The 57,671-nt window shown below is 69.8% G+C and carries 45 protein-coding genes (1 of these 45 only partly in view); 26 read left to right on the top strand and 19 right to left on the bottom strand.

Features of this window, described 5'->3' with window-relative positions; all coding sequences use genetic code 11:
• Window positions 1-483: 483 nt before the first annotated feature.
• The gene (locus tag ACYVLQ_RS25605; protein ID WP_460700069.1) at window positions 484-1,617 is read left to right on the top strand and encodes a M23 family metallopeptidase; all 1,134 of its coding nucleotides are present in this window, start codon (window positions 484-486) and stop codon (window positions 1,615-1,617) included.
• A gap of 201 nt (window positions 1,618-1,818) precedes the next feature.
• Here ACYVLQ_RS25605 and pcrA read toward each other — a convergent pair whose 3' ends face one another.
• On the bottom strand, window positions 1,819-4,350 hold the full coding sequence (gene pcrA / locus ACYVLQ_RS25600) for a DNA helicase PcrA (protein WP_460700188.1): 2,532 nt from the start codon (window positions 4,348-4,350) through the stop codon (window positions 1,819-1,821).
• A gap of 330 nt (window positions 4,351-4,680) precedes the next feature.
• On the opposite strand from pcrA, the gene ACYVLQ_RS25595 reads away from it, so the two are divergent.
• A complete protein-coding gene (locus ACYVLQ_RS25595) occupies window positions 4,681-4,974 on the top strand; it encodes a chorismate mutase (RefSeq protein ID WP_068014966.1) in 294 nt (97 codons plus the stop codon).
• An 86-nt stretch (window positions 4,975-5,060) separates the two neighbouring features.
• Here ACYVLQ_RS25595 and ACYVLQ_RS25590 read toward each other — a convergent pair whose 3' ends face one another.
• Window positions 5,061-6,512 (bottom strand): NAD-dependent succinate-semialdehyde dehydrogenase, encoded by a 1,452-nt coding sequence (locus ACYVLQ_RS25590; RefSeq protein WP_460700068.1) that lies wholly within the window; start codon window positions 6,510-6,512, stop codon window positions 5,061-5,063.
• Between the two features lie 130 nt (window positions 6,513-6,642).
• Between ACYVLQ_RS25590 and pgi the strand changes: the two genes are divergently transcribed.
• Window positions 6,643-8,286 (top strand): glucose-6-phosphate isomerase, encoded by a 1,644-nt coding sequence (pgi, locus tag ACYVLQ_RS25585; protein ID WP_460700067.1) that lies wholly within the window; start codon window positions 6,643-6,645, stop codon window positions 8,284-8,286.
• Window positions 8,287-8,294: 8 nt separating this feature from the next.
• Here the strand turns inward: pgi and ACYVLQ_RS25580 are convergent, their stop codons facing one another.
• A complete protein-coding gene (locus tag ACYVLQ_RS25580) occupies window positions 8,295-9,914 on the bottom strand; it encodes an acyl-CoA dehydrogenase family protein (RefSeq protein WP_460700187.1) in 1,620 nt (539 codons plus the stop codon).
• Between the two features lie 32 nt (window positions 9,915-9,946).
• Window positions 9,947-10,558, bottom strand: a complete 612-nt coding sequence (locus tag ACYVLQ_RS25575; protein WP_460700066.1) for a TetR/AcrR family transcriptional regulator — start codon at window positions 10,556-10,558, stop codon at window positions 9,947-9,949.
• A gap of 106 nt (window positions 10,559-10,664) precedes the next feature.
• Between ACYVLQ_RS25575 and ACYVLQ_RS25570 the strand changes: the two genes are divergently transcribed.
• Together ACYVLQ_RS25570 and ACYVLQ_RS25565 are read left to right on the top strand one after the other, a co-directional pair.
• A complete protein-coding gene (locus ACYVLQ_RS25570) occupies window positions 10,665-11,432 on the top strand; it encodes a crotonase/enoyl-CoA hydratase family protein (RefSeq protein WP_460700065.1) in 768 nt (255 codons plus the stop codon).
• A 183-nt stretch (window positions 11,433-11,615) separates the two neighbouring features.
• Window positions 11,616-12,848, top strand: coding sequence for a hypothetical protein (locus tag ACYVLQ_RS25565; RefSeq protein WP_460700064.1), 1,233 nt, complete (start codon window positions 11,616-11,618; stop codon window positions 12,846-12,848).
• A gap of 22 nt (window positions 12,849-12,870) precedes the next feature.
• Here the strand turns inward: ACYVLQ_RS25565 and ACYVLQ_RS25560 are convergent, their stop codons facing one another.
• Window positions 12,871-13,557 carry a pyridoxamine 5'-phosphate oxidase family protein gene (locus ACYVLQ_RS25560; RefSeq protein ID WP_460700063.1) on the bottom strand — a complete coding sequence of 229 codons (687 nt, stop codon included), beginning with the start codon at window positions 13,555-13,557 and terminating at the stop codon, window positions 12,871-12,873.
• Window positions 13,558-13,591: 34 nt separating this feature from the next.
• Between ACYVLQ_RS25560 and pdxR the strand changes: the two genes are divergently transcribed.
• The gene (gene pdxR / locus ACYVLQ_RS25555) at window positions 13,592-15,004 is read left to right on the top strand and encodes a MocR-like pyridoxine biosynthesis transcription factor PdxR (protein ID WP_460700062.1); all 1,413 of its coding nucleotides are present in this window, start codon (window positions 13,592-13,594) and stop codon (window positions 15,002-15,004) included.
• 56 nt (window positions 15,005-15,060) lie between these two features.
• Here pdxR and ACYVLQ_RS25550 read toward each other — a convergent pair whose 3' ends face one another.
• Entirely contained in the window at window positions 15,061-15,639 is a 579-nt protein-coding gene (locus ACYVLQ_RS25550) for a TetR/AcrR family transcriptional regulator (protein WP_460700061.1), read from the bottom strand.
• A 76-nt stretch (window positions 15,640-15,715) separates the two neighbouring features.
• Between ACYVLQ_RS25550 and ACYVLQ_RS25545 the strand changes: the two genes are divergently transcribed.
• Window positions 15,716-16,042, top strand: coding sequence for a nuclear transport factor 2 family protein (locus ACYVLQ_RS25545; protein ID WP_460700060.1), 327 nt, complete (start codon window positions 15,716-15,718; stop codon window positions 16,040-16,042).
• 14 nt (window positions 16,043-16,056) lie between these two features.
• Window positions 16,057-16,533 carry an anthrone oxygenase family protein gene (locus tag ACYVLQ_RS25540; RefSeq protein WP_460700059.1) on the top strand — a complete coding sequence of 159 codons (477 nt, stop codon included), beginning with the start codon at window positions 16,057-16,059 and terminating at the stop codon, window positions 16,531-16,533.
• Here ACYVLQ_RS25540 and ACYVLQ_RS25535 read toward each other — a convergent pair.
• The gene (locus ACYVLQ_RS25535; RefSeq protein ID WP_460700058.1) at window positions 16,524-16,973 is read right to left on the bottom strand and encodes a MarR family winged helix-turn-helix transcriptional regulator; all 450 of its coding nucleotides are present in this window, start codon (window positions 16,971-16,973) and stop codon (window positions 16,524-16,526) included. The two genes, ACYVLQ_RS25540 and ACYVLQ_RS25535, sit on opposite strands and share 10 nt — an antisense overlap.
• A gap of 93 nt (window positions 16,974-17,066) precedes the next feature.
• On the opposite strand from ACYVLQ_RS25535, the gene ACYVLQ_RS25530 reads away from it, so the two are divergent.
• From ACYVLQ_RS25530 to ACYVLQ_RS25515, 4 genes are all read left to right on the top strand, one after another.
• A complete protein-coding gene (locus ACYVLQ_RS25530) occupies window positions 17,067-17,441 on the top strand; it encodes a cupin domain-containing protein (RefSeq protein WP_460700057.1) in 375 nt (124 codons plus the stop codon).
• Window positions 17,438-17,812, top strand: a complete 375-nt coding sequence (locus ACYVLQ_RS25525) for a cupin domain-containing protein (RefSeq protein WP_460700056.1) — start codon at window positions 17,438-17,440, stop codon at window positions 17,810-17,812. Before ACYVLQ_RS25530 ends, ACYVLQ_RS25525 begins: the two co-directional genes overlap by 4 nt.
• Window positions 17,813-17,885: 73 nt before the next feature.
• Window positions 17,886-18,131, top strand: a complete 246-nt coding sequence (locus ACYVLQ_RS25520; RefSeq protein ID WP_460700055.1) for a DUF2630 family protein — start codon at window positions 17,886-17,888, stop codon at window positions 18,129-18,131.
• A gap of 16 nt (window positions 18,132-18,147) precedes the next feature.
• Window positions 18,148-19,662 (top strand): carboxylesterase/lipase family protein, encoded by a 1,515-nt coding sequence (locus tag ACYVLQ_RS25515; RefSeq protein ID WP_460700054.1) that lies wholly within the window; start codon window positions 18,148-18,150, stop codon window positions 19,660-19,662.
• Window position 19,663: 1 nt separating this feature from the next.
• On the opposite strand, the gene ACYVLQ_RS25510 is transcribed toward ACYVLQ_RS25515, so the two are convergent.
• On the bottom strand, window positions 19,664-20,530 hold the full coding sequence (locus ACYVLQ_RS25510) for an Fpg/Nei family DNA glycosylase (protein ID WP_460700053.1): 867 nt from the start codon (window positions 20,528-20,530) through the stop codon (window positions 19,664-19,666).
• Between the two features lie 30 nt (window positions 20,531-20,560).
• Window positions 20,561-20,932: a VOC family protein gene (locus tag ACYVLQ_RS25505; protein WP_460700052.1), complete on the bottom strand. Its 372-nt coding sequence runs from the start codon at window positions 20,930-20,932 to the stop codon at window positions 20,561-20,563.
• 72 nt (window positions 20,933-21,004) lie between these two features.
• Between ACYVLQ_RS25505 and ACYVLQ_RS25500 the strand changes: the two genes are divergently transcribed.
• On the top strand, window positions 21,005-21,466 hold the full coding sequence (locus tag ACYVLQ_RS25500; RefSeq protein ID WP_460700051.1) for a MarR family winged helix-turn-helix transcriptional regulator: 462 nt from the start codon (window positions 21,005-21,007) through the stop codon (window positions 21,464-21,466).
• Between the two features lie 168 nt (window positions 21,467-21,634).
• Here ACYVLQ_RS25500 and ACYVLQ_RS25495 read toward each other — a convergent pair whose 3' ends face one another.
• A complete protein-coding gene (locus ACYVLQ_RS25495) occupies window positions 21,635-22,342 on the bottom strand; it encodes a hypothetical protein (RefSeq protein ID WP_460700050.1) in 708 nt (235 codons plus the stop codon).
• Between the two features lie 104 nt (window positions 22,343-22,446).
• A complete protein-coding gene (cobF, locus tag ACYVLQ_RS25490; RefSeq protein WP_460700049.1) occupies window positions 22,447-23,196 on the bottom strand; it encodes a precorrin-6A synthase (deacetylating) in 750 nt (249 codons plus the stop codon).
• A gap of 45 nt (window positions 23,197-23,241) precedes the next feature.
• On the opposite strand from cobF, the gene ACYVLQ_RS25485 reads away from it, so the two are divergent.
• From ACYVLQ_RS25485 to ACYVLQ_RS25455, 7 genes are all read left to right on the top strand, one after another.
• On the top strand, window positions 23,242-24,063 hold the full coding sequence (locus ACYVLQ_RS25485) for a thymidylate synthase (protein WP_460700048.1): 822 nt from the start codon (window positions 23,242-23,244) through the stop codon (window positions 24,061-24,063).
• Window positions 24,060-24,551 carry a dihydrofolate reductase gene (locus ACYVLQ_RS25480; protein ID WP_460700047.1) on the top strand — a complete coding sequence of 164 codons (492 nt, stop codon included), beginning with the start codon at window positions 24,060-24,062 and terminating at the stop codon, window positions 24,549-24,551. The genes ACYVLQ_RS25485 and ACYVLQ_RS25480 overlap by 4 nt, the downstream gene beginning before the upstream one ends.
• Window positions 24,552-24,668: 117 nt before the next feature.
• Complete coding sequence (locus tag ACYVLQ_RS25475) at window positions 24,669-24,995, top strand: cupin domain-containing protein (protein WP_068015025.1); 327 nt, start codon at window positions 24,669-24,671, stop codon at window positions 24,993-24,995.
• Window positions 24,996-25,083: 88 nt separating this feature from the next.
• Entirely contained in the window at window positions 25,084-26,106 is a 1,023-nt protein-coding gene (locus ACYVLQ_RS25470) for a Dyp-type peroxidase (protein WP_460700046.1), read from the top strand.
• 160 nt (window positions 26,107-26,266) lie between these two features.
• Window positions 26,267-27,067, top strand: a complete 801-nt coding sequence (locus ACYVLQ_RS25465) for a family 1 encapsulin nanocompartment shell protein (protein WP_460700045.1) — start codon at window positions 26,267-26,269, stop codon at window positions 27,065-27,067.
• 124 nt (window positions 27,068-27,191) lie between these two features.
• A complete protein-coding gene (locus tag ACYVLQ_RS25460) occupies window positions 27,192-27,722 on the top strand; it encodes a hypothetical protein (protein WP_460700044.1) in 531 nt (176 codons plus the stop codon).
• Between the two features lie 47 nt (window positions 27,723-27,769).
• A complete protein-coding gene (locus ACYVLQ_RS25455; RefSeq protein WP_460700043.1) occupies window positions 27,770-28,168 on the top strand; it encodes an NUDIX hydrolase in 399 nt (132 codons plus the stop codon).
• 22 nt (window positions 28,169-28,190) lie between these two features.
• Here the strand turns inward: ACYVLQ_RS25455 and ACYVLQ_RS25450 are convergent, their stop codons facing one another.
• Entirely contained in the window at window positions 28,191-29,843 is a 1,653-nt protein-coding gene (locus ACYVLQ_RS25450) for an MFS transporter (RefSeq protein WP_460700042.1), read from the bottom strand.
• Window positions 29,844-29,951: 108 nt separating this feature from the next.
• A complete protein-coding gene (locus tag ACYVLQ_RS25445; protein WP_460700041.1) occupies window positions 29,952-30,620 on the bottom strand; it encodes a TetR/AcrR family transcriptional regulator in 669 nt (222 codons plus the stop codon).
• A gap of 198 nt (window positions 30,621-30,818) precedes the next feature.
• Here ACYVLQ_RS25445 and ACYVLQ_RS25440 point away from each other — a divergent pair, with 198 nt between their 5' ends.
• The 5 genes from ACYVLQ_RS25440 to atzF all read left to right on the top strand — a co-directional run bounded on the left by ACYVLQ_RS25440 (window position 30,819) and on the right by atzF (window position 37,687).
• Window positions 30,819-32,351 carry an amino acid permease gene (locus tag ACYVLQ_RS25440; RefSeq protein ID WP_460700040.1) on the top strand — a complete coding sequence of 511 codons (1,533 nt, stop codon included), beginning with the start codon at window positions 30,819-30,821 and terminating at the stop codon, window positions 32,349-32,351.
• 143 nt (window positions 32,352-32,494) lie between these two features.
• The gene (locus tag ACYVLQ_RS25435; RefSeq protein ID WP_460700039.1) at window positions 32,495-33,247 is read left to right on the top strand and encodes a DUF1989 domain-containing protein; all 753 of its coding nucleotides are present in this window, start codon (window positions 32,495-32,497) and stop codon (window positions 33,245-33,247) included.
• On the top strand, window positions 33,244-33,915 hold the full coding sequence (locus tag ACYVLQ_RS25430; RefSeq protein WP_460700038.1) for an urea amidolyase associated protein UAAP2: 672 nt from the start codon (window positions 33,244-33,246) through the stop codon (window positions 33,913-33,915). The genes ACYVLQ_RS25435 and ACYVLQ_RS25430 overlap by 4 nt, the downstream gene beginning before the upstream one ends.
• Before the next feature lie 43 nt (window positions 33,916-33,958).
• On the top strand, window positions 33,959-36,004 hold the full coding sequence (locus tag ACYVLQ_RS25425; RefSeq protein ID WP_460700037.1) for a 5-oxoprolinase/urea amidolyase family protein: 2,046 nt from the start codon (window positions 33,959-33,961) through the stop codon (window positions 36,002-36,004).
• Between the two features lie 57 nt (window positions 36,005-36,061).
• Complete coding sequence (gene atzF, locus ACYVLQ_RS25420; RefSeq protein ID WP_460700036.1) at window positions 36,062-37,687, top strand: allophanate hydrolase; 1,626 nt, start codon at window positions 36,062-36,064, stop codon at window positions 37,685-37,687.
• Window positions 37,688-37,808: 121 nt separating this feature from the next.
• Here the strand turns inward: atzF and ACYVLQ_RS25415 are convergent, their stop codons facing one another.
• From ACYVLQ_RS25415 to ACYVLQ_RS25395, 5 genes are all read right to left on the bottom strand, one after another.
• Window positions 37,809-39,230, bottom strand: coding sequence for a vanadium-dependent haloperoxidase (locus ACYVLQ_RS25415; RefSeq protein ID WP_460700035.1), 1,422 nt, complete (start codon window positions 39,228-39,230; stop codon window positions 37,809-37,811).
• Between the two features lie 197 nt (window positions 39,231-39,427).
• On the bottom strand, window positions 39,428-41,005 hold the full coding sequence (locus tag ACYVLQ_RS25410; protein ID WP_460700034.1) for a hypothetical protein: 1,578 nt from the start codon (window positions 41,003-41,005) through the stop codon (window positions 39,428-39,430).
• The gene (locus tag ACYVLQ_RS25405) at window positions 40,990-41,754 is read right to left on the bottom strand and encodes an ABC transporter ATP-binding protein (protein ID WP_460700033.1); all 765 of its coding nucleotides are present in this window, start codon (window positions 41,752-41,754) and stop codon (window positions 40,990-40,992) included. The genes ACYVLQ_RS25410 and ACYVLQ_RS25405 overlap by 16 nt, the downstream gene beginning before the upstream one ends.
• Window positions 41,755-41,833: 79 nt before the next feature.
• Window positions 41,834-42,427 (bottom strand): Uma2 family endonuclease, encoded by a 594-nt coding sequence (locus ACYVLQ_RS25400; protein WP_460700186.1) that lies wholly within the window; start codon window positions 42,425-42,427, stop codon window positions 41,834-41,836.
• 136 nt (window positions 42,428-42,563) lie between these two features.
• The gene (locus ACYVLQ_RS25395) at window positions 42,564-42,770 is read right to left on the bottom strand and encodes a hypothetical protein (RefSeq protein ID WP_460700032.1); all 207 of its coding nucleotides are present in this window, start codon (window positions 42,768-42,770) and stop codon (window positions 42,564-42,566) included.
• Between the two features lie 468 nt (window positions 42,771-43,238).
• On the opposite strand from ACYVLQ_RS25395, the gene ACYVLQ_RS25390 reads away from it, so the two are divergent.
• On the top strand, window positions 43,239-44,327 hold the full coding sequence (locus ACYVLQ_RS25390) for a helix-turn-helix domain-containing protein (protein WP_460700031.1): 1,089 nt from the start codon (window positions 43,239-43,241) through the stop codon (window positions 44,325-44,327).
• 68 nt (window positions 44,328-44,395) lie between these two features.
• Here the strand turns inward: ACYVLQ_RS25390 and ACYVLQ_RS25385 are convergent, their stop codons facing one another.
• Window positions 44,396-57,671: the 3' end of a non-ribosomal peptide synthase/polyketide synthase gene (locus ACYVLQ_RS25385; RefSeq protein ID WP_460700030.1), read on the bottom strand. The gene runs 39,026 nt beyond the window's last position; the window shows 13,276 of its 52,302 coding nt (coding positions 39,027-52,302); its start codon lies off the right edge, out of view — the gene reads right to left on this strand; its stop codon occupies window positions 44,396-44,398.

Below are 57,671 nucleotides of genomic sequence, written 5' to 3'. Positions count from 1 at the left end.
AATCAGCCGCATACAGCCTAAGTGGCGCAGGTCACGGGACCGCATACCGGGCGGCAAAACCGCTGGCCAACACTACCGACGAGTAGGTTGCTCCCGGCACGGCAGGTCGGGCCGGAGAAGGTACATATTCGGGGCGGGCTACTACACCTCGTCGTCAAGTGGGCTCACGCGGGTGCCCACCCGACAGTGAGATATTCCTTGCTGTTATCGTGATCAATCTCACATGCCAGGACAGGAAGGGCCGCAGCGCTTGCCGACCTGCAATCGTTTCGTTACCGTCGATGCGGTCGATGTCACAGCACGGTCACGACGCCGTCGGGAAGAAAACTTCCCACCGATGGCAGTATGCGTAACCACGGCGGGACTCATCACACGACACAGGAGGACGGCAGGCTTGTTGCAGCACAGCGCTCCGCAGGTAGAGAGCCGCTCCGCAGGCGACCCGTCCACCTCACAGCGTCACCCCGTGCCGGAATTCCGCCGATGAGCGTCGATCCTTATCAACCCGGTCATCGCGCGCGGTCCGCACGCCGTTATCGCCGTAACGACGAACCCTTCGGCGGCCAGCAGCACTTCGGTGGCGGCGGATACGCCGGATCGGCGCCCGCGCAGGCCACCGGTTGGAGCGCCCCCGGCGCCGCCGAGTGGAATCCGGGCCCGGCCGAGAACACCTGGACCGCATCCGGATCAGCGGACTGGGACGCCTGGAACACGCCGAACCTCCCGGACGGCGACGACCGACACGGCGCCTACGACTACCCGGCAGCGGACGATCAGCCGTTCGACCCCGATCGGCTGCGCGCCGGATGGCCGCGCACCGACGTCGGCGACACGCCCAGCCCCCTCGCCCGGCCCAGTCGGGTGGCCGCCCGGCGCAGCGGCGCGCATCGGATGCCAGCACCGCCCGCCGCGCTCAAAGGTCGCGCGGCCGTCGTCGCGGTCGCCGCGGGGGCCGTCGTCGCCGCCGGACAGGCGGGTATGGAGTCCGGCGGGCAGAGCCAGACCTCGACCGCCGACTATCAGGCCGACGGGCAGGTGCACGAGATCGCCGCGCAGTCGGTGAGCCTCGCCGATCCCGCCGCGGCGGGCGGGCAGACCTCCTCCCAGCTGGTCAGCGTCGCCCCGGTGACCGATATCAGCCAGTTCAGCGACATTCTGCAGCACGGCCAGCAGTTCGCCGAGGATCTGGCCGCGCAGGAGGCCGCCAAGCTGCGCCCGCTGTTCACCAAGTTCGCCTACGGCAACTACACCTCCGGATTCGGATTCCGCTGGGGCGCACCGCACAACGGTGTGGACGTCGCGGCGCCGATCGGCACCCCCATCTACGCCGTCGAGGACGGCACCGTGATCGATGCGGGCCCGGCCTCCGGTTTCGGCATGTGGGTCCGCCTGCGCCACGACGACGGCACCGTCACGGTCTACGGCCACGTCGACACCACGACGGTCAACGTCGGCGAGCGCGTCATGGCGGGCGACCAGATCGCCACGGTCGGCAACCGCGGCTTCTCCACGGGCCCGCACTGCCACTTCGAGGTCCATCTCAACGGCACCCAGCCCATCGACCCCCTCCCCTGGCTCGCCTCGCGAGGCATCTCCCTGGGCGCCCAGCGCGACTGAGGTTCCCGGCGAAAAGCATGCCGGGAAATCAGAGTTCCGCACGCAGCACGCGGGCCTACCGTCCCTCATTTCCGGCGTGCTTTTGGCTGGCCCTACCGTCTGTCGTTTCCGGGGTACTTTCGGCCGGGCCTACCATCCGTCGTTTCGGCGTACTTTCGGCCGGAGCTACCGTCTGTCGTTTCCGGCGCTCTTGGCCGGAAACTACAGCTTGACCAGGGTGCGGCTGTATTGGGGGATGAGGCGGATCTTTCCGGCGGTGCCGAAGTCGATGGTTACCGTGGCGAGAGCGCCGAAGCCCTCGGCGGCTACGACGCGGCCGAGGCCGTATTTGTCGTCGCTGACGCGGTCGCCTACGGCCAGGACCAGGTTCGTGTTGTTGCGTTTTCCGGAGCCGCCGGGGGCGGGGCGGCGGGGACCGCGGTCGCGCAGGCCGGGGCGCTGGTCGGACCAGCCGTCGCCACGCGTCCAGTCGCGTTCCAGGCCCTCGTCGTCGCCACCGCGGCGGCGGAAGCCCCGGGTGGTCGCGCTGGCCGCGGGCTCCAGCCGCTGCCAATCGAGCAGGTGGGGCGGAATCTCCTGCAGGAAGCGAGATTCCGGGTTCGAGACCGGCTGGCCCCAGCCGGAACGCATCACCGCGCGGGTGAGGTACAGGCGGCGGCGCGCACGGGTGAGCCCGACGTAGGCGAGGCGCCGCTCCTCCGCCAGCTCGGCCGGATCGCCCAGCGCCCGCATGTGCGGGAATTGGCCGTCCTCCCAGCCGGTCACGAAGACGACCGGGAATTCCAGGCCCTTCGCGGTGTGCAGGGTCATCATCGTGACCACGCCGGTGCCCTCGTCGGGGATCTGGTCGGTGTCGGCGACCAGCGACACCCGCTCCAGGAACGCGGCCAGCGAGCCCGGTTCCGCCTCGCCCTCCGCGGCCTCGGGCACCAGACCCTCCTCCCGGGCGGCCTCCACATTGTTGCGAGCCTCGGAGCTGAATTCGCGGGCGACGCTGACCAATTCGTTGAGGTTGTCCAAGCGGGCGCCGTCCTGGGGATCGTCGGAGGCCTCCAGTTCGGCGCGGTAGCCCGTGCGGTCCAGCACGGCCTCGACGACATTGCCGACATCCGGGAAGTCCAGGTCCTCGACGGCGCCTGCCGCCCGGATCTCGTCCAGCAGGTCCATGAAGCCCGAGAGGGCCCGCTGCGCACGGGTATTCAGCAGCGCCACCTTGCCCGCGGCGGCATCGCGCAGCGCCGCGGCGAAACCGATGCCGCGCTGTTCGGCGTGCACGGCCACACAGGCCTCGGCCCGGTCACCGATGCCGCGGCGCGGGGTGTTGAGAATGCGGCGCATGCTCACCGCATCGTCCGGATTCTCCAGCACGCGCAGGTAGGCGACGATATCGCGGACCTCCTTGCGCTCGTAGAACCGGACACCGCCGACCACCTTGTACGGCAGCCCCATCCGGATGAAGATCTCCTCCAACGCGCGGGAGTTGTTGTTGGTGCGGTAGAACACCGCGACATCGCCGTAGTTGTACTCGCCCTGGTCGACCAGGCGGTCGATCTCGCGGGCCACGAACGAGGCCTCATCGTGCTCGTTGTCGGCGACGTAGCCGACGATCAGGTCGCCGTCGCCGGAGTCGGTCCACAGCTTCTTCTCGCGGCGGCCCTCGTTCTTGGAGATCAGCGAGTTGGCCGCGGACAGGATGTGCTGGGTGGAGCGGTAGTTCTGTTCCAGCAGAATGGTTTCCGCGTCGGGGAAATCGCGCTCGAACTCCTCGATATTGCGGATGGTGGCGCCGCGGAACGCGTAGATGGACTGGTCCGCGTCGCCGACCACGCACAGCTCGCTGGGCGGGACCGCGTCCTCGCGCCGCACCGGGGTGAACTCGGGATCGGCCGCCGTGGCCCCGGCGTCGGCGTCGTCCAGTTCGGCCTCGGAATGATGCCCGACCAGCTCGCGCACCAGCACGTACTGCGCGTGGTTGGTGTCCTGGTACTCATCGACCAGCACGTGCCGGAAGCGGCGGCGGTAGTACTCGGCGACCTGCGGGTGATGCTGCAGCAACGCCACCGTCTCGCCGATCAGGTCGTCGAAGTCCAGGGCGTTGGCCGCGCGCAGCCGCCGCTGATACTCGGTGTAGACATCGGCCACGATGCCGGGCAGCTCGCTCTCGTCGGATTCCGCGTCGGCCGAGGCGGTTTCGGGATCGGTGAGCTCGTTCTTGAGGTTCGAGATGGCCGTGGCCAGCAGGCGCGGCGAGTACTTCTTGGGGTCGAGATTCAGGTCGCGGCCGATCATGGCCAGCAGGCGGCGCGAGTCGTCGGCGTCGTAGATGGAGAAGTTGGAGTTCAGGCCCGGCACCAGGGCGGCCTGGGTGCGCAGGATGCGCACGCAGCTGGCGTGGAAGGTGGAGACCCACATGGTGGTGGCGCGCGGGCCGACCAGGCCGATCACGCGCTCCCGCATCTCGGCGGCGGCCTTGTTGGTGAAGGTGATGGCCAGGATCTGGCCGGGCGTGACGCCGCGCGCGCCCAGCAGATAGGCGATGCGGCGGGTGAGCACCGCCGTCTTGCCCGAACCCGCCCCGGCGACGATCAGCAGCGGGGAGCCGGTGTGCACGACCGCCGCCCGCTGCTGTGGATTCAGCCCCTCGAGTAGGAGTTCGGACCGCTCCGCGGACTGCTTGTCCCCCTGGGTCCGCCCCGAATGTCCCGAACCCGCTGGTCCCGAATCAGAGCGCATCTCTTCCGCCACCGTCGTCTCCATCGTCCATCCACGCTACCGGCGGGCACCGACATCCTGTAGTCCGGCGGCATTCTGACCCCTCCTGGGAACAGGAACCGTTTGGCTCACCCTCGGGCCCGTGGCAGACTGGCCACATGACCTGCGCGCTCACGACCACTGCTGCTCGGCTGATCACTGACTATCGTGGTCACCGACCTCGCACCTGAGCGCGGATACTCGACGGGGGACAATGAAAGACCCACCGGGTCTGTTTCATGGTGAAAGAACCGACGGTAACGGGGTGGGGCCGCCTGCCGATCCTGGTTCTGACACGAGGAGAGAAAGTACATGAGCACCTCTACGACCGAGACCGGGTCCGACGCGGCGCTGCCCAGCAGCGAGGCGGAGATCGACAAGCTCCGCAAGGAGATCGACCGGCTCGACGCCGAAATTCTCGCAGCGATCAAGCGCCGCACCGAGGTCTCGAGAATCATCGGCCGCACCCGGATGGCCAACGGCGGCCCGCGCCTGGTCCACTCCCGCGAGATGAAGGTGCTGGAGCGCTTCAGCGAACTGGGCCAGGAGGGTCACACCCTCGCCATGCTGCTGCTGCGCCTCGGCCGCGGCCGCCTCGGTCACTGACCGGGCCACAGACCACGCGGCGTTCGACGAGCACCGCGCCCCCAGGCCGCCCCGGGTGAATTCACCCCGGGGCGGCTTTTCCTGTGCTACGGCAGCGCGATGTACTTGGTGGACAGGTATTCGTCGATGCCCTCGAACCCGCCCTCGCGGCCGAAGCCGGAGGCCTTGACGCCACCGAAGGGGGCCGCGGGGTCGGAGATGACGCCGCGATTGATGCCGACCATGCCGGATTCCAGCCCCTCGGCGATGCGCAGCGCGCGGTCCAGGTTCCGCGTGTAGGCGTAGGCGACCAGGCCGAATTCGGTGTCGTTGGCCGCGGCCAGACCCTCCTCCTCGGTATCGAAGCCGACGATCGGGGCGACTGGGCCGAACACTTCCTCGCGCAGGATGCGGGCGGCGGCGGGGACCTCGGACAGGATCGTCGCCGGGTAGTAGTAGCCCGGGCCGCCGGGGGCCTTGCCGCCGATGCGGATCTGCGCGCCCTTGGCGACCGCGTCGTCGACCAGTTCGGTGACGGTGTCGAGCTGGTTCTGGTTGATCAAGGGGCCCAGCGTGGTCGCCGGGTCGCTGCCGGGACCGAGTCGCACCTCGGCCATGGCGGCGGCGAACTTGTCGGTGAATTCCGCGCGCACGGAGTTGTGCACGTGGAAACGGTTGGCCGCCGTGCAGGCCTCGCCGCCGTTGCGCAGCTTGGCCAGCATCGCGCCGGTGACCGCGGCGTCGACGTCCGCGTCGTCGAAGACCACGAACGGGGCGTTGCCGCCCAGCTCCATCGAGGTGCGCAGCAGCCCGTGCGCGGACTTCTCGACCAGGGTCTTCCCGACCTCGGTGGAGCCGGTGAAGGTGAGCTTGCGCAGGCGCGGATCGTTGAGCAGGGGCTCGGTGACCGCGCCGGAGCGGCGGCTGGTGATCACTGACAGCACCCCGTCGGGCAGGCCCGCGTCGGCGCAGAGCCGGGCCAGCAGCAGCATGGTCAGCGGGGTCGCCGACGCCGGTTTGACGATCATCGTGCAGCCCGCCGCCAGTGCCGGGCCGATCTTGCGGGTACCCATGGCGAGGGGGAAGTTCCACGGCGTGATCGCCAGGCACGGCCCGACCGGCTGCTTGTGCACCACGATCCGGCCGGTGCCGGTCGGCGCGGTCTGATATCGGCCGTGGATGCGGGCGGCCTCCTCCGCGAACCAGCGGAAGAACTCGGCGCCGTAGCGGACCTCGTTGCGGCTCTCCTGCAGTGCCTTGCCCATTTCCAGGGTCATCAGCAGCGCGAAGTCCTCGGTGCGTTCGATGATGCGGTCGTAAACCGCGCGCAGGATCTCCGACCGGTCGCGCGCGGTGGTCGCGGCCCACTCGTCCTGCGCCGCGACCGCGGCGTCGAGCGCGCGCACCGCGTCTTCGGGGGCGGCGTCGGCGACGTGCGCGACGGGCTCTCCGGTGGCCGGGTTCTCCACCGGGAACGTCGCGCCGCCGGTGGCATCCACCGGGCCGCCGATCCAGAGCTGTGTGGGTACGGACTCGAGGAGTTCACGTTCGGACACCATGCGCCCAGCCTATGCCTGGTGCGGCGGTGTAGTCCGCCGTGCCGGTGGTGCACACGTTCCCCGTCCTCGAGGCAGGGACACCAGCGACAGTTACCTGCGCGTCGGGGGCGGGGTGGGTAATCTCGCCATCGTGAGCAGCGACATCACCGCGACGGCGGCCTGGCGGAAACTGCACGATCATCACGCGGCGGTGGCGGGGCGGCACCTGCGTGAGTTCTTCGCCGACGATCCCGAGCGCGGTCGCGACCTGACGATCCAGGTCGCGGATCTGCGGATCGACTACAGCAAGCACCGCGTGACGCGCGAAACCCTGGACCTGCTGGTCGAATTGGCCGAGGCCGCCGGGGTTCCGGGGCACCGCGACGCGATGTTCCGCGGCGACCACATCAACACCTCCGAGGACCGCGCCGTCGGGCACGTGGCGCTGCGGCTCCCGAAGGGCGGGTCGATGACCATCGACGGCGCCGACGCCGGGGCCGAGGTACACGAGGTGCTGCGCCGCATGGGTGAGTTCACCGACGCGGTGCGTTCCGGGCAGTGGCGCGGCGCCACGGGCGAGCGCATCGAGACGGTGGTGAACATCGGCATCGGCGGCTCCGATCTCGGCCCCGTCATGGTGCACCTGGCGCTGCGGCACTACGCCGACGCCGGTATCTCGGCGCGGTTCGTCTCCAATATCGACCCGGCGGACCTGACCGCTAAGCTCGCCGGGCTGAATCCGGCGACCACGCTGTTCGTCGTTGCGTCCAAGACGTTTTCGACGCTGGAGACGCTGACCAACGCCACCGCCGCGCGGCGCTGGCTGGTCGCGGCGCTGGGCGAGGACGCGGTCGCCAAGCATTTCGTGGCGGTGTCCACCAACGCCGAGCGGGTGGCCGCGTTCGGTATCGACACCGCGAACATGTTCGGCTTCTGGGACTGGGTCGGCGGGCGCTACTCGGTCGACTCGGCCATCGGACTGTCGGTGATGGCGACGGTCGGCAAGGAGCGCTTCGCGGAGTTCCTGGCCGGAATGCACAGCGTGGACGAGCATTTCCGGACCGCTCCCCCGGCGCGGAACGCGCCGGTGCTGCTGGGGCTGCTCGGCGTGTGGTACTCGAACTTCTTCGGCGCGGAATCGCGTGCGGTGCTGCCGTATTCGAACGACCTGGCCCGCTTCCCCGCCTACCTGCAGCAGCTGACGATGGAGTCCAACGGCAAGTCGGTGCGCGCGGACGGCAGCCCGGTCGGCGCGTCCACCGGGGAGATCTTCTGGGGCGAGCCGGGCACCAACGGACAGCACGCCTTCTACCAGCTGCTCCATCAGGGCACCCGGTTGATTCCGGCCGATTTCATCGGATTCGCCCGGCCCACCGACGATCTGCCGACCCGCGACGGCGCCGGCAGCATGCACGACATTCTGATGAGCAACCTGTTCGCGCAGACCAAGGTGCTCGCCTTCGGCAAGTCCGCCGAGGAGATCGCCGCAGAGGGCACCGACCCGAAGCTGGTGCCGCACAAGGTGATGCCGGGCAATCGACCCAGCACGACAATCCTCGCACCGCGGCTGACCCCGTCCGTGGTGGGGCAGCTGATCGCGCTGTACGAGCACCAGGTGTTCGTCGAGGGCGCGATCTGGGGCATCGACAGCTTCGACCAGTGGGGCGTGGAACTGGGCAAGCAGCAGGCCCTGGCGTTGGAGCCGCTGCTGACCTCGACAGAAGACCCTGCCCCGCAATCGGATTCGTCTACCGACACGCTGATCCGCTGGTACCGGCAGCACCGACAGCAGTAGCGCGCCGCCTACAGGGCTGCGCGGGCGAGGATCGCGGCGGTGTCGGCGCCGACCGGAAGGGTGCCGAAGGCGATGCCCCAGTCGCCGCCGAACCTGGTGGCGCAGAAGGCGTCCGCGACGGCGGCGTGGCCGTGGCGGACCAGCTGGGCGCCCTGCAGCACCAGGGCCATCAGCTCGACCACGCGGCGGGCACGGTATTCGATATCGGACAGGTCGGTGAGTTCCTTGCCGATGCGGTCGATGGCATCGTCCAGGTGGTGGTTGGCGCCGCGGGCCAGCGACACCTCGTCGAAGTAGGCCTCCACCGTCTCGGGCTGGCGCCCCATGGCGCGCAACGCGTCCAGCGCCGCCACATTGCCCGAACCCTCCCAGATCGACATCAGCGGCGCCTCGCGATACAGCCGCGGCATGCCGGAATCCTCGACATAGCCGTTGCCGCCCAGGCATTCCAGCGCCTCGGCCGCGTGCACCGGCGCCCGCTTGCAGACCCAGTACTTCGTGACCGCCAGGGCGATCCGGCGCAGCGCCGCCTCGGCCGGATCGGAGGCCGCGCGGTCGGTCGCGCCCGCCAGCCGCATCATCACCGTGGTCGCCGCGTCCGATTCGATCACCAGGTCGGCGAGCACATTGCGCATGGACGGCTGATCGAACAGCTTGGCGCCGAACACTTCCCGATGCCGGGCATGGTGCACCGCGTGCAGCACGCCGATCCGCATCCCGGTGGCCGAGCCGATCACGCAGTCCAGCCGGGTCATGTTCACCATCTCGATGATGGTCTTCACCCCGGCGCCCTCCGCGCCGACCAGCCAGCCGACCGCGTCCTCGTACTCGATCTCCGAGGAGGCGTTCGACTTGTTGCCCAGCTTGTCCTTGAGCCGTTGCAGCCGCAGCGCGTTGCGGGAACCGTCGGGCAGCACGCGCGGCAGCAGGAAACACGACAGCCCGCCGGGCGCCTGCGCGAGGGTGAGGAACATATCCGACATGGGGGCCGAGGTGAACCACTTGTGGCCGACGACGCGGTAGGCGCCGTCGGATTGCGGTGTGGCCGTGGTGGTGTTGGCGCGGACATCCGAGCCGCCCTGCTTCTCCGTCATGGACATACCGGCGATCAGTCCGGCCTTCGACGTCGGCTCGCGCAAGCCGAAATCGTAGGTGCGCGAACCGAGTAGCGGCTCGTACCGCGCAGCCAGCTCCGGATTGTGGCGCAGCGCGGGCACCACCGCGTAGGTCATCGAGATCGGGCACATGTGCCCGGCATCGGCCATGCCCCAGGTGTAGAACTTCGCGGCCCGCGCGGTGTGGGCGCCGGGCCGGTCCTCGAGCCACGGGGCGCCGTGCAGTCCGTGCGCCACAGCGACTTTCATCAGCTCGTGCCAGTACGGGTGGAACTCCACCTCGTCGACCCGGTGCCCGTAGCGGTCGTGCGTGTGCAGCACCGGTGGGTACTCGTTGGCGACCCGGCCCCATTCCTGCGCCTCGGCGCCGCCCGCGAGCGCGCCCAGTTCGCGGACCTCGGCCTCCGCCCACCCCGCACCCTCCCGGTGCAGCCCCTCGAGCAGAGCGGGGTTGTGGGAGAAGTCGAACGGGACGATGGGCGGAACCTGGTTGAATACCTCATGGGTGGGCATGCGGGGCACTCCTGTCTCGGTGACGCCGGTGGTCACGGGCGATCCTCGGGTTCGCGTAAACCCAAGGCGCGCAACGAAAATTCGATGAGTTCGGGCACCACCGACTCGCTCTGCAGCGCCTCGGCCAGCGGTCCGACCAGGACCTCGCCGATGGCGCCGACCAGGGCGGTAGCGGCGGTGCGCGGATTCTGCGGGGGCAGTTGGCCGTTCGCGACGCCCTCGGCGATCGCCGCGGCGAACGTCTCGGCGAAGGCGCGGCGGAACCGCAGCCGCTCGGTGTCCACGGCCGCGTCAACCGGCTCGGCCAGCAGCACGTAGGCCAGCTTCGGGTTCTTCAGGGCGCGACCCGCGAAGGTCTCCACCGCGGCGGTGACCCGCTCCACGGCGCTGCCCGCGGCGCCGGCCGCCGCGACCGCCGACACCTCCCGGGTGACGACATCGCGGAACACCGCGGTGACCAGCTCGGTCTTGCCGCTGAAGTTCTTGTAGACGGTGCCGGTGGCGACGCCCGCCTCGGCGGCGACCGCCGCGATCGACATTCCCGCGAACCCGCGCTCGGAGAGCACCCTGGTCGCGGCGTGCACGATCGCGCCCGCCTGTGCGTCGAGGCGGGCCTGCACGGCGGGGGTCCGGCGGTAAGCCACGCAAGAAGTGAATCACGAATTCATTTCTTGACGCAAGGGGGCCACGGCTGTTCGAATCGGGCGTACGGCCGGGTCGGGTGGCGGCCCGCGACAGCGAGGAGCAGCCGTGAGCGTACGAATCGAGCGCAAGGGTCCGGTGTTCACCGTGGTCCTCGATCGCCCCCAGGCCCGCAACGCGGTCGACGGCCCGACCGCGCGGGAACTGGCCGACGCGTTCCGGGAATTCGATGCCGATATGGACGCCGCGGTCGCGGTGCTGTGGGGCGCGGGTGGCACTTTCTGCGCGGGCGCGGACCTGAAATCCCTGGGCACCGAACGCTCCAACGCCGCCAGTACGGAGGGGGACGGCCCGATGGGGCCGACCCGGATGCGACTGTCCAAACCGGTGATCGCCGCGGTCTCCGGCTACGCGGTCGCGGGCGGGTTGGAGCTGGCGCTGTGGGCCGACCTCCGAATTGCCGAGCAGGACAGCACATTCGGGGTCTTCTGCCGCCGCTGGGGAGTGCCGCTCATCGACGGGGGCACGGTGCGGCTGCCGCGCATCGTCGGGGCCGGGCGGGCCATGGACATGATTCTCACCGGCCGCGCGGTGGGCGCCGCCGAGGCGCTGCAGATGGGGCTGGTCAACCGGGTCGTCCCGCCGGGTGAATCCCGCGGCGCCGCAGAGCAACTCGCCGCGGATCTGGCCGCCCTGCCGCAGACCTGCCTGCGCACCGATCGCCTGTCGGCGCTCGAACAGTGGGGCCTGGACGAGGATGCCGCGATCGCCAACGAGTTCCGCCACGGACTGACCGCCCTCTCCGACGCCGACGGCGCCCTGGCCGGAGCGCAGCGGTTCGCCTCCGGCGCCGGACGCCACGGCACCTCGACCTGACGACGAACGACGGCAACCGCCACCGAGACGGCGGCGCTCGACCTGATGCCGCTCCGGCGCCGGGCGTCGACGTCGACCTCGCGCTACGGCACCGGTCGGGCGGTGGTGGCACCATGGCCTCATGCCGCCGCCACTTCCGACCTTGCGCGATCGTCACCGCAGCGAGCGGGTGGGGCGCGCACTATGAGCAGGCTCAGCGTCGTCGACGAGATCTTCCTGCGGACGCATCGCGGGATGGGGACTCCGATTGCCCTGCAGGGGTTGTGGCGGACGGCCGATCAGGTGGAACCGAAGGTGCTGGAGCGGGTGCACAGCGCCTTGCGGAGCGGTCCGCTGGGGCGGCGGGTGGTGCGGCCGCGACTCCCGGGGGCGCGGCCGTACTGGCGGGCGAACGACCGGGCGCATCCGCTGCGGATCGCGGAACTCCCGATTCCGCAGGCCGGCCTGCTCGACTGGGCGGATGCGCAGGGCTTCGACCTCGATCCGGAATTCGGGCCGGGCTGGCGGCTGGCGGCGGCGCGGGTGGACGGCGGTGGCTCGATCGTGTCGCTGACGTGTTCGCACGCGCTCGCCGACGGGCGTGGCCTGGTGACCGCGGTCGATCTCGCGCTGACCGGCGTCGTCCCGGAAGCCGGTGCGGCGCACTCGGATTGGGCCGATGCCCGACACCAGTGGTCGACCGTGCTGGGCGGCACCGCGCGGGCGCTGCGGCACGGCGTCCCGAAGCGACCGCAGGCGCCGGAAGCTCGAGTGGCGACCGGGTTGTCGGAGCACGCGACATACGGTGCCGTGCTGCAGATTCCGGCGGCCGACTGGGACCTCGTCGGTGCGGGCCGCGGCGGCACCGCGAATACCCTGTTCGTCCACCTCGTCGCTAATATGCTGTGGGACAGCGGCTTCCCCGGATCGTCTATCGCGGCCAGTCTGCCCGTCGACACCCGCGACGAACCGCGCGTGGATAACGACATGGCGATGACCGAGGTCGTGGTGACGCGCGCCGACAATCCCGCCACCCTGCGCGAGAAGTGCCGCGCCGCATACGAACACCGCATGTCCGGCCCCGAAGGCCTCCCGGAGGAACTCCTGCAGGTACTGCCCGAACGCGTGGCCTACACGCTGTCCCGGGGCGCGGGCGAACGAGACATCCTGTGCTCCAACATCGGTCCGCTCCCGGCCGCGCTGACCCGCCTCGGCCCGCATCGCTGCACGGGTGTGGCGACCCGCGCCATCCATCCGGGCCTGCGCCCTACCGAACTCCCCCGCACCCGGCTGTCGGCCTACCTGTCCCGCTCGGGCCACACCTACACCCTGGCGCTGGTCGGCCTCGACCCCGACCGCATCGGTTCCGCCGCGGCGCTGACCGATCTCGCCACCACCGCCCTGGAGAGGCTGGACCTCCCCCACACCCGGTGGTAGCGACGAATCTCCCGCACCGGGGCTAGCGTGCCGCGGCTACGTCGGACAGCCGGGCGAGGACGTGCTGCGGGGTGTGGATGCCGGGCGCGAGGTCCGGAGAGGGCACGGGGTCGTCGAAGACCTGGCGAATGGGGAGGACACCCGCCCAGGTGTCGCTTGCGAGATCCTCCGCGTCGTCGCGCGGACCGCCGGTGCGCGTCTTCACCGACGCCTCGGTGAGGTCCAGTGCGAGCACCGCGGTCGCGGCCAGTTCCTTCTTGGACGGCGAGCGGACGGCGTCCCAGGCGCCCGGGGCAGCGCGCTCGACGATGACGCGCAGCGCGTGCAGGCGCTCGTCGCGATGGGTGACCTCCACGGGGCGGCCGTGGATGACCGCCGAGCGAAAGTTCATCGAGAAATGCATGGCCGACCGGGCGTAGACGATGCCGTCGACATGGGTCACCGTCACCGAGACGTCACCTGTCACGGCGGCCCGCAGATTTCCCGCGCCGGTGGATCCGTGCAGGTAGAGAGTGTCACCGTCGCGGCCGTAGATGGTCGGCAGCACCACCGGGGCGCCGTGCAGCAGGACGCCGAGGTGGCAGATCATGCCGTTGTCGAGGACGGCGTCCAGGGCATCGCGATCGACGGCGCCGCGCTCCCGGCTGCGGGTGAGCGTGCTGCGCGGCGTCGGGGAGAGCGGGAGACGTGCGGCGGGCAACTCGGTCATGCCATCAGCATTCCGGCGAAAATGGCATTATGAAATGGCCAATCAGCTGAAGAAATGGAAGACCACTTTGACCGCGCCCGACGAACTGCCGCTGCTCGTGGACCGGAAGGCCGCCGCCCCGCTGGCCGTGCAGGTCGCCGACGGCCTGCGGGAGGCCGCCACCGCGGGCCGGTTGCGCGGCGGCGACCGGCTGCCGTCCTCGCGGGCCCTCGCGGCCCGGCTGGGCGTCAGCCGCACGGTGGTCACCGCGGCCTACGACCAGTTGCACGCCGAGGGCTGGCTCACCGGCAGGCACGGTTCGGGCACCTTCCTCACCGCCTCCCCCGCCCCGGCGCCGAGCCGGCCCGCCACGCCGGACGAATCCGAATCCGACACTCTCCGATTCGATCTCGTACCGGGCACGCCGTGCGTGGCGGCGATCGACCGGGCCGCGTGGCGCCGCGCGTGGCGGTCGGCCTCGGATCGAATCCCGCTGGCGCGCAAGGACAGGCAGGGCGAACCGGACTATCGCGCGACAGTCGCCGAACAGTTGCTCCGGCACCGCGGACTCGCGGCCGGAAGCGACACCGTGGTGCTGGCCACGGCGGGGACCGGCGCCGCGGTGGGCGAACTGGCGGTGGCACTGCTGCGGCCCGGCGACACCGTGGCGATCGAGGATCCGGGTTATCAGCGTGCCGTCGGGGCCTTCCGGGCGGCGGGCGCGCGGGTACTGCCGGTGCCGGTCGATGCCGACGGCCTGCGGGTCGACCGGATTCCGCCCGACGTCGAAGCCGTGTATTGCACTCCCGCCCACCAGTTCCCGCTCGGCGCGCGCATGCCCGCGGCCCGACGGATCGAGCTGATCGAATTCGCCCGCCGCACGGGCGCTTTCGTCATCGAGGACGATTACGATGGCGAACTGCGGTACGACACCGCCCCTTTGCCGATGCTGGCCACCCTCGCGCCGGATATCGTCGTCCACCTGGGGACCACGTCCAAGATCCTCAGTCCGACACTCGGTGTCGGCTGGCTGGTCGCGACCCCGGCTATCGCGAAAGCCGTAATGGCACACCGGGAATCCACCGGCACCGGACCCGCCCCGGCGGGCCAGCAGGTCCTGGTCGAACTCGCCAGGCACGGCGACCTGATGCGCCACCTGCGGCGACTCCGCCGCGAGATGCCACCGCGCCGGGCGATCGTCGTCGACGAGTTGCGCCGCGGTGGACTAGAGGTGGTCGGCGACGACGCCGGATCCCACCTGGTGGTGCCGCTGCCGTCGGCCGCCGCCGAGGAACGCGCGATCGAGTCCGCCCGGCGACGCGGCCTCCTCCTCGACGGTCTGGGGCGCCATCACATCGGGCCGCAGCGCGGTTTCGGTGTCCCGCTCGGATATTCGGCACTGCCGCGTACGGATCTGCGTGCGGCGGTGCGGATCGCACGCGAGTGCCTGACCGACCGCGGTCCATAGTCGGCGCGGATTCGACCGGATCCGCCACGGGCAGCACGCCCGCACGCGTGGCGAGACTAGTTCGAGCCTCGGCCGACGACGCGAAGTACGCTGTCGCCCAACGCTTTCTCGGCCGCGCGCACGGTCATCTTCCCCGCCTTGACCTGCTCCCCCGCGGCATGTCCCAGGGCCATGACCGCCGCGGCCAGCCAGCCGGGCTGTAGCACGCGGTCGAACTCCCCGGTGCGCTGTCCACGACGGATGATGCGTTGCAGACAGTCGTCGATGGGCACGTGCCGGGCGCGGTCGTCCCCAGGCGCGACCTCCAGGCGATGCAGTACCGAATACTCCTCGAACGCCCGCCAGCTGATCTCGAGCATCCGCAGCAGGGCATCGGTCGCGGTGCCGCCGTCCAGGTCGGCGGCGTCGATCGCCGCCACCGTCCGGTCGGTGACATGATCCACGACGGCCGCGAGCAGGTCGTCGCGAGAGGCGAAGTGCGCGTAGACGGTCTGGCGCGTCACCCCCGCGTCGGCCGCTATCGCGGCAAGCCCCGCGGTCGGCCGATCCGCCAGTAATCGCGCCGCGGCATCGATGATGGCGGACCGGCTGCGTTCGGCGTCGGCCCGGCGGCGAGGTTCTTGTTCACGCGTCAAAATCTTACATCCTTGTCAAATTTATCCTGGCCGCATAACGTTTACAGCGTTGTCAGAATTCTACGGCTGGAGTGCCATGAGATCAGCACCACCCCACACCCCGGAACAGTTCGAATTCTTCACCGCCTTCACCGATGCGGCCGTGCAGGACGACGGCAGCGATCCGGGCGCGACCGTCGACCGCTTCCACACGCCGGACATCGTCCAGATCGCCAACGGCATCCGACTGGACCGGGCGCGCCTGGCCGCCGACGGCGATCGCATCGCCGCCCGCCTGACCATTCACGCACGCATGCGCAAGGCGCAGACGATCACCACCGAGGTCCACCTGTTCGGCGAGTTCACCCCGGACGGCCGCATCCGGCGCTCGCATCAGCTCTCCCGAACCGCCACCGACCGATGAGCCGGGAGGACACCTTGTACATACGCCTCGTTCAAGCCGCCGCCCTGCTCGCCACCGGATTGCTCACGGGGGCTTTCGGATACGGGCTGGCCAACCTCGCGCCGACGTTCCACCGCGTGCCGCTGCAGATGCGCCTGGAGTTCCACTCCGAGCTGATGAAGAACAACAGCATCAGCATGCAGCTCACCATGGCCCTTGCCGCCGCGAGCTGCTTCGCACTGGCCGCGCCGCACCGCGATCGAATCCGGGCGCTCGCGGCCGCGGCCGGGCTGCTGGTCGTCGCCTCGTTCGTGATCACCCGATTCGGGAACGTGCCGATCAACCGGCAGATCAGGGCGTGGATCACCGACGGCACGCCGGACGACTACGCCGACATCCTCACCCGCTGGGACCTGTTCCACGGATTGCGCACCGGCACATCACTTCTCGCCTTCCTGCTGGTGATCGTGATCGCCACGTGGATGAGGCGGACACCGACGGATCAGAGTTGACGCAGGGTGCGAGCCAGGCCGTCGGGCGAGTCGCTGCGCTCCACGACGGCGGCGAGCACCTCGCGCAGCGCGGCGACCGGCTCGGCGCCGAGTTCGGCGGCGAGGCCGCTCTCGAAGGACCGGTGGAAATCGTGCCCGGCGGCCAGCAGGTCGCGGGCGCGATCGGTGAGGACGAGCAGCTTGACCCGGGCGTCGCCGGGATCGGCGACGCGCTCCACATACCCGGCCGCCACCATCTCCTCCACGGTCTTGGCCGCGCCCTGCGGGGTGACCCGGAGCCTCGCCGCCAGCGCGCTGGTCGTCATGCTTTCCGCGGCGAGCACTTTGAACGCGTAGCCGAAGGCGGGCTTGAGCCGGGTGAACCCCCGGCCCTCGAGGTGTTCGTGCAGTTCGTGCACGAACTGGTTGTAGGCGAGGCCGAGCAGTATCCCGAAGTGCACCACATCTCCCGTCGACGACACTCTTGACGAATGCCAACTCCAGTTGTACAACTATGGTTGTAAACCTTGGTTGTGCAATGAGAGGCTACACCGATGCCTGTGGTCCGCGGCTCCACCGCCCCCGTCTTCGACCTACCCAATGCCACCTTCACCGGTCTGGCCTCCCCCAGCCGGGGCGCCGCGGAGACCTGCGTGTGGCGCACTCGCGTCAAGCCGGGCGCCGCCCCCGATGAGCACTCTTTCGACCGCGAGGAGGTGATCCTGGCCATTGCCGGTCGCGCCGTCGCCCTGCTCGAAGGTGTCCGCCACGAAATCGCCGCGGGGGACGCCGTCGTCATTCCGGCCGGGACTTCGTTCGGGCTGGGAAACCCGTACGACGAGCCGTTCGAGGCCGTCGCCGTGCTGCCGGTCGGCGCGACCGCGCGGATGGCGGACGGCGCCACCCTCGTCCCGGCCCCGGCCCGATGACCGTCTTGCGCGGGGCGACGGCGCCCGTTTTCGAATCCGACCACGTCACCGCCGTCGGCCTGACCGCCCCCAGTCGCGGCGCGAAACAGACGTGCGCGTGGCGCTTCCGGATGAGTCCCGCAGCGCCCGCGGCCCCGCACCGGGTCGACCGGGAGGAGATCTTCGTCCTGATCTCCGGGCGGGCGGTGGCCGAACTCGAGGGTGAGCGACACGAGCTGTCGGCGGGCGACGCCCTGATCGTGCCGCCGGACACCACCTTCAGCGTGAGCAATCCGCATGCCGAGCCGCTGGAGATGGTCGCGGTGCTGCCGGTGGGCGGCCGAGCCGTGATGCCGGGGATGGACCCGTTCGTTCCGCCGTGGGCACGGTGACGGCCGTGGGCGCACGCTCGGCCGGAACCCTTGACGCGAGGTGCGGCCGCGGCACGGCCGTAGCATGGAGACCATGACCGAACAGGACATTCTCGCGCGCATCAAGGAACTGGTGGATCGTGAGCATCGGTTGCGGTCCAAGGCGGGTGAGGGCACGCTCGACCCGGAACAGGAGCGCGCCCAGCTGGCCGAGCTCGAGGTGATGCTGGATCAGTGCTGGGACCTGCTGCGACAGCGGCGCGCCCGTGTCGACCGCGGTGAGAACCCGGATCAGGCGGAGGCCGGTTCCGCCAAGCAGGTCGAGGGTTACCTGCAGTAACGGCTACCATCCGAGGATGGTGGCAACGACAGATATCACGACCGCCGACGGCGTCGTTCGCGGTCAGCGTGGCCGCCGCGTATTGCGCTGGCGGTCGATTCCCTACGCCGCTCCGCCGGTCGGGGACCTGCGGTTCCGTGCGCCGCAGCCGGTGCGGCCCTGGTCCGGCGTGCGCGAGGCCACCTCCTTCGGGTTCGCGGCCATGCAGCATCGAGACGGGGCGCGGCTCGGCCCCCGGCGGTCCCAGCCGACCGGCGAGGACTGCCTGACGCTGAACGTCGTCGCCCCGGCCGCGCCGTCGTCGGCGCCGCGGCCGGTGATGGTGTTCATCCACGGCGGCGGATATGTGCTCGGAACGTCCGCGCTGCGGTTGTACTCCGGGGCGCGGCTGGCGCTGCGCGGCGACGTGATCGTGGTGTCGCTGAACTACCGGCTCGGCGCGTTCGGCTACGTCGACTTCAGCGAATTCTCCACCACGGCAAGGCCTTTCGAGTCCAATCTGGGTCTGCGGGATCAGGTGGCCGCCCTACGGTGGGTGCGGCGCAATATCGCCGCGTTCGGCGGGGATCCGGACAACGTCACCATCTTCGGCGAGTCGGCCGGTGCGCACGCGGTGGTGAGCCTGCTGGCCACGCCCGCGGCGGCGGGGCTGTTTCATCGCGGCATCGCACAGAGCGCGCCCGCGGACTGGGCGATGTCGGCCGCGGAGGCGCGGGCCTTCGCGCGGCAGTGCCTGGCGGGGCTCGGCATCGCCGAGAAAGATGCCGCGGTCGCGCTGACCACGTTGGGCGCCAACGAGATTCGCAAGGGTGTCGACCGGGCCATCGGCAAAGTGCTGTGGGAGCAGCCGGGCAGCTTCCCCGCGGCCCCCGTCGTGGACGGCGAGTATCTGCCGCGCGCACCGATAGACGCGTTCGCCGAGGGCAGCGCGCACCCCGTTCCGCTCATCATCGGCACCAACCGCGACGAGGGGACGCTGTTCCAGCGCTTCGACCGGACGCTGCCCACCACTCGCGAGCAGTTGCACACCGCCCTGGCGCGCTGCGGCGACGCCGAGCTCGAAAAGCGGGTCGTCGCAGCCTATCCCGGCTATCCGGCCCGGAAGATGGCCGTCCGGATGGGCGGCGATTTCGTGTTCTGGCGGCCGACCATAGCGGTGCTGGAAGGACACAGCAGGCACGCTCCGACCTACGCCTACCGATTCGACTACGCCCCGCGCGCAGTGCAATTGGCCGGATTCTCGGCCACCCACGCCCTGGACCTGGTCCCGGTGTTCGGTGGCGTGGACACCCCCGTCGGCCGGGCGCTCACCGCCGCCGGAGGGCATCGTGGATTCCGGGCGGTGCAGGACGAATTCCAGGACAACTGGCTGTCGTTCGCCCGCACCGGAAAGCCCCTCGCCTCGTGGCCGGAATACACCGAGCAGCGGCGCAGCACGCGGATCATCGACCATCCGGCGCGGGTCGAGGTGGACCCTGAGAAGACGAAACGTCTTGCGTGGGAAGGCGTTCGGGTTCCCGCGCTGCAGTAACCTATTTGAGCAGCCGCGACATGCGACGGTCGGCGAGGATCTTGCCGCCGGTCTGGCAGGTCGGACAGTACTGGAACGACTTGTCCGCGTAGGCGACCTCGCGGACGGTGTTGCCGCAGACCGGACACGGGAGGCCGGTGCGGGCGTGCACCCGCATGCCGGACCGCTTCTCGCCCTTGAGGCGTGCCGCGTCCTGCCCGACCGAACGGTTCACCGCATCGGTGACGATGTCGCGCATGGCCGCGTAGAGCCGCGCCGCCTTCTCCGGGGTGAGGGAACTCGCGGTGGCGAACGGGGAGAGCTTGGCGGTGTGCAGGATCTCGTCGGAGTAGGCGTTGCCGATACCGGCGAGCAGGACCTGGTCCGTGAGCGCGGTCTTGAGCCGCTGCGAGGTGCCGCGCAGGATCTCCGCGAACTGCTCCTCGGTGACCTCCAGCACGTCGGGGCCCAGCCGCGAGATGCCCGGCACGGTCTTCGGATCCTCGACGACCCAGACCGCGAGCCGCTTCTTGGTGCCCGCCTCGGTGAGGTCGAAGGCCGGGGTGGCGCCCTCCGGGGTGAAGAAGTGCACGCGCAGCGCCAGCGGGCCCTTGCCCGGCTTGAGTGGGCTGGGGCTCGGCTCGTCCAGCCAGCGCAGCCAGCCGCCCCGGGACAGGTGCGTGATCAGCCACAGCCCGTCGCAGTTCAATCCCAGATGTTTGCCCCAGTGCCCAGCGCCCGTGACGTCACGACCGGGTAGCGCGGTGATCGGCGGGTCGAATGTCTTCAGCACGCTCAGCGCCGCGACATCCACCCGCCCGACAACCGCGCCCACCGCGTGCTCGGCCAGGAACCGCTCGAGCGCCACGATCTCCGGTAACTCGGGCACCCCTGCAGACTACCGGCACCGACCGACAAGTCAGTCGCCCTCGTGCACGGTGATGACGTAGCCCTCCGGATCGGCGAAGGCGAAATGCCGCCCGAAGGGGCTGTCCGCCATTTCCGTGACGATCGGGGTACCCGCGGCGGCCAGCGCATCGTGCAGCGCCGATGCGTCGTCGACCTGCAACCACAGGGCGATGCCGAGCCCGGGGCGGGGTGCGGCGGCGTCCAGATCGACCCCGGGCAGAGGTCCGCGGATCGCGAAGGGGATCGGGGTGGTGTCGAAGACGACGGCCCCGGGCGGGGACACCGCCGCGCGGCGCAGGCCGAGCCGGTCCTCGTAGAAGGACGCGGCGGCCGCCACGTCGCGCACCTGCAGGCCGATGAAGTCGGGTCCGGAAACTTTCACGATCTCTCCTATGTCAGAACTTTGACATAAACGAGACTATGCGCAGGTCCGCTCTTATGTCAAACTTTTGACATGGATCGCAGGGAACTCGGCAGCCTGGTGGGCTACGAACTCAAGCGTGTGCAAGCGACGCTGCACGGTGCGATGGACGCGCGATTGCGACGGCACAAACTGACCGTCCCGCAGTATGTCTGCCTCGAACTGCTCGACGGCGACGTCGCCCGCTCCAACGCCGACCTGGCCCGGGGCGCGTTCGTCACCCGGCAGTCGATGAACGTGGTGTTGCGCAACCTGGAATCCGCGGACCTGGTCACCCGGCCCGCGCAGGCCCCGCACGGTCGCGCGCTGCCGGTCCGGCTCACCCCGGCGGGCCGCAGGCGCCTGCATGCGGCGCGGGCCGACATCCTGGCCATCGAGCATCGGATGACCGCGGGCCTCGGCGCCGATCGGCTCGCGCGCATGCTCGCCGACCTGAAGACGATGGCGGCCGCGCTGGACGAGGTGGACGCGGAACCGACCGACGCGCCTGCGTAAACGGCTCGCCCCGGGCGTAATCGGTTACGGCCCCGGACGTTCCGGCATGCCGGACGGATACCTCGAGTCCGGCCGCAGCGATGCGGGGAAGTCGTAGTCGACCCGGGGCCGCTCAGCACACCTTTCGTCATTCCCGGATGTGCCAGTACCGCGGGCGCCGTAGCGGCACTAGAGAGCGGGTTCGCCTGCCGGCACGACCGGTTGTTCGGTCAGCGGCGCGAAGTAGCCGCCGACCGCACCCGCGGCGGCACCGATCGCCGCACCGGCGGCGGCCGCGGGCACCGTGATCACCGCCGCGCCGATCTGCGCGCCGACCACCGGGCCGATCAGCAGGCCGATCGGCAGGAACGGGACCCCGGCCACCAGACCCGCGACGCTCCCGACGACCGCGCTGGTCACCGCGAGCGGGGCCGACGCCACCGCACCCACGACCGCACCCGTGGCGGCGCCGCCGAGGGTATCGGCGGCCATCCGGTCGGACCGCTCGGGCTCGATGCCCGCCGAGTCGAGGCCCTGCGCGAGCCCGGCCTCCGCGTCGGCGGCGGCATCGTTGATCTGGGTGGTCGTCTGCGGATCGAGGAAGTCGGGGCGCGGGACCACCACCGAGCCGATGCGAATGGCGTTGTCGGGTACCGGGATCGGGGCCGCGGCCGGAGCTGGCAGGTGCCTGACGGCGGCCTCGACAGCCGCCAGGGGGTCATGCGGGGCCGGTTGCTGTGCGGCTACGTCGCCGCCCGCGACGGCCGACGGATCGCCGGCCTCGGCGGCGGCCGGAGTCGCGGACAGCACGAGCGCCAGTGGCACCGCGCCGACGACCAGCACCGAGCCGGTGCGCCTCAGCCATCTCTCCGCGATAGGCCGGTTCTGTGCTGCCATGGACGACCTCCTCATCGAACACCCCGCCTTCGAAAGAGATTCGTTTCACCGCGGCATCCGGATTCGTCCGGGCGGATTCCGGCCATGCGCCGCGAGCGGGGGCGTCAGGTGCGACGCAGGAGGTAGATGTCCATGATCCAGCCCTTCGCGTCGCGGAGTTCCTTGCGGCGCTGGAGGATTCGGGCTTCCACGGCGCGCAGCGGGCCCTCGATCAGGGTTTCGTCGGGCATGCCCAGGTAGGCGCCCCACCAGATGTGCAGGTCGTCGCCGGGGACGGTGGTGAACGAGGCCGCACCGTCGAGCATGACCACCGTGGATTCGCCCGGGGCGACGCCCTCCTCGCGCAGGCGGCGGCCGGTGGTGATCCGCACCGGCTCGCCGATGTCGTGCAGCACGATGCGGTGCCGGGCGGCCAGCGCCTGCGCGCTGGTGACGCCCGGGACGACCGCGTAGTCGAATCGCACGCGGCCGCGGTCGAGCACCCGTCGCACCATGCGCAGGGTGCTGTCGTACAGCGACGGGTCGCCCCACACCAGAATGCCGCCGACGCCGTCGGTCCCCGCGAACGCCTCCTCCAGCAGCGCGGCCCGCCGCTCGTGCCAGTCCTCGACCACCCCGCGATAGTCCGGATCGGTGACGCTGCGGTCCCGGGGCGGATCGGCGATCTCCACGGTCCGGTGCGGGCGGTCCAGATGCGCGGTGAGGATCGCGGTGCGCACCTCGACGAGTTCCCGCTTCGCGTCGCCCTTCCCGATGACGAAGAAGACGTCGACGCGGCGCATGGCCTCGATAGCCTGCACGGTCACCTGGGCCGGATCGCCCGCGCCGATTCCGATCACGAAGAGTTGCTGCACGATGCCCAAGCTTGCCAGTCGGTCCCATGCGTTAACTTGGCAGTCATGGACGGTGCCCGCTCCCACCCCGCTCGCGATACCCAGTACGAGGATCTGCTGCGGCACGTGCTGGACTCCGGGACACCGAAGTCCGATCGCACGGGCACCGGGACCCGCAGCGTCTTCGGCTATCAGCTGCGCTACGACCTGTCGGCCGGGTTTCCGCTGATCACGACGAAGCGGGTGCACCTGAAGTCGATCGTCTACGAGCTGCTCTGGTTCCTGCGCGGCGAATCGAATATCGAATGGCTGCGCGAGCACGGGGTGACGATCTGGGACGAATGGGCAGATCCGAGCGGCGAATTGGGGCCGGTGTACGGCGTGCAGTGGCGGTCCTGGCCGACACCCGACGGCGCGCACATCGACCAGATCGCGCAGATCCTGCGGACCCTGCGCACCGATCCGGATTCCCGCCGCATGCTGGTCTCCGCCTGGAACGTGTCCGAGCTGGACAAGATGGCGCTGGCGCCGTGCCACGCGCTGTTCCAGTTCTATGTCGCGGGGGGCAGGCTGTCGTGCCAGCTGTATCAGCGCAGCGCCGATCTGTTCCTCGGGGTGCCGTTCAATATCGCCAGCTACGCGCTGCTCACCCACATGGTCGCGCAGCAGGCCGGGCTCGAGCCCGGTGATTTCATCTGGACCGGCGGCGACTGCCACATCTACGACAACCACGTCGAGCAGGTCCGCGAGCAGCTCGGGCGGGAGCCCTACCCGTTCCCCGAGCTCGAGCTGCGGCAGGCGCCGACGCTGTTCGACTATGCCTACGAGGATGTGAAAGTCGTGGGCTACCAGCATCATCCGGCCATCAAGGCGCCGGTGGCGGTATGAGCCCGCGGCGCATCGGGCTGATCTGGGCACAGACGCCCGAGGGCGTCATCGGCGCCGACAACGCGATCCCGTGGCGGGTGCCCGAGGACATGGCGCACTTCAAGGACGTCACGCTGGGCCATCCGGTGGTGATGGGGCGGCGCACCTGGGATTCCCTGCCCGAGCGTTTCCGCCCGCTGGCCGACCGGCGCAATATCGTCGTGACCAGGCAGCCCGACTGGTCGGCCCCCGGCGCGGAGCGGGCCGGATCCGTCGACGCGGCGCTGCGGCTGGCCGACGCCGACCTCACATGGGTCATGGGCGGCGGCGAAATCTACCGCGCGGCAATGGAGTACGCGACCGATCTCGAGGTCACCACGGTGGACACCCGGGTTCAGGGCGATGCCTACGCCCCGCCGATCGGCTCCGGCTGGCGGATCGACTCCGACAGCGGCTGGCGCGAGTCGAAGTCGGGGCCCCGTTATCGCTGGCTACGCTACGTGCGCTGAATCCGGGGCCGAATCGCAACTGCGAAACGCCCGAGACCGTCGCACCCGTCCGGCATACTCACGACTATTCAGCCCGCGACCACAGCCCGCTCTCGGCTGATCCGTGAAAGGTTGTCCATGGACAAGAAATCGCTGACCGCGGTGGCCCGCCAGCAACTCAAACTGGCCGCGACCGCCACGAGCGGACGCAGCTCCCAGACGCTCTGCGGCGGCCACACCCACAGCCTCCGCCAAACCGTGATCGCACTGTCCGCGGGGCAGAGCCTGGCCGAGCACGAGAACCCGGGCGAGGCCACACTGCAGGTCCTGACCGGCACGCTGACCCTGATCTCCGGCACCAACGAGTGGAAGGGCTCACCGGGAGACCTGCTGGTCATCCCCGACGCCCGGCACAGCGTGAAGGCCCTCGACGACGTGGCGTTCCTGCTGACCGTCGCGAAATAGCCGCCACACCGGCAACCTGCTCGAGATCACAGCAGACATCGGGCAATCCTCGGCCGTGCTGTCGGTGGCACCCCGTACGCTGAAGATCATGGGTGAGCCGCAGCCGATCCTCGATCCGCTCACACGGGCCGCGATCTTCCTCGTCGCCACCATCGATGAGGGGGGCGAACCGGCGGTGCACGACGTGCTGGCCGACCTGTCCGGGTTGACCCGATCGGTCGGTTTCCGGGTTCCCGGAGCCGCCCTCAACTGCGTTGTCGGCATCGGCTCCGCCGCCTGGGACCGGCTCTTCGCCGGGCCGAAACCCGCGGAGCTGCACGAGTTTCCGGGCTACTTCGGCGAGCGCCACGAGGCCCCCGCGACACCGGGCGATCTGCTGTTCCACATCCGCGCCGAGGCGCCGGACGCCTGCTTCGAGTTGGCGATGACGATCGCCGACCGGCTGCGCGGCGCGGTCACCATCGTCGACGAGACCATCGGCTTCCGCTATTTCGAGGTCCGCGACCTGCTCGGCTTCGTCGACGGCACGGAGAACCCGACCGGGCCGGGGGCCGCCGCGGCGGCCCTGGTCGGCGCCGAGGATCCCGATTTCGCGGGCGGCAGCTACGTCGTCGTGCAGAAGTACACCCATGACATGGACGCGTGGAATGCGCTGCCGGTCGAGGAGCAGGAGCGCGTCATCGGGCGCACCAAGCTCGGCGACTACGAACTGTCCGACGAGGAGAAGCCGCTGAACTCGCACGTGGCGGTCAACACCGTGTACGACCCGGATGGCAACCAGCGTCAGATCATTCGCGCCAACATGCCGTTCGGCAGCGTGAAGGAGGGCGAGTTCGGCACCTACTACATCGCCTACGCCGCCACGCCGACCGTCACCGAGCAGATGCTGGAGCGGATGTTCCTGGGCAGCGACGAGGCCGCCTACGACCGGATCCTCGACTTCTCCACCGCGATCACCGGCACCCTGTTCTTCACCCCGACCACCGAATTCCTGGACGACCCACCGGACCCACCCGCCCGGGTGGAGGCGGCCGAGGCCGACCCACCCGTCACCGCCCCCGCAGGCAACGGCTCTCTAGGCATCGGCACCCTGAAAGGGAGCCGGGTATGAATGACCGCGCCCCAACGGGTCAACCGGGTATCAGCTGCGTCGTAGCGGGTAAGCCCGGTATCGGCCGTGCCGTGGCGGACGAGCCGGGTACGAATGGCCCGGACCATGGCGGGCAGTGCGCAATCACGAAGGGCTTCGCTCACACCGGAAAGGACGCAGCATGAACAACCTGCACCGCGAGCTCGCGCCGATCACCGACGAGGCCTGGTCGGCGATCGAGGAGGAGGCGACCCGCACGTTCAAGCGGCATATCGCCGGTCGTCGCGTCGTCGACCTGTCCGGGCCGCACGGCACCGACTATTCGGCGGTCGGCCTCGGGCGCACCACCACCATCAGCGCGCCCGACGAGGGTGTGCGGGTGCGGCAGCGGGTGGTGGCGCCACTGGTGGAGCTGCGGGTGCCGTTCACGCTGTCGCGCGAGGAGCTCGACAACGTCGAACGCGGCGCCAAGGACACCGATCTGGACCCGGTGAAGGACGCGGCGCGCCGCATCGCCTTCGCCGAGGACCGGGGCATCTTCGAGGGCTACCCGGCCGCCGACATCACGGGCATCCGGGCGGCGGCCTCCAACACCCCGATCGCGCTACCGTCGGATCCGCGGCTGGTGCCGGAGGCGGTGGCACAGGCCCTGAGCGAGCTGCGGCTCGCCGGCGTCGACGGTCCGTACTCGGTGCTGCTGAGCGCCGACCTGTACACCCAGGTCAGCGAGACCTCCGACCACGGCCACCCGATCCGCACCCACATCGAGCGCCTCATCCCCGAGGGCGAGATCATCTGGGCCCCCGCCATCGACGGCGCCTTCGTCCTCACCACCCGCGGCGGCGACTTCGACCTCCAACTCGGCCAGGACCTCTCGATCGGCTACCAGTCCCACAACGCCGACACGGTCCAGCTGTACTTCCAGCAGAGCCTGACATTCCTGGTCTATACGGCCGAGGCAGCGGTAGCCCTCCGCGCCTGAAACAGAACTGGTCGACACCGGGTGGCCGCCGCCGCCCTCGTGAGATCCAGCGCCGCGGTCAGCATCGCTACCGCGGTCGCCGACGCGACCGGTACCGTGGGCTCGCAGCGAGGTAGGAGGGCCGATGGGCGTGGTGCGCGCGGGCGTGGTTTCGGGGCGGCGGGCCCTGGTCTACGGGTGCCTGGGGGTGCTGGCCACCGTGCTGGTGTGCGGGGTGATCGTCGGGGTGTTCGGGGTGAATCGGGTGTTCACCGGGCTGTTGGCGGGGGCCGTGGTGGCTGTCGCGTTGTTGGTGCGGCTGTTCGGGCGGGACGCGGTGATGCTCACCGAGCAGGCGATCTATCGGCGGACGCCGTTGGCGGAGGACAGTATCGAGTGGGAGCGGGTGGTCGCGGGGCGGTTCGCGCTCGATGAGCGGGAGCGGTGGTCGCTGGCGCTGGACCTGGCCGGTGGGGACGAGCCGCACGGTGAGTTGATGCTGCTGAGCATTCCGCCGGTGGTGCGGCCGGTCTCCAACGCCTACGAACATCGCAAGCGGGAGCAGGTGGCCGAGGTGCGGAAGATGTTGCGGCACAAGCGAGTTCCGGTGACCGTGCTGCCGGAGATCGCGGCGGCCCTGCACGAGCACTGGAAGTTGGCGCCACCCGCTCGCTGACGGAGCGACCGGCGGCGTCCGCCGAGTAGTGTAGAGGAGGCGAAGTCATGATTCGTACCGCGGCTGTGGCGCATGTCCGCGATCGGCGGCTGCTGCAGGCGCGGTCGGCGGGGAAAGACGTATTTTACATGGCGGGTGGGAAGATCGATCCCGGCGAGACGCCCGTGGAAGCGTTGCATCGCGAGGTACGGGAGGAACTCGGCGTCGGCGTTGCCGCCTATCGCGAGCTGGGCGTCTTCGAATGTCAGGCGTTCGGCCACGCGCCGGGAACCGCGCTACACATGACCTGCTTCACCGCCGACCTGACCGGGGACCCGCGGCCCACCAGCGAGGTCGCCGAGCTGCGCTACTTCACCGGCGGTGAATACGCCGCCATGAGGCACGTCGCCCCGGGCTCGATGCTGGTGTTCCGGCGGCTGCACGAACTCGGCCTGATCGACTGGTAGGCCACGCATCGACCGAGGTAGGTCACGGATTGCGCGGACCGGCCCCGGCTTCGGGTTCCGCACCCGGAGTTTCCTTGGTGAGCAAGGGAATTCGAGTGGCGGCGAGCAAACCCAGCAGCAGGAATACCGCGGCGCCCAGCATGGCGAGACGGGTGGCATCGGCGAATCCGCGGGCCAAGGCGTCCACCACCTCCTGGGTGCCGTGGTGGTCGCGAAGGGCAGCGATGGCGCCACCGGCGGATTCGCGGGTCGCCGCGGCGGCCTCGTCGGCGGCGCGTTCCGGCAGGCCGGGCACCTCGCCCAGCCGGTCCGGCAGGAGGCGGCCCAGCGCTACCGACAGCACCCCGCCGAGCACCGCGGCGCCGAGGGCGGAGCCCACCTGCCGCACCGTGGACTGGGTGGCCGCGCCCTGTCCGGACGCGCCGGGCGCAACATCGGCGAGCACGGCGCCGGTGAGCTGCGCCGAGGCCAGCCCGAGACCGACGCCGTAGCAGGCGAGCAGCACCGCCAGCAGCCACGCCGACACCTCCGGCGAGATGAACAGCGCGGTCACCGTCACGGCCACCACCTCGATCGCCAGGCCGATCCGCACGATCCGAACCGGCCCGAACGACCGCGCCAGCCCCTCGGTCGCGGCACCGGCCAGGAATGCGCCCAGCGCCATCGCGGCGAGGACGAGACCGCTTCGGAGCGTGGACATTCCGAGCACGTTCACCATGAACAGTGGCAGCACGAACAGCAGGCCGAACTCCCCGAGCGCGACGGCGAACGCCGCCGTGTTGCCCCACCGGAACCCCCGCATGCGGAACAGCGAAAGGTCCAGCAGCGCAGAGCGATTCACCTCGGCACGGTGCCGCTCCCAGAGCACGAACAGCACCAGCAGCGCCACACCCAGCAGCAACAGCAGCGGGATCGGCGAACTCGCGGCCCGCGTGGACCAGGTCAGCCCGAACACGTGGAACTCGCGCAGCGGTTTCCACCAGCCGTAGGTCTGGCCCTCGATCAGCGCGAACACCACGAGCGCGAAACCGGCCGCGCTGAGCAGGAATCCGTCGACATCGAGGCCGTGCGCGCGGGTATGCATTCTGGTCTCCGGCACGAACAGCACGATCCCGGCCAGCACCACCAGCCCGAGCGGCAGATTCACCAGGAAGATCCACGGCCAGGTGAAGCTGGTGGTCAGCCAGCCGCCGAGCAGCGGCCCGACGGCGGCCATCCCGGACATGACCGAACCCCAGACCGCGAAGGCGATGATCCGGTCGCGGCCGCGGAAGATCGCGTTGACCGTCGACAGCGTGCCCGGCAGCACGCCCGCACCGCCGACGCCCTGCACGATGCGGCCCCAGATCAGCGTCGACGGATCGTCCGCGGCGGCCGCGAGCAGGCTGCCCGCAACGAACAGCACCACGCCCGCGGCGAAGATCCTGCGGCGGCCCAGCCGGTCACCGAGACGCCCGGCCGTGATCAGCAACGCGGCGAAGACCACCGCATAGACGCTGTTCACCCACTGCGCCTGGGTGAAGCCGAGGCCCAGGTCGCGGATGATCACCGGCAGCGAGACGCCGACGATGGTGCCGTCGAGGACCACCATGGACAGGCCCAGCGCGAGCACCGCCAGCGCGTACCAGCGCCTACGGTCCTCCCGCAGGGGCGAATCGAGCTCCACGTCCGTCATGCATTACTCCCAACCGTCGACTGGGAATGCCGTCGAAGAATCTCGTGCGCCACCCAGTCTACGAGCCGTTTGCCCGATATTCGCCAGATGCCGGGGAGGGCGGGGGGATCAGGATTCGGCGAGGCAGTGCAGCAAACTCTCGGCGGCGGAGCGGATAGCTTCCTGGTCGCCGGACCAGCCCAGCATGCGCAACGCGGCGTCGGGGATCAGCCGCTCGGCGTATCCGGGCGCCGCCCCTTCGTCGGAGCGGATGTTGATGACGCTCTCCACGAGCCGGAAGGGCAGCACCCTCACCCCGCTCACGTGGGGCGCGTCGGAGGCGCCGATCACCTCCCCGGCCAGCCGCTCGTAGTGCCCGCGTAGCTCCTCGCGACGTAGGCGGAAGGTCGCGAACCGCTCCGAACGCAGCTCCGGCAGCAGGTACAGGGCGCCGAGATTCCAGCGGGCAGAGCACAATTGGCGGACATCGAACCAGGCCAGCGCGTACAGCCGGACCTGCGGATACTCGGGCCGGTCAACCAGCTTGCCCGCCAATTCCAGTGGGCCGGTGACGGTTTCGTCCAGCAGCGCGTCGAGGATGTCGTCCTTGGCGGCGAAGTGATGGTAGAGCGAGGCCTGCCGGATACCCACGGCGTCGGCGATGCCGCGGGTGGAGGTGCTCACATAACCCTTGGTGGTGAACAATTCCGCGGCGGCATCGAGAATCTCGGCGCGCGGCGTCTGCCCCTGCCGACGCCGCGGCTCGAGGCGCGGGCGGCCGGGTCCGAGTTGCGTCACGGCTCCATTCTTGCCTATCGCCGATCCCGAATTGCGGCGCGGCCGCGACCGTGAGATTTCTGTCATTCGACAGAAACTTGGGCAACACGGAAGTTACTCGGCGGCACGGGACCGATACATCTCCGTCACCACCCCGCCGCACACGATTGCAAAACTTTCACTCGATAGATATTGGCCACGACGCCGAAGGACACCCGCATGGCCACCACCCTCGCCCCACCCGCGCACAGCGGCAGTACCGACAGTGCCGACCTCGAACGATTCGGCTACCAACCCGTGCTGCACCGCAAGCTCGGACGCTACGCCTCGTTCGCGGCCGGGTTCTCCTTCGTCTCCATCCTCACCACGATCTTCCAGTTCTTCGGCTTCGGCTACGGGTTCGGCGGCGCCGCCTTCTTCTGGACGTGGCCGATCGTGTTCGCCGGGCAGTTCCTGGTGGCCCTGAACTTCGCCGAACTGGCCGCGCACTACCCGATTTCGGGTTCGATCTACCAGTGGTCGCGACGGCTGGCGGGCGAGACCGTCGGCTGGTTCGCGGGCTGGATGATGATCATCGCGCAGATTCTGACGGCCGCCGCCGCGGCGATCGCGCTGCAGGTGGTGCTGCCGTCGATCTGGAGCGGGTTCCAGATCGTCGGCGACGACACCGCGCTGACCTCGCGGTCGGGGGCCATGAACGCGGTACTGCTGGGCAGCGTGCTGCTCGCGGTCACGACCGCGGTCAACGTGGTCGGGATCGACTGGATGTCGCGGCTCAATACCATCGGCGTCACCGTGGAGATCGTGGGCGTGCTCGCGACCGTCGCGGTGCTGTTCACCCACGCCGACCGCGGACCGTCGGTGGTTCTGCGGACCGGCCACGCGGGCCCCGGACCGTACTGGGCCGCGTTCCTGGTATCCGGTCTGATGGCCGCCTATGTCATGGTCGGATTCGGTTCCGCCGGTGAGCTTTCCGAGGAGACCAAGAATCCGCGGCGGGTCGCGCCGCGGGCGATCCTCAGCGCCCTCACGGTCTCCGGCATCGGCGGGGTGCTGATGCTGCTCGGCGCGCTGATGGCCGCGCCAAGCCTCGACGACGGCCGGCTCGCGAGCGAGGGCCTGGCCTATGTGATCTCGGCGAAGCTGTCGACGCCCGCGGGTAAGGTGCTGCTGGGATGCGTCGCGGTCGCGATTCTGGTGTGCACGCTGGCCATTCAGACAGCGGCCTCGCGCCTGCTGTTCTCGATGGCACGCGACGGGAAGCTACCCTTCGCGCGGCGACTGTCCGCCGTGCATCCGCGCTTCGGTACTCCGATTCTTCCCGCCGTCGTCGTCGGTGTGCTCGGAATCGCGCTGCTGGTGGTGAATCTCGGCAACGCGGCGATCTTCGCGACCCTCGCCAGCGTCGGGATCGTCACGTTCTATCTGGCCTATCTGCTGGTCACGGCCCCGTTGCTGGTGCGCCGGGTCACCGGGTGGCCGACCACCGATCCGGCGGTGCCCGAACGGCTGTTCACGCTGGGCCGCTTCGGGATTCCGCTCAACGCGCTCGCTGTGGTCTGGGGCGTCGTGATGTCGGTGAACCTCGCCTGGCCGCGGGCCGAGGTGTACGCACCCGACGGCGGCGGGTGGTGGATGCTCTGGGCCGCACCGCTTTTCGTTGCCGCCGCCGTGGCGATCGGGGCGGTGGTACACCGAATCGCCGTCATCCGCCCGGCGCGTCGATCGGTCCCCGCGGTCCAGCCCGCCTGAGAGTTCCTGTTGATCGCCGCCGCGGTCGAACGCCGGTTGGCTCGGGCGGGCGGTGGCGCCGGTCCGCCCGACCCCGGTGATAGCGCGACTCCCGAACCAGCGACCGCGAGGCCCTCACACACTTCTCGAGAAGGGAAATTCCGATGACAGATACGGCATCGACCACCGCGGCGCGCGAACATGCGCGGGCGCAGGCGGCCGGAGCAGCGAGCACCGGGCCGAAGCTGCCCGATGGGGTGGACGAATCGACAGTCACCTTCGCACAACGGGTTCCCGGTGACGGATACGTCAATGTGGTACTGGGCCGCGGTACCCGCGTGCGGCTGCGGGACCCGGAGGGAGCGGCGTGTGCGCACGTCCTGCTGGTGCGGTCCGAATCACCGTGGGAGCGACTGAATGTCGCCGATACGGTCAAGGTGCCGTGGCAGGCCTATCTCGGCGTGGGGCATCCGCTGCTCTCGGATCAGGGGCGCGTGCTCGCCACCGTGATCGCGGACTCGTCGGGGCGGCACGACGCGCTGTGCGGGCCGAGCGCGGCGGCGCGGCAGGCGCTGCGGCTCGCTGGCGCGAAACACGGTCTGACGCCGCGGGATATCGGGGCTACGGTGTCGTTCTTCCGGGGTGCGCGGGTGAAGTCCGACGGCGCCCTCGTGGCGACGGGCGGGGCGGGCTCCGGTGTCGCGGTGGACCTCCTGATGCACCTACCGGTGACACTGCTGGTTGCCAATGCCGCACATCCGCTCGACCCGACTCCTCCGACCGATCTCGAGGTTATCGCCTGGCGTGCACCGGAAGAGCTTGCACAGCAACACAATACGGATCCGGAGTATCTGCGCGCGGTCGAGAACACCGAACAGGCCTGGCACGCGGCACGCACCCTGGAGGCACACACATGACGAACGCTCAGCACGCCACACACGATCATCGGAACGGACTCGCGGAACACGCGGATACCGCCGCGCGGACCCTCGTGCTCGACGAGACCGTGCCCGCCCGCGCACCGTGGTCGGCCGTGGTGCGGGCCGGTGACCGGCTCGAGATCATCGACCTGCACGGCAATCAGGCCGTGGACTGCCTGCTGTACGCGGCCGCCGATCACACCGATCGCTACAGCGCCCAGGCCACCATCGCCGCCCAGCGCAATATCTTCCTCACCACCGGCAGTGTGCTGCGCACGGATGCGGGGGCGGCGCTCATGACGGTGATCGCCGACGAGGTCGGCAACCACGACACCGTGGCGGGCGCGTGTTCGCAGGAGTCGAATACGCTGCGCTACGGCCACCACACCCGCCACCAGCACGCCTGTGTGGAGAATTTCCTCACCGAGGCCCTGAAATGGGGCCTGGGCAAACGCGATCTGGTGTCGAACATCAACTGGTTCATGAACGTCCCGGTCGAGGCGGACGGCGCCCTCGGCATCGTGGACGGGCGGTCGGCGCCCGGGAAGAAGGTCACGCTCCGGGCCGAGCGAGACACCCTGGTGCTGGTGTCGAACTGCCCGCAGATCAACAACCCCTGCAACGGATTCGAGCCCACGCCGGTACGCATGATCGTCACCCGCTGACGTCATGCCTGCAAGCCACCACATCCACCGGGGAGACCCAGACATGAACCCGAGCAACACAATCGGCACCGCCTCGTCCGCTGTTGCCGACACGGCCCCGTTCGAGGTCCTGCGGCCGGGAATGATGACGACCGTGCAGGACTGGCCGGGGCGGACGGGGTACTGGCATGTGGGAGTGCCGCCGTCCGGGCCGATGGACGACCTGTCGTTCCGGCTCGGGAATCGCGCGGTCGGGAATGCCGAGGGGGTGCCGGGTTTGGAGTGCACGCTCGGCGGCCCCGCGCTGCGGTTCGCCGCGCCCAGCTGGGTATGCGTGACCGGAGCCTCGGCGGCGGTAACTGTCGACGGCGTGCCGGTATCACAGTGGCGTCCCGTCGAGGTTCCGGCCGGTGGGTTGCTGGACGTCGGTGCGGTGGTCGGGCCGGGTATGCGGTGCTACATCCTGCTGGCCGGAGGCATCGACGTGCCCGAATATCTCGGCAGCGCGGCCACGTTCACGCTGGGCAGGTTCGGCGGTGATACCGGGATCGCGCTCCGCGCGGGCGATGTGCTCCCTGTGGGCGACGCGCACGGGCGGGTCGCCGCCGCGGTGCCGATGGAGGAGCGGCCGGTATTCACCCGCCGCTGGGAGCTGGCGGTCACCGAGGGCCCGCACGGGGCGCCGGAGTTCTTCACCCGCAACGACTTCGACACCATTCTCGGCACCGACTACGCGGTCCATTTCAACTCCGATCGCACCGGCGTGCGACTGATCGGACCGAAGCCGGAATGGGCGCGCACCGACGGGGGCGAAGCGGGACTGCATCCCTCCAACATTCACGACAACGCGTATTCCGTTGGTGCGCTGGACTTCACCGGCGACACCCCGATCCTGCTGGGGCCGGACGGCCCCAGCCTGGGCGGATTCGTCTGTCCGGTCACCGTCGTCGCCGCCGACCGGTGGAAGCTCGGGCAGCTGACTCCCGGCGATGCGGTGCGATTCGTCGCGGTACGGGCCGATCGCGCGGCCTCGCCGCATGCTCTCGGGCCCGCCCGGCGCGCGGGCTGGCCGTGCGTGCTGTCGACCCGCGGGGACGGTGACGACGGTGTCCTGGCCCGCGACCAAGCCGACGACACCACCGCCGTCACATATCGCCGCGCGGGCGACGACGGCGTGCTCGTCGAATACGGCGATATGACACTGGATCTCGGCCTACGGGCGCGGGTGCACGCGCTGCATCAGCACCTGCTGCTCCGACGCGAACCGGGTATCGCGGAGCTCACGCCCGGGGTGCGGTCGCTGCAGGTGCGCGCCGACCCGGACCGGCTGTCCACGGCGAAACTGCTCCGGCTGCTGGCCGAGGCCGAATCGGAGCTGCCGTCGTCCGATGCTCTCGTGGTGCCCAGCCGCACCGTGCGACTGCCGCTGTCCTGGGACGATCCGGCTACCCGCGAGGCCATCACCCGGTATATGCACGGCGTGCGGGCCGATGCGCCGTGGTGCCCGTGGAATATCGAGTTCATCCGGCGGATGAACGGATTACCTTCCGTGCAGGAGGTTTTCGACACCGTATTCGCCGCGGAGTATCTGGTGCTTGGGCTCGGCGACGTGTACTTGGGCGCCCCGGTCGCCACCCCGACCGATCCGCGCCATCGCCTGGTCACCACCAAGTACAACCCGGCGCGCACCTGGACGCCGGAGAATGCGGTCGGCATCGGAGGGGCGTATCTGTGCGTCTACGGGATGGAGGGGCCCGGTGGATATCAGTTCGTCGGCAGGACGACCCAGGTATGGAACCACCGGTCCTTCAGCGAGTCTCGTCGTTCCGGCGGCCGGTTGAATGAAGATCCGTGGCTGCTGCGATATTTCGACCGCATCCGCTGGTATCCGGTCTCGGAGGACGAACTGCTGGATCTGCGTGCCGATTTCGCCGCCGGGCGGGGTGAATTGCGCGCCGAGGACGGCGAATTCCGGCTGGCCGACCATCGGCGGTTTCTCGACGGCAACGCGGAGTCCATCGCCGAGTTCCGCGCCCGCCAGGCCGAAGCATTTGCCGCCGAACGCAATTCCTGGCGGGCCGCGGGTGAGCTGACCGACACGCGGCGATGACTACGGCCGTGCGTGGTCCCGGCCGGTGTCGGGATGACGGATACAGAGGAGACGACTATGAGCGTGTGGATTCACCGGCGACCGGACGAGGAGGTCGCGGCCGACCTCGCCCTGGCACGCGGACCGCTCGCCGGGATGCGGTTGGCGGTGAAGGACAACGTCGACGTCGCCGGAATTCCCACTACTGCGGCGTGTCCCGAGTACGCGTACGTTCCGAGCAGAGACGCTCCCGCGGTGGCTGCGCTGCGTGCGGCCGGGGCCGTGGTGGTCGGGAAGACCAATCTCGATCAGTTCGCCACCGGGCTGGTCGGAACCCGCTCCCCCTACGGCGCGGTCGCCAACGCGCTGCGTCCCGAATTGGTCTCCGGCGGTTCGAGTTCGGGCTCGGCGGTGGCGGTGGCGCGAGGCGAGGCGGATATCGCGATCGGGACCGACACGGCAGGTTCCGGCCGCGTCCCGGCCGCGTTTCAGGGGATCGTCGGCATCAAGCCGACCGTCGGGGTGATCAGCACCGAAGGGGTGGTGCCCGCGTGCCGGTCCTACGACTGCGTCACGATCTTCGCCGCGGACCTGCGGGCGGCGGATCTGGCGATGGGCGCGCTCGCGGCCGCCGCCGACCGGCCCTGGCCGGCGGACACCCGACTGGCCGCCCCACCGAAACCCACTGTCGCGGTGTTCGATTCGCTCGACGCCCTGAATACGCTGTGGCAGGCGGCGTTCGATCGCACCGTGGCCGCGCTGCGGGAGCGGGGCGTGCGGATCGTCACCGTCGATCCGGAACCGTTCCTGGCGGCCGCGCGGTTGCTGTACGACGGCGCGCTGGTTGCCGAAAGGTATTCCGCGGTCGGCGCATTCGTCGACTCCCATCCGGATTCGGTCGATCCGACCGTCGGCGCGATCATCCGGTGTGCCCGCGATATTCCCGCCCATCGGCTGGTGTCGGACCGCGCCGACTTGCAACGGCTGCGCGCTCGGGCGATGACGAGCCTGCGCGGCGCCGATGCCCTGCTCACCCCTACCGCCCCGCTGCATCCGAGCATCGCGGAGGTGGCGGCCGACCCGGTCGGCGTGAACTCCCGGGTCGGGACGTACACCAACTTCTGCAATCTGTTCGATCTGTGCGCGGTCGCGGTTCCGGCCGGTACCGCGGGCGCCGACCAGTTCGGCGTCACCGTCTTCGGCCGCGCCTTCGAAGATGCCGTCGCATTGGATATCGCGGCTCTGATTGCCAACGGCGACAAAGGCGTTGCCGGGCCCATCGAGTCGGCGTGGCCGTCGCGGGTCGCCCCCGTTCAGGAGCTGGTCGTCTTCGGTGCGCACCTGCGCGGACAGCCGCTGGATCACCAGCTCACCGAACTCGGCGCCCGATGGGCCGGACCCGTCCGCACCGCGCCGCGCTACCGGTTGGGCGCGCTCGACACCACTCCGCCCAAACCCGCCGTCACCCGCCGCCCCGACGGCGAGCCCGGGGTCTCCGTCGCCGGAGAACGCTGGCTGCTCTCCCCCGCCGCCCTGGGCCGCTTCCTGAGCGCGCTCCCCGCACCGATGCAACTGGGCGCCGTCGAACTCGACGACGGCACCTGGACCACAGGCTTCGGCTGCGACCCGGCCGCCGGATCCGCCGCCACCGACATCAGCGAGTACGGCGGCTGGAAAGCCGCCCTCGCCGCCGGAGCATGCTAAAGGACCGTTTCACGCACCTCTCGCCAATTCCCGCACCCCCGACAAGCCGTGCAACGGGTGCGGGAACACGCAGCGGGTGCGCGAGGGTCGGTGCGCCCGCCGGATGGGCCGCACGGATAGTTCAGGATCGCCGCGGGCCCGCGGCGTCGGCTTGTTTCAGCCCGTTCGCCCAGATATCTCCGGCGATGTCGAGGCCCAGCCGAACCCCGCCGATGTTCCGCGCCAGGTCCATGTGGCTTGCGGCGTCGACGGCGAAGGCGTCGAAAATCCAGTGCACGCCGAGGAATACGCGGCTGCGACCGTTCTCCTCGATCATCTGCCACAGGCCGCCGGGGAAGGTGCGCGCGTGCCGGGGGCGCCGCACGCCGTGCCGGTCGAGGGTGGTGCCGTTCAACTCGTCGGAGACGAACACCGATCCCTCCGCGAGGTCGTCGGGGCCGTCGGTGGCGACACCGAAGAAACGGCGGGTGAGCTGCAGGGCGGCCGCGCCGAGCGTGGCGTGGCCGGAGGGGTAGGAGGGGAACGCGGGCGTGAACGGCGCGGCGCCGGGCTCGTCGGACCGTGCCGCGCCCAGCGGCAGCCAGAAGGGATCGCACTGCGGATCCAGGCCCTGCGCCACAACGCTCTTCGGCCCGATCGACGGATCGTGCTCGCGAATCCCCAGCACCGGACGCCACAGGTTGTGCCGGTACTTGTCGTCCCAGGCGAGGATGCCCGCATCCGCCATGGCGGCATTGACGAGGGCGAACAGCCGGGCGTGCCCCGCGACCCGCTGTGGCCGGGCGGCGGCGACCGCCCGCACGATCTGGTTGTACAGCCGCGGCGGGGTGCCGATGCCCTTGGCCGCGTCATACCCCCAGAACAGGCCGATCAGGGTCTCCTCGGGTACGCGCGGAAATATGCCCTGCGGCAGCGTGCCGATCCGCTCGGTCGCGATCCCCTTGCCGCGCACCTCGCGCAGCGCCTCCTCGTAGGCCGGATCGGTGCGTTTGGGCGGGGCGTCGAGGGTGTGGCGGGTGGTCACCGCGAAGCAGTGCGAGCGGGCGCCGTACCGGGGCGCGTAGTAGCCCTGGTCCGGGTTCGCCGGATCCGCACGGTGTTTCAGCGCGCCGGGTTCGGGTTGGTAGTCGGAGTCGCCGAGGTCCGGGTCGGCGCTGCGGGCCGACAGCATCGCGTGGGCGACGGCCAGGCCGAACGCGCTTCCGGCGCCGGTGTCCGGGCCGTGCAGCCCGGCCTGCTGCAGGGCGGTATCGAGTCGTGCGGTCTGTGCCGGGTACAGCGCGGTGAGGGTGGTGTGGGCGGCGACCGCGATCGCCGCATCCGGCGAGGCGCCGGGCGGAGCGACGGGCAGAGTGGTCAGATAGGTCCCGTGCGGAGCGGGCACGAGGCCGAAGTAGGCGTCGTGCATGGCGAGGTGGGTGATCGCCAGTGCGCGGGAACTGCCGACCGGCCCGCGCACACCGGGTTCTCTGTTGCGAATTACGGTGTGCGCCATCCGATCCGATTCCAGCGCCACACTGTTCCAGTACAGGATCTGATCCACTTGTCTTCCTAGTCATGGGGTCTGGTCACGGCACCGGCCCGCAGGAGCTTGGCGACTCGACGAACTGCCCTCGGTTTCCGAGCATGCACCTCGGCAACGCGAAATTCGGCAGTAGTGGACTACCCGAGTTCGGTGCTGACGCAAGTACGCCATTCGAGTACCGGTGGGTAGTAACGCTTCCCGCGACGGTAGGTGGGTCAGCGGGGTTTGACCTCCGCCAGCAGTTCGGGGCCGCGGGCATCCAGACGTCGCTCGGCTATGCGCGCGACCAGCACCGCGGCGCCGAGGCCGAGCGCCGCTCCGACCGGCAGCGCGCACCACTGGACGAACCAATTGTTCAGGTAGGCACCGACTCCCAGGATCGCGATCACCGGGAGGTTCACCAGCAACTGCCCGAACCCGACCGCGAGCTGCACCAATGCCCGGGCACAGCCGGGACTTCCGCCGCCGCCCGCGAACGGATTGCCGCGCTGCGGCGGCAGCGGGTAGGCGGCGTACACCGACAGGAATATCGCTGTGGCGACCCCGACGCCGACGAAGACCGGCAGGGTCGACACCGCCCACGGATACATCCCGGCCTGGCCGAGCACGCCCGGCAGGAGCAGCGTGAGCAGCAGCGCGGGCGGCGAGACCAGCAGCACCCAGGCGATCATCCGCCCGCGCACGTCGGCCCGCACGGCGCCGGGTATCACCAGCGTGTGCCACAGGGCGGTGCCGTCGAAGGCGTACATGTTGGCACTGGCCATGGCCGCCATCCACACCACGAATGTCCCCACGAACGGCACGGGTGCGCCTGCGCCCTGGACCGACAGGATGATCGGCAGCACAATGCCGATCAGCATGAGCGGCAGCAGCGCGGCCCGTCTGCGGCTGTCGCGCCACCAGGTGCGCAGCTCCTTGACCACGACGGTCCCCACGGGGTTCGCCGGAATCGCCCGGTCCAGCCCGCCACCGCCCGCCTGCGCCCGGACCGGGCCCGCGGGCGCGGCGGTCGTGGTGAGCCTGCGGCGCAACAGTATCGCCCAGGCCTGCCACAGCGCGGCCGCCAGCAGACCCAGGCCCAGCAGGCACAGCAGTGCGAGCCACCATTGGCCGCGCGCGGCAGCCTCCACCGCGTACGGCGCCCATCCGGAGGGCGGGATCCGCAGGGCCAGCTCCACCGGGCGCGACGCATGCTCGAGCTTCGGACCGACGGTGGTGACCAGCAGTTGCATCGGGTAGTAGGCGAGCCCAGCCAGCGCCGCCAGCAGCACGCCCAGATCACGGCCGCGCCGCGACCGCATCGCCGCGCCGATCCAGGCCAGCAGCACCCGCGACAGCACCACCACGAACACCAGCTGCAGCACCGCGCCGATCGTCGCGAAAACCGTTGCCGCGATACCTAATTGGGCCGCGAGCAGCACCAGCCCGCCGAAGGCGAGAAGGTTGACCGCCGCCGCCGGGCCGGTGAAGGCCGCCGCCAGCAGACCGACCGCCAGCTGCCGATAGCTCAGCGGCAGCAGCCGGAAGTGCTCCGGCTGCAGCGTTTCGTCGCTGCTGCCCGCGAGGATGGGGCCGCACAGCCAGCCCAGCGTCCACACGGCGTAGAGAGCGGCGGCGGCGTTGATCGCGGCCCGGGTGTCCCAGCCGTGCCCGGCCAGCGTCATCAGCACCGCCGTGCCCGCGGCGGCGATCACCCCGAAGACCAGCCCGATCCAGAACGCGGCGGCGGTCTTCCCGCTGCTGAGCGAGCGGGCGGTGAGCCGCCAGCGCATCCGGATCAGGACGCCAACCACGACAGCCCCTCCTCGCCGCCGACCCGGCCGCCGACCAGTCGCACGAACGCCTCCTCGAGGGTGCCCTCGCCGCGCACCTCGGCGACCGTGCCCGCGCTCACCACCTGACCGCGGTGGATGACCGCGAGCCGGTCGCACAGGTTCTCTACCAGCGCCATCACGTGACTGGACAGCACGACGGAACCACCCGCGGTGACGAATCGCTGCAGGATGGTGCGGATGGTGCCCGCCGATACCGGGTCCACGGCCTCGAACGGCTCGTCGAGCACCAGCAGCTTGGGCGCGTGCAGCAGGGCCGTCGCCAGGCCGATCTTCTTGCGCATACCCGCGGAATAGTCGACGACCAAGGTGTTTTCGGCGCCGGTGAGTTCCAGGACGGTGAGCAGTTCCTGCGCCCTCTCGGCCACGGTCGCCTCCGAAATTCCGCGCAGCAGCCCTGTGTAGGTGAGCAATTCGCGACCGGTGAGCCGTTCCGGCAGTGCCAGCCCGTCCGGCAGCACCCCCACGATCGTCTTGGCGCGCACCGGATCCGCCCAGACATCGAACCCGTAAATATGCGACTCCCCCGCATCCGGCCGCAACAGCCCCACCGCCATCGACAGCGTCGTGGTTTTCCCGGCCCCGTTCGGCCCCACCAGCCCGAAGAACGACCCGGGCGGCACGGTGAGCCCCACCCCCTCGACCACCCAGGGCCCCCCGAACTTCTTGTACAACCCGGTCAGCTGCAATGCAGGTGTCTCCGGCTGCATATCCCCTCCTCGAATCGACACACCCTCACCCTAGGGATCGGTGGTACCGAGCGGGAGGGCAGATCCCAGGGCGATCGCGCTATCGAAGCAGCGTCGCCGGATCAATCGTGAATTCGAACGGCGCGTGTAGCGTCGCGGGCTCCCCGGCGGAGATGCGGTGCGTCAGCTCATATTCGCCGTTGTCGCCGAGGGTGTAGGCAAACAGGACCGGCATGGTCTCGCCAGGCAGGCGGCCTTTGAACGCATTGGTCTCGACACGCCAGTAGTTGGGGATCCCGGCCTCGGCATAGACGGCGGGCTTCACCATGCGGTCCTGCAGGGTCGTGGACGCTGAGACGATCTCGACCGCGAGCACAACTTGGCTCACTGCGGCACCTCGTTCGTCCATCGGTCTATCACCGATGCCCACGATCAGATCCGGAATCGGCTCATCGTCGCCGATCAGTACACCGACCCCGGGCAATACCCAGTAACCCGCGGGTAGCACACCCAGCAACGCGACCTGTAGCCACTGCAGGAGCACCTGATGCTTCGGCTTCGGGGCGGCGTTCACGATGAGCTGGCCATTCATCACCTCGTACCGGATTCCGTGATCGGGCAGGTTGTCGAGGTCGGCCGCGGTCCAACGATCCCCCGCAGGCAGCAGCGCGGGCGACGGTTCGGGGACCGGCATCGCCACGAGAGCCACCTCCTACTCGCTGACCTGGGTCAGCATCAACTCGCTGACCACCACCGCAGTCTACCCGGGCAGTGCCCCCTCGAGCTGGCAGGCGATCATCTCGCACCGGAGCCCGTCCCGTACCAACGTGTCAGGTGTCCAGCCATCGTTCGATTTCGTCGAGCGTGTGCAAACTGACAATAGGTGCGCCGTCGATGGCATCGTGCAGAATCCACCGATACGGCGGCAAGGGCTCTGACACCATGTAGTAGCCACCGCGCCGGGCCCTGGCAGCGAGCTGTTCAAACCGCGACCCGGCCAGCTCCCCGGTCGCCATCTCCGCCGGTTCGTTGTTCACTGCACCCGCCTGCCGGATGCGTCAGCGGTTCTGTCGATCTGACGACCGTAGGTGTTCCAGAAGTCGTTGTGCACCTGATCCCACAAGGACGCCAGATGGGGGAATTGCTCCCTCGCGTCCACCAGATCAGGCGCGTCGGCAAGCGGGCGCGAGAGCAGGGTGCCCGCGCCGGAACGCCTGCGCACCAAGAGTATTCGAAGACAACCATCATGTAGACGCCATTCGGCCACCCATCCGTCTGCCTCCGCGGTCCGGGATCCGTTCACAGCTCGATCACCGTCCGGTCGATGCTGGAGCTTGTATCCGATTCCGACACTTGCTCTTTTGTCATCGCTTACCTCCTGTCGATTGTTCGGCTCCCACTGAGCTTGGCGGGATGGTTACGACGATCGAAGGCACGCGACCACCACGGAGCATCTACGCTGGTAGCACGGGGTTATCAACACGAAGGGGCAGGTACGCGTAGCTGTGATCGTCGTGACGAAGTGGACGGGCATCGAAGTACGGACGCTGCGTGCCGAAGCGTTGCGATGGACCCAATCGCAACTGGCAGAACGGACCGGATTCAGTGAGGGGGTCGTGCGCAAATGGGAGGCCCGAGGCGCGACCATCACGCTCAGGGGTCAATTCGCGGAGGGCATGGATACTCTGCTGCGTGGGCTGGATCGAGAGCAGAGCGCCCGATTCGAGGCCACACTTACCGAACTTGGTCGAGGCGCGACCAAGGATGGAAGCCACGCCGATCCGCCTGTCGCTGTTTCCGATGACATAGACACCGAACGGCTGGCTTACATCAAGGCATATCCGAGGCGCACCGATCGGAAGTCCTTGGAGGAATTGTCCGTCGTGTTGGCCTCCTGGCGGAGGCTTGACGACTCGATAGGTTCGGAGTCGGTGCTTCCAGCTGTAAGCGAGACCCTGGGCGTTGTAGAGCAGCTGGTGCGGGAAGCGCATGGATCGATCCGGCCTGCGGTGCTGAATGTCGGCGCGCAATGGCTGCAATTGGCGGGCTGGCTGAATACGACGACGAAGCGCCATGCGATTGCCAGGGCCATTCACGATCGGATGCTGGAGTGGTCGGTGGAGCTGAACGACCCCGACCTGATCTCGACGACACTCGGCGCCAAGGGTCACCGGGCATGGACCGAAAACGAATTCGGACCGATGATCGGCCTATCGGAAGCCGCAGGTCGGTACAAACAAGCTTCCCCCGCGGTGCTCGCGGTAGCGGCTCAACAGGAGGCACGCGGTCATGCACTCATGAGCGAGGCCGAGAAGGCTGAGCGAAAACTGGACGAAGCCGACGAATACGCAACACGCGCTGCCGAGAATCCTGACCGGATTCCGCCGTGGTTGTACTTTCACAGCACGGATTTGCTTGTGCTACAACGCGGACTGGCGTACAAATTCCTCGCCGAATCCGGCCAGCCGAAGTACCGCCGCAAAGCGATCGAGGTATTGAGCGCCGGGCTGGCCGGGCTCGACCAGGAGACCCGCGAATCGGACTGGATGCGTTGGTACATCGATCAGCTCGCGGAGTTGACCCGCGTTTCCTGAGACCAAACGAACTCAGCCGTCCGGCCCGGTGCGGGATGTTGTTCACATCCCGCACCGGCCCGGATGCTTTACTCGGGTGCGATGATGCGGACCTCGTCGGCGGCGGGGTCGGTGGGTTCGCCCGGGGTGACGAACCAGTGGGTGACCTCGCCGTCTTCCAGGTCGGCCGCCACGTCGTCGCCCGGGAGGACGGACAGGGCGCCCGCGGTGGTCCAGGACAGGAACTCCGATACCGCGGCGGGGCCCGCGGCGGCGGTGGTGAACGTGGTCGACTCGTAGTCGATGTCGTTCGCCTCGCGGAGGGCGTCGGCGCGGTCGAGGGCCTGGTCCTGGGTCAGGGTGAGCCAGGTGCCGTCGGGGCCGGGGAGCACGAAGGCAGGGTGGTCCTCGTGCAGCGGACGTACCCGGTCGGCGTAGGAGACCGGGTGGGTCTGCGCCGCGGCCAGTTCCGCCCGCACCTTCGGATCCGAGGGCACCAGCCAGCGCACCGAGCTCGCAGCCGGTTCCAGCGTGATCCCGAAACCGGCTCCGGCGGAGACGATCTCGCCGAACGAGAGGCCCTCGGCGAACAGCGCCGCGGCACCGGCCTTCTGCACCGCCCACACCGCGACCACCGCATCGATCGAGCGCGGCAGCGTGACCGCGACGACGTCGCCGGGGCCCACGCCACGGGTGATCAGTACCCGGGCCAGCTGCGACGAGCGCGAATCCACCACGTGGTACGGGATTTCCGCGCCGTCGGACAGCAGCGCCGGAGCCTGCGGATCCTCCTCCACGACCGCGCCGAGCGTCTTGGCCACCGTGCGCGCCCCGACCCGGGCCGGTTGCGCCCCGGAATCCGCTGCGGTGACACCGGATTCGGCGAGGATGCGGGCCCGCTCGGCGGCATCGACGATATCGATGTCACCGACCGGCGTGGCCGGATCGCGCACGAACTCCGCCAGCACCCAGCTGAGCCGCTTCGCCAGCCGCTCCACCTCGTCGGCGGAGAACCGGTTGGTCAGGTACTCCAGGTTCAGCCCGAGCGCGGAACCCTCGGTCACCATGAGCGTCATCGGATAGTGCGTGCCGCCCTCGAAGTCGACGCCTGTCACCGACATGCCGTCGATGGAGCTGGCGGCCGCGATCGCGTCCCGGTCCACGGGGTAGGACTCGAAGACCAGCAGCGAGTCGAACATCACCGCGGGTCCGGCCACCCGCACGATATCGGTCAGGCCCACGTAGTGGTGATCGAGCAGGGCGGCCTGCTCGCTCTGCAGGCCGGTCAGCAGCTCGCCGACCGTGCGCCGCCCGTCCACGCGCACCCGCACAGGGAGCGTGTTGATGAACAGGCCCACCATCGACTCGATACCGGGCAGCTCCGGCGGACGACCGGAAACCGTCGCGCCGAACACCACGTCGTCGCGGCCGGTGAGACGGCCGAGCAGCACCGCCCACGCCGCCTGGACCAGGGTGTTCACCGTGATCCCGAGATCGGCGCAGAACTTGGTCAGCTGCTGCGTGCGCTCGGTGTCGAGTTCGGTTGCCAGCTTGGCGATCTCGTAGTTCTCGACCGACTTCGGCTGCGCCGCAAGCTGTGTCGGCTCGTCGACGCCGGACAGCGCCTCCGCCCACGCCCGCAGTGACGCCTCCCGGTCCCGGGTCGACAACCAGGCCAGGAAGTCCCGGTAGGACCCCGCCTCGGGCAGCACCGACCGGTCGCCGCGGGTCGCGTACAGCACCAGCAGATCCCGCATGAGCAGCGGCATCGACCAGCCGTCGAACAGGATGTGGTGCGCCGTGATCGCCAGCCGCCACCGGTCGCCGGTGCTGCGGAACAGCGCGAACCGCAGCAGCGGCGCGGTGGCCATATCGAAGCGGCCCGCCCGCTCCTGCGACAGCTCGCGCCGCAGCTCGGCCTCGGAGTCCTCGGCCGCCACATCGGTGAGATCGACCTCGCGCCACGGCAATTCGATGCGGTCGAGCACGATCTGCACCGGCTGCCCGCCCGTATCGGTGGTGAACGCCACCCCCAGGTTCGGGTACCGGTCGATCATGGCCTGCGCCGCCGTCCGCAGCCGCTCGACGTCCAGATCACCGGCGAAATCGATCACCGCCTGCTGGGAGTACACATCGACGCTCGACTGGGTCATCAGGGCGTGGAACAGCAGGCCCGACTGCAGCGGCGACAGCGGCCACACCTCGGTCATACCCGGGTAGGTCCGCTCCCACGCCTCGGCGTCGGCCGGGTCGACCCGCACCAGCGGTCCGGTCGGCAGCTCCAGCTCTTCCCCGGTGCCCAGCCGCGCCACGGCCGCCAGCCCCGCGATCGTGCGGTGCTCGAACACCTCCCGGGCACCGAACAGCACGCCGCGCGTCTTCGCCCGCGACACCAGCTGGATCGACAGGATGCTGTTGCCGCCCACGGCGAAGAAGTCGTCGTCGACGCCGATCTCCTCGCGGCCCAGCACGTCGGCGAACACCTCGGCGAGCGTCTGCTCCGTCGGTGTCGACGGCGCCCGGTAGGCCGTGGTCTCGAACTCCGGTTCCGGTAGCGCCTTGCGGTCCAGCTTGCCGTTCACGTTGAGCGGCAACGCCTCCAGCACCACGAACGCGGCGGGAACCATGTACGACGGCAGGGCCGCGGCGAGCGCGGTCCGCACCCGGTCGGTATCGAGGCTGTGGTCGGTCTCCGGGACCACATAGGCGACCAGGCGATCACCCAGGCGCTGATCGGATTTCGCCAGCACCGCGGTCTGCGCGATCTCCGGCAGCGCCAGCAGCGCGGCCTCGATCTCGCCGAGTTCGATCCGGAAGCCGCGGATCTTCACCTGGAAGTCGGTGCGGCCGCGGTAATCCAGTTCGCCGGTCGCGCTCCAGGCAACCAGGTCGCCGGTGCGGTACATCCGGGCACCTGGATCGAAGGGGTTGGCCACGAACCGATCCGCGCTCAGATCCGGGCGGCCGAAGTAGCCGCGCGCCAACTGCGCACCGGCCAGGTACAGCTCGCCCGGCACGCCGACGGGCACCGGCCGCAGTCGAGCGTCGAGCACGTAGACCTGGCTGTTCCATTCCGGCGCACCGATGGACACCGATACCGAGTCGGCGTCGGTGACCTCGTGGCTGGTGATCGACACCGCCGCCTCGGTCGGGCCGTAGAGGTTGAACAGGCCCGCCGCCGGGTTGGCGCGGCGGAACCGCTGCGCGGTCGTGCCCGGCAGCGCCTCACCGATCGCCAGCACCCGCCGCAGCGAATCCGGCAGCCTCCCACCGGATTCGGTGAGCAATGCGTCCAGCATCGACGGCACGACGTGCAGGGTCGTGACCGACTCCCGGCGCATCAGCTCGTTCAGGTACTCCGGATCCTGGTGCCCGTCGGCGGTGGCGATCACCAGGCGGCCGCCGCACACCGCGGCCGTCCAGAATTCCCACACCGACAGGTCGAAGGTCGCCGCCGTCTTCAGCAGCACCGCGTCGTCCGCGGTAAGGCCGAATTCGGCCGTCTCCCAGAGCAACTGGTTGACGATCGCGCCGTGCGGCACCGCCACGCCCTTCGGGCGGCCCGTCGAACCCGACGTGAAGATCACGTAGGCCGTATTCGAAGGATGCAGCGGGGCAACGCGATCCGCATCGGACAGCGAGGTACCCGGCAGGTCCGACAGATCCAGCTCGTCGAGCAGGACAACCGGCGCCGTCGTTCCGGCCAGCGCCGGAATCGAGACGTCACCTTCGCGCCCGTCTCCCGTCTCGGTCCCGGCGTTCGCCGGGATGACAGAGGGGTCGCCCGCGCTGGAGGAATCCGCCACGGCAGCAGGATCGCCCACGCCGGAGGAATCCCCCACGACAGCAGGATCGCCCACGCCGGAGGAGTCCGCCACGGCAGCAGGATCGCCCACGCCGGAGGCGTTGACGACGGAGGATGTCGTCAGGACGCATACCGGGTCGGCTGTCTCGAGGATGTAGCGGACGCGCTCGGCGGCCTGGTCCGGATCGACCGGCACGTACGTGCCGCCCGCGACCGATACCGCGTACATCGCCACGACCAGATCCGCCGAGCGGCGGAAGGCCAGTGCCACCCGCGACTCCGGACCCACGCCCAGCGAAACCAGGTGCCGGGCAAGGCGATTCACCTGTTCGCCGAGTTCGGCGTAGGTGACCGAGCCGCCGTCCGGCCCGACCACCGCCACCGCGTCCGGAGTCGAGGACACCGTCCGCTCCAGCAGCGATACCAGCGTCAGCGACCGGTCGACCTCGTGCCCGGTCGCATTCCAGCCCATGATCAGGTTCGCGCGCTCGCCGTCGGCGAGCAGCTCCAGATCGCCCACCGGCGTCGCCGGCGCGGCGACGATCTGCCGCAGCAGCCGCACGAAGCGGTCGGCGAAGTGCTCGACCGTCGCGGCGTCGAACAGGTCGGTGGCGTAGGTGAGGACACCGCCGATACCGGCCGGAACGCCGGACTCGTCGTAGCTGTCGGAGACGATCAGATGCAGATCGAACTGCGACAGCTGTGTGTCGTAGTCCACGCCCGACAGCCTCAGGCCCGGCAGCTCCAGGCTGGTCCGGCCCAGGTTCTGGAACGACAGGCCGACCTGGAACAGCGGGTGGTGCGCCGTCGAGCGCACCGGGTTGAGCACCTCGACCAGCCGCTCGAACGGCACGTCCGCGTGCGCGAAGGCCTGCAGATCCGATTCCCGCTGCCGCGCGAGCAGACGCTCGAACGACGCGCCCGCGTCCACCTGCGTGCGGAACACCAGGGTGTTGACGAACATGCCGATCAGATCGTCCAGCTCGCGCTCGCCGCGGCCCGCCATCGGCGTGCCGATCGCGATGTCCTCGGTCCCCGACAGCCGCGACAGCAATACCGCGAACGCCGTGTGCACGACCATGAACAGCGTCGCGCTCTCGCCGCGGGCCAGCTCGTTCAGTGCCCGGTGCAGCTCGGCGTCGATCTCGACCCCGACCTTGGCACCGGCGAACGACTGCATCGCCGGGCGCGGGCGATCCGACGGCAGGTCCAGCTGGTCCGGCAGGTCGGCCAGCGCCGCGCGCCAATACGCGATCTGCTTGGCGGACAACGATTCCGGATCGTCCTCGCTGCCCAGCAGCTCGCGCTGCCAGATGCTGTAGTCGGCGTACTGCACGGCCAACGGAGCCCAGCTCGGCGGCTCACCGACGGCGCGGGCCGCGTAGGCGGTCATCACGTCGCGGGTCAGCGGCGCCATCGAGGAACCGTCGCCGGAGATGTGGTGCACCACCATCGCCAGCACGTATTCGCCGGCGGCGCCGTCGATCTCGAACAGCGCCACCCGCAGCGGCACCTCGCTCGTGACGTCGAACGAGGTCGACACCACCGAGAGCACCGCGGATTCGATCGCGTCCGGTGCGACGGTGCGCAGCTCCAGCTCCGGAACCGCCTGTGCCACCGGCAGAATCACCTGGACCGGCCCCGAGGCTCCGCCCGGGGACTCGGACAGCGGAACCTCCGGGTACACCGTGCGCAGCACCTCGTGCCGGGCCACCACGTCGCCGATCGCCTCGCGCAGCGCGGTCACGTTCAGCTCGCCCGTCAACCGCACCGCCATGGGCACGTTGTAGGCCGCCGACTCCTGATCGAAGCGGTTCAGGAACCACATCCGCTGCTGCGCCAGCGACAGCGGAATCCGTTCCGGCCGTTCGATACTGCCCAGCGCGGGCGCGCCCGAGTCGCGGGTCTGCGATTCGACCGCCGCCGCGAATCCGGTGACGGTCGACCGCTCGAACAGCGCCCGCACCGGCACCCGGGTGCCCACCGCGGCGCCGACGCGCGCGATGACCTGGGTGGCGATCAGCGAGTTGCCGCCGAGTGCGAAGAAGTCGTCGTCGGCGCCGATCCGCTCGACGCCGAGCACCTCGGCGAAGACGCCCGCGACGATCTCCTCGATCGGCGTGGTCGGTGCGCGGAACTCCCGCTGCGTGAACGTCGGCTTCGGCAGGGCCTTGCGGTCCAGCTTGCCGCTCGCGTTGAGCGGGAACTCCTCCAGCGCGATGACCTGCGACGGGACCATATAGGTCGGCAGGCTCCGCATCGCCGCCTCCAGCAGCGGCGCTTGCTCGAGCCGGGCGCCGGGCGCGGGCACCGCGTAGACGACCAGCTGGTCGCCCAGCTCCGACGGCACCACCAGGGCGACCGCCTGGCTCACCGACGGATGCGCCAGCACCACGGACTCGATCTCGCCCAGTTCGATGCGCTGACCGCGGAACTTCACCTGGAAGTCGGCGCGGCCGATGTACTCCAGCACGCCACCGTCGCGCCACACCACGAGGTCACCCGTGCGATACATGCGCTCGCCACCGGCTCCGCCGCCGAACATCTCCCCGAAGGGGTCGGCCACGAAGCGATCCGAGGTCAGGTCCGGGCGCCGCATGTACCCGCGCGCCAGCTGTTCACCGGCCAGGTACAGCTCGCCGACCACCCCGGCGGGCACCGGCCGCAGCCGCGAATCCAGCACGTACAGGCGGGAATTGACCTCCGGGCGGCCGATCGGCACGCTCGGGCTCTCGGTGCCCGTGGCGGTCCAGTGCGCCACGGTGATCGCGGCCTCGGTGGGTCCGTACAGGTTGTGCACGGCGGCATCCGAGATCGCGTGCACCGCGGTCACGGTCTCCGGCGGCAGCGCCTCACCGGCCGCGAACACCGTCCGCAGCGTCGGCATGGCGCCGGGCGCGGTGTGGGCGGCGAGCACGGTCAGCATCGAGGGCACGAAGTCGGTGAACGTCACGCCCTGCGCGGCGATGGTTTCCGCCAGGTACAGCGGATCGCGATGCCCGTCGGGGGTGGCCACGACCAGCTTCGCCCCGGCGCGCAGCGTCATGAAGTAGCCCCACAGCGAGACGTCGAACGTCGTCGGGGTCTTCTGCAGGTACACGTCCTCGGCGGTCATCGGGTAGGCCCGCAGCATGACGGTGATCTGATTGTTGATCGCCGCGTGCGAGACCGACACACCCTTCGGGCGTCCCGTCGACCCGGACGTGAACAGCACGTACGCCGGGTTCTCCGGATGCACGGGCGCGAGCAGTTCGTCGGCCTGCACCGGGGTGCCGTCGAAACCGTCCAGGTCCACGGTGTCGAGGTTCATGATCTCGACACCGTCGGGCACCTCCACCAGATCCGCGGTCCGGGTCAGCACGCACACCGGCTGCGCCGTCTCCAGCACGTGCGCGATGCGCTCGGCCGGATGATCGGGATCCAGCGGCACGTACGCGCCGCCGGCCGTCACGATCGCGTACATGCCCACGACCAGATCCAGCGAACGCCGGATAGCCAGGCCGACAAGGGATTCCGGTCCGACGCCCTGGTAGATCAGGCGACGCGCCAGAATGTTGACCCGCTCATCGAACTCGCGATAGGTCAGCTCGGCGCCCTCGTAGACCACCGCGACCCGATCCGGGTGCTCCACCACCGCACGGCGATACCCGTCGAGCAGCAGTTCCGGATCCACCGGCTCCCGAGTGTCGTTCCACTCCAGCAGGATTCGGTCCCGCTCGGCCGCCTCGAGCACATCGAGGTCACGGACCCGGCGGCCCGCACCGGCCAGCAGTTCGTCGATGATGCGCCGCAGCCGCCGCGCCAGCGTCTCCACCTCGCCGGTGCTGAACCGGCTCAGCAGGTGTTCGAGCACGATCTCGATCGTCTGCTCGGCCTTGACCAGCAGGGTCAGCGGATAGTGCGTGCCGCCGGTCATTCCGGCGCCGACCACCGACACACCGTCGATCGCGCTCGCCGCGGTGATCGCGTCCTTGTCCACCGGATACGACTCGAACACCAGCAGCGAATCGAACTGCGCGCCGATGCCCGCCACCCGCTGGATATCGGGGAGGCCGACGTGATGGTGGTCCAGCAGATCCGCCTGCGCGCCTTGCAATCCGGTCAGCAACTCGGCGACGCTCGCCTGCTCGTCCACGCGCACCCGGACGGGCAGCGTGTTGATGAACAGGCCGACCATCGACTCGATACCGGACAGCTCCGGCGGGCGACCCGACACCGTCGCGCCGAACACCACATCGTCGCGGCCGGTCATGCGGCCGACCAGCACGCCCCACGCGGCCTGCACCAGCGTGTTGACCGTGATGCCCAGCTGGGCACAGAATTCCGCCACCCGACGGGTGTACTCGGCGTCGAGGTGGACCACCTGCTTGCCCGCCTCGTAGGTCTCCTCCGACTTCGGCTGCGGGGCGAGCACGGTGGGCCCGTCGACGCCGTCGAGCGCCCGCTGCCAGGCCCGCAGCGAGGCCTCCCGGTCCCGCCCGGCCAGCCAGGCCAGGAAGTTCCGGTACGAGGGCACCCGCGGCAGCGCGGAGACATCGCCGCGCACCGCGTACAGCACCAGCAGATCCTGCATGAGCAGCGGCATCGACCAGCCGTCGAACAGGATGTGGTGCGCGGTGATCGACAGGTGCCACGCCGCCTCGCCGGTGCGGAACGCCGCGAAGCGCAGCAGCGGCGAGATGGTCATGTCGAAGTGGGTGAGGCGGTCCGCCTCGAGCAGCCGCTCCAGCTCCGGCCGCCGCTCCGCCTCGGGCAGATCGGTGAGGTCGACCTCCCGCCAAGGCACTTCGACCTTGTCGAGCACGATTTGAACCGGCTCGCCCTGCGAATCGGCGACGAAGACCGCGCGCAGGTTCGGGTAGCGCTCCAGCATGCCCTGCGCGGCGCTGTGCAACCGCTGCAGGTCGAGGGCGCCGTCGAAGTCGACGACCGCCTGCTGGGTGTAGACGTCCACCGTCGCGGCGCTCAGCATCGCGTGGAACAGCAGACCCGACTGCAGGCTCGACAGCGGCCACACATCGGTCAGGCCCGGGAACTGCCGCTCCCACACCTCGATATCCGACTGCGCGGCGCGCACCAGCGGCAGATCCGACGGGGTCAGGCCGCCAGACTCCGGGCGGCGGGCGTGTTCGGCGAGCGCCGTGAGCGCCGCGACCCAGAGGTCGGCCAGCTCCTGCGCCTGCTCCCGGGTCAGCAGTCCGCTCGGGAACGCGAACGACGCGCCCAGCTGCGGGCCCTCGTCGCCGTCGGTGACGATCGCGTTGATGTCGAGCGTCGCGTTGGCGGGCATCGCCGCGTCCATCACCGCGGACAGCTCACCCAGGTCGTCCACGGGCACCCAGCCGATCTCGGCGAACTGCGCGGGGACGTCCGCGGTGGAGACGCGGCCCAGGTAGTTGAAGCTGATCTGGCCCGCATCGGGCAACCGCTCGGCGGTCTCCGGGTTCAAGTGCCGCAGCAGGCCGTAGCCGATGCCCTTGCCCGGCACTCCCAGCAGCTGCTCCTTGACGGATTTGACGATGCGGCCCAGGGCATCTCCGCCCGCGAAGGCCTCGGACAGGTTCGCGCCCGCGAGATCCAGCCGCACCGGGTAGACGCTGGTGAACCAGCCCACCGTGCGCGACAGATCCGCGCCCGGAACCGCTTCTTCCTCGCGGCCGTGGCCTTCCAAGCGGACCAGCGCGGCCGAACCGGACTGTTCCCCACGCCATTTCGCGACCGCCATGGCCAGCGCCGACAGCAGACCGTCGTTCACGCCGCCGTGGTACAGCCCCGGAATAGCGGTCAGGACCGCGTCGGTCACCGGGGCGGGCACGCTCACCCGCACGGAGTCCACGGTCGCGTTGGTGTCGACCGCCGGATCGAAGGCGCGCGATCCCAGCAGCGGATCCGGCGTCGCCGAAACCTCCTGCCAGAACGGCAGTTCCGGCTCCCGCTCCGCGGCGGAGTCGACCAGGGCGTGCGCCCAGCGCCGCATCGACGTGCCGTTGGCGGGCAGGGCCACCTGCTGGCCCGCGGCCAGCTGCGACCACGCGACGGCGAAGTCCGGGATCAGGATGCGCCACGACACACCGTCGACCACGAAGTGGTGCGCCGCTATGAGGAGCACGCCAGGGCGGTCACCTTGTCCGGTCGCCACTCCCTCCGCGGTTCCGTCGGCCGTTTCCGATCCGGTCGGGCCGAACGCGAACCAGACGAATTGCGCCATTGCCGCGTTCGCGGGATCCAGACGATCAAGCGCCGCATCGTATTCCACGTTCGCGAGGCGTGTCAGCTCCGCGTCGGAGATATCGCCGGGGACATCGACGCGGTGAACCAGCGCGTCCACGTCGACGGCCCCGCGGTCGAGAGCCTCGAAGGCCCAACCGTTCTCGGCGTCGCCGCCCAGTCGCGTGCGCAGCACGTCGTGGTGGTCGAAGACCGCGCCGATCGTCGCGACCAGGGTCGCCCGGTCGATGCCGTCCGGCAGGCGCAACGTCATCGACTGCGAGAACCGCTGGTACGACGAGGCATCCGACTTCGCCAGCACCGACGCCATGAACGGCAGCACCGGGATGTCGCCGACGCCACCGCCGGGCAGTTCGTCCAGCCGCTGCCGCTCGGCATCGGCGCCGGTCGTGGCGACCTCGGCGAGTCCGGCCACGGTGCGCCGCTCGAACACGTCACGCGGGGAGAACACCACGCCCCGGGCCTTGGCCCGCGACACCAGCTGGATGGACAGGATGCTGTCGCCGCCGAGCGCGAAGAACGAATCGTCCACGCCGACGCGCTCCAGGCCCAGCACCTCCGCGACCACCTCGGCGATGGTCGCCTCGATATCGCTGGTGGGAGCGCGGAATTCCTGCGAACCCAGCTCCGGATCCGGCAGCGCGGCGCGGTCCAGTTTGCCGACCGCGGTCACCGGGATCTTGTCGAGCACCACGATCGCCGTCGGCACCATGTACTCGGGCAGTCGGCCGGAGAGGAACTCCGTCACCTGCACCACGTCGACGGTGTGCTCGGCGACCGCGCGCACATAGGACACCAGGATGTCGGTGCCCGCCTCGGTCTTGCGGCCGAGCGTCACGGCGAAGTCGATATCCGGGTGCGCGGTGAGCGCGGCGTCGATCTCACCCAGTTCGATGCGGTAGCCGCGGACCTTCACCTGGAAGTCGGTGCGGCCCACGTATTCCAGGGCGCCTGCCCCACCGTCGACCTCGCGCCACACCACCAGGTCACCGGTGCGGTACATCCGCTCGCTCGTGCCGAATGGGTTGGCCACGAACCGATCCGCTGTCAGGTCCGGGCGCGCCGCATAGCCGCGCGCCAGCTGATCACCCGCGAGATACAGCTCACCCGCGACACCCGCCGGAACCGGCCGCAGCCGCGAATCCAGCACGTACAGCTGGGTGTTCCACTGCGGCAGGCCGATCGGCACGGTGCGCCGCTCGGCGCCCGACACCGGCCAGTGGGTGACGGTGACCGCCGCCTCGGTCGGACCGTAGACGTTGTGCACGGCCGCGTCCGACACCGCGCGCAGTGCCGCGACGGTCTCCGGCGGCAGCGCCTCGCCGGCCGCGAACACCGTCCGCAGCGTCGGCACGCTGCCGGGAGTCAGCTCCGAGGCGAACACCGCGAGCAGCGAGGGCACGAAGTCGGTGAACGTCACGCCCTGCGCGGCAATGGTTTCCGCCAGGTAGGCCGGATCGCGATGCCCGTCCGGGGTGGCCACGACCAGCTTCGCGCCGATGCGCAGCGGCATGAAGTAGCCCCACAGCGAGACGTCGAACACCGTGGCGGTCTTCTGCAGGTACACGTCGTCGATGCCGAGCGCGTACTCCTCCAGCATCCAGGTGATCTGGTTCTGGATCGCGAAGTGCGACACCGCCACACCCTTCGGGCGCCCGGTCGACCCCGAGGTGAAGATCACGTAGGCCGGATTCTCCGCGCGCACCGGGCGCAGCAGTTCCTCGGACCGCACCGGGCTCGCGTCGATATCGCTCAGGTCCAGCGTGTCGAGGTTCAGGATCTCGATACCCTCGGGCATCGGGACCTCGTCCACGGTGCGGGTGAGCACGCACACCGGTTGCGCCGTCTCCAGCACATACGCGATGCGCTCGGCCGGGTGATCCGGATCCAGCGGCACATAGGCGCCACCGGCGGACAGCACGGCGTACATCCCGACCACGAGGTCGAGCGAGCGCCGGACGCCCAAGGCGACAAGCGATTCCGATCCGACGCCCTGCGAGATCAGGCGCCGCGCGAGGCGGTTCACCCGCTCGTCGAACTCGCGATAGGTCAGCTCCGCGCCCTCGTAGACCACCGCGACCCGATCCGGATGCGCGGCGGCCGCACGGCGGTAGCCGTCGAGCAGCAGTTCGGGCGCGACCTCGCGCCGAGTGTCGTTCCACTCCACCAGGATTCGATCGCGCTCGGCATTGCCGAGGACGTCGATGTCGGCGACCCGGCCCTTGGGATCGGCCAGCAGCTCGTCCACGATCCGCAGCAGCCGCGTCGCCAGCAGCTCCACCTCGTCGGCGGTGAATCGGCTGAGCAGGTGCTTGAGCTGCAGCACGACGGTCGTGTCGGCGGTGACCATCACCGTGATCGGGTAGTGGGTGTCGTCCTTGATCCCGGCGTCGAGCACCGACATGCCGTCGATGGAGCTGGTCGCGGCGATCGCGTCCTTGTCCACCGGGTACGACTCGAACACCAACAGCGAATCGAACTGTGCGCCGATGCCCGCCGCCCGCTGGATCTCCGGAAGGCTCACATAGTGGTGATCGAGCAGATCCGCTTGCGCGCCTTGCAATCCGGTGAGCAGCTCGGCAACCGTCGCGTGGCCGTCGATGCGCACCCGCACGGGCAGCGTGTTGATGAACAGGCCGACCATCGACTCGATACCGGGCAGTTCGGCCGGACGGCCGGAGACCGTGGCGCCGAACACCACGTCGTCGCGGCCGGTCATGCGGCCGACCAGCACGCCCCACGCGGCCTGCACCAGCGTGTTCATCGTGATGCCGAGTTCGGCGCACAGGCGCTTGAGGCGCTGCGTGCGGTCGGCGTCGATCTCGACGACCCGCTTGCCGATCTCGTAGGTCTCGTCGAGCGTGGTCTGCGGGGCCAGCTGGGTGGGTTCGTCCACCCCGGCCAGCGCCTGCCGCCAGGTGTCGAGCGACTCCTGCTTGTCCCGCCCGGCCAGCCAGCCGAGGTAGGTCCGGTAGGACGACGGCCGCGGCAGTGCCGAGCTGTCGCCGCGAACCGCGTACAGCACCAGCAGATCCCGCATCAACAGCGGCATGGACCAGCCGTCGAGCAGGATGTGGTGGGTGGTGATCACCAGCTGCCACTCGTCCGGCGCGAGCCGGTACACGGTGTAGCGCAGCAGCGGCGGCGCGGACAGGTCGAAGTGCGTCGCCCGGTCCCCGGCGATCAGCCGGTCCAGTTCGGCAGGTCGCTGCTCGGCGGGCAGACCGGTGAGATCCACCTCGCGCCACGGCACCTCGACCCGGTCCAGCACCACCTGCACGGAGGCGCCCTCGAGGTCGGCGACGAACGCGGTCCGCAGGTTCGGGTAGCGC

It is taken from the genome of Nocardia thraciensis (assembly GCF_054782435.1).
This window is presented reverse-complemented; position numbering and strand designations above follow the sequence as displayed.

Excerpts from the sequence above, each read along its gene's own strand:
- ACYVLQ_RS25605 (WP_460700069.1), top strand. The coding sequence starts at position 484 with ATGAGCGTCGATCCTTATCAACCCGGTCATCGCGCGCGGTCCGCACGC.
- pcrA (WP_460700188.1), bottom strand. The coding sequence starts at position 4,350 with ATGCGCTCTGATTCGGGACCAGCGGGTTCGGGACATTCGGGGCGGACC.
- ACYVLQ_RS25595 (WP_068014966.1), top strand. The coding sequence starts at position 4,681 with ATGAGCACCTCTACGACCGAGACCGGGTCCGACGCGGCGCTGCCCAGC.
- ACYVLQ_RS25590 (WP_460700068.1), bottom strand. The coding sequence starts at position 6,512 with ATGGTGTCCGAACGTGAACTCCTCGAGTCCGTACCCACACAGCTCTGG.
- ACYVLQ_RS25580 (WP_460700187.1), bottom strand. The coding sequence starts at position 9,914 with ATGCCCACCCATGAGGTATTCAACCAGGTTCCGCCCATCGTCCCGTTC.
- ACYVLQ_RS25565 (WP_460700064.1), top strand. The coding sequence starts at position 11,616 with ATGAGCAGGCTCAGCGTCGTCGACGAGATCTTCCTGCGGACGCATCGC.
- ACYVLQ_RS25560 (WP_460700063.1), bottom strand. The coding sequence starts at position 13,557 with ATGACCGAGTTGCCCGCCGCACGTCTCCCGCTCTCCCCGACGCCGCGC.
- pdxR (WP_460700062.1), top strand. The coding sequence starts at position 13,592 with ATGGCCAATCAGCTGAAGAAATGGAAGACCACTTTGACCGCGCCCGAC.
- ACYVLQ_RS25545 (WP_460700060.1), top strand. The coding sequence starts at position 15,716 with ATGAGATCAGCACCACCCCACACCCCGGAACAGTTCGAATTCTTCACC.
- ACYVLQ_RS25530 (WP_460700057.1), top strand. The coding sequence starts at position 17,067 with ATGCCTGTGGTCCGCGGCTCCACCGCCCCCGTCTTCGACCTACCCAAT.
- ACYVLQ_RS25525 (WP_460700056.1), top strand. The coding sequence starts at position 17,438 with ATGACCGTCTTGCGCGGGGCGACGGCGCCCGTTTTCGAATCCGACCAC.
- ACYVLQ_RS25520 (WP_460700055.1), top strand. The coding sequence starts at position 17,886 with ATGACCGAACAGGACATTCTCGCGCGCATCAAGGAACTGGTGGATCGT.
- ACYVLQ_RS25515 (WP_460700054.1), top strand. The coding sequence starts at position 18,148 with ATGGTGGCAACGACAGATATCACGACCGCCGACGGCGTCGTTCGCGGT.
- ACYVLQ_RS25500 (WP_460700051.1), top strand. The coding sequence starts at position 21,005 with ATGGATCGCAGGGAACTCGGCAGCCTGGTGGGCTACGAACTCAAGCGT.
- ACYVLQ_RS25495 (WP_460700050.1), bottom strand. The coding sequence starts at position 22,342 with ATGGCAGCACAGAACCGGCCTATCGCGGAGAGATGGCTGAGGCGCACC.
- ACYVLQ_RS25485 (WP_460700048.1), top strand. The coding sequence starts at position 23,242 with ATGGACGGTGCCCGCTCCCACCCCGCTCGCGATACCCAGTACGAGGAT.
- ACYVLQ_RS25480 (WP_460700047.1), top strand. The coding sequence starts at position 24,060 with ATGAGCCCGCGGCGCATCGGGCTGATCTGGGCACAGACGCCCGAGGGC.
- ACYVLQ_RS25475 (WP_068015025.1), top strand. The coding sequence starts at position 24,669 with ATGGACAAGAAATCGCTGACCGCGGTGGCCCGCCAGCAACTCAAACTG.
- ACYVLQ_RS25470 (WP_460700046.1), top strand. The coding sequence starts at position 25,084 with ATGGGTGAGCCGCAGCCGATCCTCGATCCGCTCACACGGGCCGCGATC.
- ACYVLQ_RS25465 (WP_460700045.1), top strand. The coding sequence starts at position 26,267 with ATGAACAACCTGCACCGCGAGCTCGCGCCGATCACCGACGAGGCCTGG.
- ACYVLQ_RS25460 (WP_460700044.1), top strand. The coding sequence starts at position 27,192 with ATGGGCGTGGTGCGCGCGGGCGTGGTTTCGGGGCGGCGGGCCCTGGTC.
- ACYVLQ_RS25455 (WP_460700043.1), top strand. The coding sequence starts at position 27,770 with ATGATTCGTACCGCGGCTGTGGCGCATGTCCGCGATCGGCGGCTGCTG.
- ACYVLQ_RS25450 (WP_460700042.1), bottom strand. The coding sequence starts at position 29,843 with ATGACGGACGTGGAGCTCGATTCGCCCCTGCGGGAGGACCGTAGGCGC.
- ACYVLQ_RS25440 (WP_460700040.1), top strand. The coding sequence starts at position 30,819 with ATGGCCACCACCCTCGCCCCACCCGCGCACAGCGGCAGTACCGACAGT.
- ACYVLQ_RS25435 (WP_460700039.1), top strand. The coding sequence starts at position 32,495 with ATGACAGATACGGCATCGACCACCGCGGCGCGCGAACATGCGCGGGCG.
- ACYVLQ_RS25430 (WP_460700038.1), top strand. The coding sequence starts at position 33,244 with ATGACGAACGCTCAGCACGCCACACACGATCATCGGAACGGACTCGCG.
- ACYVLQ_RS25425 (WP_460700037.1), top strand. The coding sequence starts at position 33,959 with ATGAACCCGAGCAACACAATCGGCACCGCCTCGTCCGCTGTTGCCGAC.
- atzF (WP_460700036.1), top strand. The coding sequence starts at position 36,062 with ATGAGCGTGTGGATTCACCGGCGACCGGACGAGGAGGTCGCGGCCGAC.
- ACYVLQ_RS25405 (WP_460700033.1), bottom strand. The coding sequence starts at position 41,754 with ATGCAGCCGGAGACACCTGCATTGCAGCTGACCGGGTTGTACAAGAAG.
- ACYVLQ_RS25400 (WP_460700186.1), bottom strand. The coding sequence starts at position 42,427 with ATGCCGGTCCCCGAACCGTCGCCCGCGCTGCTGCCTGCGGGGGATCGT.